The sequence below is a fragment of the Streptomyces sp. NPDC056835 genome (assembly GCF_042789485.1).
GTDB lineage: Bacteria > Actinomycetota > Actinomycetes > Streptomycetales > Streptomycetaceae > Streptomyces.
In genome coordinates this window covers 114609-168889 of the sequence record NZ_JBHUBB010000015.1, presented here as the reverse complement: position 1 = coordinate 168889, position 54281 = coordinate 114609, and the positions used below count along the sequence as shown (strand labels likewise).

At 69.2% G+C, this 54281-nt stretch carries 65 protein-coding genes, 1 tRNA gene and 4 pseudogenes (2 of these 70 cut by a window edge); 47 read left to right on the top strand and 23 right to left on the bottom strand.

Annotation, left to right across the window (positions count from 1 at the left end):
* The 4 genes from ACFRMN_RS19515 to ACFRMN_RS19500 form a co-directional block, all read left to right on the top strand.
* Nucleotides 1-202: the 3' portion of a hypothetical protein gene (locus ACFRMN_RS19515; protein ID WP_383020986.1), read on the top strand. It extends 113 nt beyond the left edge of the window; 202 of the gene's 315 nt are visible here — the last part of the coding sequence; its start codon lies beyond the left edge, outside the window; its stop codon occupies nt 200-202.
* A 68-nt stretch (nt 203-270) separates the two neighbouring features.
* Complete coding sequence (locus tag ACFRMN_RS19510) at nt 271-714, top strand: Asp23/Gls24 family envelope stress response protein (protein ID WP_383020984.1); 444 nt, start codon at nt 271-273, stop codon at nt 712-714.
* A 568-nt stretch (nt 715-1282) separates the two neighbouring features.
* Nucleotides 1283-1888 carry a hypothetical protein gene (locus ACFRMN_RS19505; protein WP_383020982.1) on the top strand — a complete coding sequence of 202 codons (606 nt, stop codon included), beginning with the start codon at nt 1283-1285 and terminating at the stop codon, nt 1886-1888.
* Between the two features lie 6 nt (nt 1889-1894).
* On the top strand, nt 1895-2833 hold the full coding sequence (locus ACFRMN_RS19500; RefSeq protein ID WP_383020979.1) for an SRPBCC family protein: 939 nt from the start codon (nt 1895-1897) through the stop codon (nt 2831-2833).
* A 90-nt stretch (nt 2834-2923) separates the two neighbouring features.
* Here ACFRMN_RS19500 and ACFRMN_RS19495 read toward each other — a convergent pair whose 3' ends face one another.
* From ACFRMN_RS19495 to ACFRMN_RS19470, 6 genes are all read right to left on the bottom strand, one after another.
* Nucleotides 2924-3982 (bottom strand): iron-containing redox enzyme family protein, encoded by a 1059-nt coding sequence (locus tag ACFRMN_RS19495; RefSeq protein ID WP_383020976.1) that lies wholly within the window; start codon nt 3980-3982, stop codon nt 2924-2926.
* Nucleotides 3979-4215, bottom strand: coding sequence for a CDGSH iron-sulfur domain-containing protein (locus tag ACFRMN_RS19490; RefSeq protein ID WP_383021055.1), 237 nt, complete (start codon nt 4213-4215; stop codon nt 3979-3981). The genes ACFRMN_RS19495 and ACFRMN_RS19490 overlap by 4 nt, the downstream gene beginning before the upstream one ends.
* Nucleotides 4216-4252: 37 nt before the next feature.
* Entirely contained in the window at nt 4253-4936 is a 684-nt protein-coding gene (locus ACFRMN_RS19485; RefSeq protein WP_383020973.1) for a HemK2/MTQ2 family protein methyltransferase, read from the bottom strand.
* 156 nt (nt 4937-5092) lie between these two features.
* Nucleotides 5093-5491, bottom strand: a complete 399-nt coding sequence (locus ACFRMN_RS19480) for a hypothetical protein (protein ID WP_383020970.1) — start codon at nt 5489-5491, stop codon at nt 5093-5095.
* On the bottom strand, nt 5488-6165 hold the full coding sequence (locus ACFRMN_RS19475) for a hypothetical protein (RefSeq protein ID WP_383020968.1): 678 nt from the start codon (nt 6163-6165) through the stop codon (nt 5488-5490). Before ACFRMN_RS19475 ends, ACFRMN_RS19480 begins: the two co-directional genes overlap by 4 nt.
* A complete protein-coding gene (locus tag ACFRMN_RS19470) occupies nt 6156-6692 on the bottom strand; it encodes an RNA polymerase sigma factor (RefSeq protein WP_383020966.1) in 537 nt (178 codons plus the stop codon). Before ACFRMN_RS19470 ends, ACFRMN_RS19475 begins: the two co-directional genes overlap by 10 nt.
* Before the next feature lie 316 nt (nt 6693-7008).
* Between ACFRMN_RS19470 and ACFRMN_RS19465 the strand changes: the two genes are divergently transcribed.
* From ACFRMN_RS19465 to ACFRMN_RS19355, 23 genes and pseudogenes are all read left to right on the top strand, one after another.
* Nucleotides 7009-7485 carry an Asp23/Gls24 family envelope stress response protein gene (locus tag ACFRMN_RS19465; protein ID WP_383020963.1) on the top strand — a complete coding sequence of 159 codons (477 nt, stop codon included), beginning with the start codon at nt 7009-7011 and terminating at the stop codon, nt 7483-7485.
* An 83-nt stretch (nt 7486-7568) separates the two neighbouring features.
* Nucleotides 7569-7754, top strand: a pseudogene (locus tag ACFRMN_RS19460) (hypothetical protein); the annotation flags it as partial.
* A 98-nt stretch (nt 7755-7852) separates the two neighbouring features.
* Nucleotides 7853-8308 (top strand): Asp23/Gls24 family envelope stress response protein, encoded by a 456-nt coding sequence (locus ACFRMN_RS19455; protein ID WP_383020961.1) that lies wholly within the window; start codon nt 7853-7855, stop codon nt 8306-8308.
* Complete coding sequence (locus ACFRMN_RS19450; RefSeq protein ID WP_383020958.1) at nt 8305-9039, top strand: DUF6286 domain-containing protein; 735 nt, start codon at nt 8305-8307, stop codon at nt 9037-9039. The genes ACFRMN_RS19455 and ACFRMN_RS19450 overlap by 4 nt, the downstream gene beginning before the upstream one ends.
* A gap of 43 nt (nt 9040-9082) precedes the next feature.
* The gene (locus ACFRMN_RS19445) at nt 9083-9682 is read left to right on the top strand and encodes an alkaline shock response membrane anchor protein AmaP (RefSeq protein ID WP_383020955.1); all 600 of its coding nucleotides are present in this window, start codon (nt 9083-9085) and stop codon (nt 9680-9682) included.
* 296 nt (nt 9683-9978) lie between these two features.
* Nucleotides 9979-10299 carry a gas vesicle protein gene (locus ACFRMN_RS19440; protein WP_383020953.1) on the top strand — a complete coding sequence of 107 codons (321 nt, stop codon included), beginning with the start codon at nt 9979-9981 and terminating at the stop codon, nt 10297-10299.
* Nucleotides 10300-10335: 36 nt separating this feature from the next.
* The gene (gvpJ, locus tag ACFRMN_RS19435; protein ID WP_383020950.1) at nt 10336-10785 is read left to right on the top strand and encodes a gas vesicle protein GvpJ; all 450 of its coding nucleotides are present in this window, start codon (nt 10336-10338) and stop codon (nt 10783-10785) included.
* A 3-nt stretch (nt 10786-10788) separates the two neighbouring features.
* Nucleotides 10789-11535 carry a GvpL/GvpF family gas vesicle protein gene (locus ACFRMN_RS19430; RefSeq protein ID WP_383020948.1) on the top strand — a complete coding sequence of 249 codons (747 nt, stop codon included), beginning with the start codon at nt 10789-10791 and terminating at the stop codon, nt 11533-11535.
* Between the two features lies 1 nt (nt 11536).
* Nucleotides 11537-11818 (top strand): gas vesicle protein GvpG, encoded by a 282-nt coding sequence (locus ACFRMN_RS19425; RefSeq protein WP_383020945.1) that lies wholly within the window; start codon nt 11537-11539, stop codon nt 11816-11818.
* The gene (locus tag ACFRMN_RS19420; RefSeq protein WP_383020943.1) at nt 11797-12420 is read left to right on the top strand and encodes a histone protein; all 624 of its coding nucleotides are present in this window, start codon (nt 11797-11799) and stop codon (nt 12418-12420) included. The genes ACFRMN_RS19425 and ACFRMN_RS19420 overlap by 22 nt, the downstream gene beginning before the upstream one ends.
* Before the next feature lie 6 nt (nt 12421-12426).
* The gene (locus ACFRMN_RS19415) at nt 12427-13374 is read left to right on the top strand and encodes an SRPBCC family protein (protein WP_383020940.1); all 948 of its coding nucleotides are present in this window, start codon (nt 12427-12429) and stop codon (nt 13372-13374) included.
* Nucleotides 13371-13730: a gas vesicle protein gene (locus ACFRMN_RS19410; protein WP_383020937.1), complete on the top strand. Its 360-nt coding sequence runs from the start codon at nt 13371-13373 to the stop codon at nt 13728-13730. The genes ACFRMN_RS19415 and ACFRMN_RS19410 overlap by 4 nt, the downstream gene beginning before the upstream one ends.
* Nucleotides 13727-14530 carry a GvpL/GvpF family gas vesicle protein gene (locus ACFRMN_RS19405; protein WP_383020935.1) on the top strand — a complete coding sequence of 268 codons (804 nt, stop codon included), beginning with the start codon at nt 13727-13729 and terminating at the stop codon, nt 14528-14530. Before ACFRMN_RS19410 ends, ACFRMN_RS19405 begins: the two co-directional genes overlap by 4 nt.
* A 2-nt stretch (nt 14531-14532) precedes the next feature.
* Nucleotides 14533-14763, top strand: coding sequence for a gas vesicle protein (locus ACFRMN_RS19400; protein WP_383020932.1), 231 nt, complete (start codon nt 14533-14535; stop codon nt 14761-14763).
* On the top strand, nt 14760-15038 hold the full coding sequence (locus ACFRMN_RS19395; RefSeq protein WP_383020929.1) for a gas vesicle protein K: 279 nt from the start codon (nt 14760-14762) through the stop codon (nt 15036-15038). Before ACFRMN_RS19400 ends, ACFRMN_RS19395 begins: the two co-directional genes overlap by 4 nt.
* Before the next feature lie 377 nt (nt 15039-15415).
* Nucleotides 15416-16705 (top strand): 4-carboxymuconolactone decarboxylase, encoded by a 1290-nt coding sequence (pcaC, locus tag ACFRMN_RS19390; RefSeq protein WP_383020928.1) that lies wholly within the window; start codon nt 15416-15418, stop codon nt 16703-16705.
* A 57-nt stretch (nt 16706-16762) separates the two neighbouring features.
* Nucleotides 16763-17395: an MBL fold metallo-hydrolase gene (locus ACFRMN_RS19385; RefSeq protein WP_383020924.1), complete on the top strand. Its 633-nt coding sequence runs from the start codon at nt 16763-16765 to the stop codon at nt 17393-17395.
* A 30-nt stretch (nt 17396-17425) separates the two neighbouring features.
* Nucleotides 17426-18205, top strand: coding sequence for an exodeoxyribonuclease III (locus ACFRMN_RS19380; protein WP_383020921.1), 780 nt, complete (start codon nt 17426-17428; stop codon nt 18203-18205).
* A 107-nt stretch (nt 18206-18312) separates the two neighbouring features.
* Nucleotides 18313-18753, top strand: coding sequence for a DUF6278 family protein (locus ACFRMN_RS19375; RefSeq protein WP_383020918.1), 441 nt, complete (start codon nt 18313-18315; stop codon nt 18751-18753).
* 149 nt (nt 18754-18902) lie between these two features.
* The gene (locus tag ACFRMN_RS19370; RefSeq protein WP_383020915.1) at nt 18903-19646 is read left to right on the top strand and encodes an amino acid ABC transporter ATP-binding protein; all 744 of its coding nucleotides are present in this window, start codon (nt 18903-18905) and stop codon (nt 19644-19646) included.
* A 13-nt stretch (nt 19647-19659) separates the two neighbouring features.
* Entirely contained in the window at nt 19660-20598 is a 939-nt protein-coding gene (locus tag ACFRMN_RS19365; RefSeq protein WP_383020913.1) for a glutamate ABC transporter substrate-binding protein, read from the top strand.
* A gap of 10 nt (nt 20599-20608) precedes the next feature.
* Entirely contained in the window at nt 20609-21253 is a 645-nt protein-coding gene (locus ACFRMN_RS19360; RefSeq protein ID WP_383020910.1) for an amino acid ABC transporter permease, read from the top strand.
* A complete protein-coding gene (locus tag ACFRMN_RS19355) occupies nt 21250-22188 on the top strand; it encodes an amino acid ABC transporter permease (protein ID WP_383020907.1) in 939 nt (312 codons plus the stop codon). The genes ACFRMN_RS19360 and ACFRMN_RS19355 overlap by 4 nt, the downstream gene beginning before the upstream one ends.
* A 162-nt stretch (nt 22189-22350) precedes the next feature.
* Here the strand turns inward: ACFRMN_RS19355 and ACFRMN_RS19350 are convergent.
* The 7 genes and pseudogenes from ACFRMN_RS19350 to ACFRMN_RS19320 form a co-directional block, all read right to left on the bottom strand.
* Nucleotides 22351-22755: pseudogene (locus tag ACFRMN_RS19350) on the bottom strand (hypothetical protein); the annotation flags it as partial.
* On the bottom strand, nt 22698-24605 hold the full coding sequence (locus ACFRMN_RS19345; protein ID WP_383020905.1) for a recombinase family protein: 1908 nt from the start codon (nt 24603-24605) through the stop codon (nt 22698-22700). The pseudogene ACFRMN_RS19350 and the gene ACFRMN_RS19345, both read right to left, overlap by 58 nt.
* Before the next feature lie 152 nt (nt 24606-24757).
* Nucleotides 24758-24934: a hypothetical protein gene (locus tag ACFRMN_RS19340; RefSeq protein ID WP_383020902.1), complete on the bottom strand. Its 177-nt coding sequence runs from the start codon at nt 24932-24934 to the stop codon at nt 24758-24760.
* Nucleotides 24935-24944: 10 nt separating this feature from the next.
* The gene (locus ACFRMN_RS19335) at nt 24945-25358 is read right to left on the bottom strand and encodes a hypothetical protein (RefSeq protein ID WP_383020899.1); all 414 of its coding nucleotides are present in this window, start codon (nt 25356-25358) and stop codon (nt 24945-24947) included.
* A 61-nt stretch (nt 25359-25419) separates the two neighbouring features.
* Nucleotides 25420-25701 (bottom strand): hypothetical protein, encoded by a 282-nt coding sequence (locus tag ACFRMN_RS19330; protein WP_383020896.1) that lies wholly within the window; start codon nt 25699-25701, stop codon nt 25420-25422.
* A gap of 521 nt (nt 25702-26222) precedes the next feature.
* Nucleotides 26223-26313, bottom strand: a tRNA-Lys gene (locus ACFRMN_RS19325).
* Between the two features lie 215 nt (nt 26314-26528).
* Nucleotides 26529-26723 (bottom strand): hypothetical protein, encoded by a 195-nt coding sequence (locus ACFRMN_RS19320; protein ID WP_383020894.1) that lies wholly within the window; start codon nt 26721-26723, stop codon nt 26529-26531.
* 123 nt (nt 26724-26846) lie between these two features.
* Between ACFRMN_RS19320 and ACFRMN_RS19315 the strand changes: the two genes are divergently transcribed.
* From ACFRMN_RS19315 to ACFRMN_RS19305, 3 genes are all read left to right on the top strand, one after another.
* Nucleotides 26847-27578: a GntR family transcriptional regulator gene (locus ACFRMN_RS19315; protein WP_383020891.1), complete on the top strand. Its 732-nt coding sequence runs from the start codon at nt 26847-26849 to the stop codon at nt 27576-27578.
* 162 nt (nt 27579-27740) lie between these two features.
* Entirely contained in the window at nt 27741-28214 is a 474-nt protein-coding gene (locus ACFRMN_RS19310; protein WP_383020890.1) for a hypothetical protein, read from the top strand.
* 572 nt (nt 28215-28786) lie between these two features.
* Nucleotides 28787-28996, top strand: coding sequence for a hypothetical protein (locus ACFRMN_RS19305; protein ID WP_383020887.1), 210 nt, complete (start codon nt 28787-28789; stop codon nt 28994-28996).
* Between the two features lie 125 nt (nt 28997-29121).
* On the opposite strand, the gene ACFRMN_RS19300 is transcribed toward ACFRMN_RS19305, so the two are convergent.
* From ACFRMN_RS19300 to ACFRMN_RS19285, 4 genes and pseudogenes are all read right to left on the bottom strand, one after another.
* Nucleotides 29122-29433: a hypothetical protein gene (locus ACFRMN_RS19300; protein ID WP_383020885.1), complete on the bottom strand. Its 312-nt coding sequence runs from the start codon at nt 29431-29433 to the stop codon at nt 29122-29124.
* 49 nt (nt 29434-29482) lie between these two features.
* Complete coding sequence (locus ACFRMN_RS19295; RefSeq protein WP_383020882.1) at nt 29483-29677, bottom strand: hypothetical protein; 195 nt, start codon at nt 29675-29677, stop codon at nt 29483-29485.
* Nucleotides 29674-29991 (bottom strand): hypothetical protein, encoded by a 318-nt coding sequence (locus tag ACFRMN_RS19290; protein WP_383020880.1) that lies wholly within the window; start codon nt 29989-29991, stop codon nt 29674-29676. Before ACFRMN_RS19290 ends, ACFRMN_RS19295 begins: the two co-directional genes overlap by 4 nt.
* Nucleotides 29992-30093: 102 nt before the next feature.
* Nucleotides 30094-30432: pseudogene (locus ACFRMN_RS19285) on the bottom strand (hypothetical protein); the annotation flags it as partial.
* A gap of 105 nt (nt 30433-30537) precedes the next feature.
* Here ACFRMN_RS19285 and ggt point away from each other — a divergent pair.
* Complete coding sequence (gene ggt, locus ACFRMN_RS19280; RefSeq protein ID WP_383020878.1) at nt 30538-32355, top strand: gamma-glutamyltransferase; 1818 nt, start codon at nt 30538-30540, stop codon at nt 32353-32355.
* A 196-nt stretch (nt 32356-32551) separates the two neighbouring features.
* Here the strand turns inward: ggt and map are convergent, their stop codons facing one another.
* Nucleotides 32552-33319: a type I methionyl aminopeptidase gene (map, locus tag ACFRMN_RS19275; protein WP_383020875.1), complete on the bottom strand. Its 768-nt coding sequence runs from the start codon at nt 33317-33319 to the stop codon at nt 32552-32554.
* A gap of 64 nt (nt 33320-33383) precedes the next feature.
* Here map and ACFRMN_RS19270 point away from each other — a divergent pair, with 64 nt between their 5' ends.
* The 8 genes from ACFRMN_RS19270 (at nt 33384) to ACFRMN_RS19235 (ending at nt 42393) form a co-directional block, all read left to right on the top strand.
* The gene (locus tag ACFRMN_RS19270) at nt 33384-33635 is read left to right on the top strand and encodes a helix-turn-helix domain-containing protein (RefSeq protein WP_383020873.1); all 252 of its coding nucleotides are present in this window, start codon (nt 33384-33386) and stop codon (nt 33633-33635) included.
* A 106-nt stretch (nt 33636-33741) separates the two neighbouring features.
* On the top strand, nt 33742-34128 hold the full coding sequence (locus ACFRMN_RS19265) for a PPOX class F420-dependent oxidoreductase (protein ID WP_383020870.1): 387 nt from the start codon (nt 33742-33744) through the stop codon (nt 34126-34128).
* A 193-nt stretch (nt 34129-34321) separates the two neighbouring features.
* On the top strand, nt 34322-35818 hold the full coding sequence (locus tag ACFRMN_RS19260) for a hypothetical protein (RefSeq protein ID WP_383020867.1): 1497 nt from the start codon (nt 34322-34324) through the stop codon (nt 35816-35818).
* Between the two features lie 187 nt (nt 35819-36005).
* Nucleotides 36006-36848 carry a nitrilase-related carbon-nitrogen hydrolase gene (locus tag ACFRMN_RS19255; RefSeq protein WP_383020864.1) on the top strand — a complete coding sequence of 281 codons (843 nt, stop codon included), beginning with the start codon at nt 36006-36008 and terminating at the stop codon, nt 36846-36848.
* Nucleotides 36845-38140: an aspartate aminotransferase family protein gene (locus ACFRMN_RS19250; RefSeq protein ID WP_383020862.1), complete on the top strand. Its 1296-nt coding sequence runs from the start codon at nt 36845-36847 to the stop codon at nt 38138-38140. Before ACFRMN_RS19255 ends, ACFRMN_RS19250 begins: the two co-directional genes overlap by 4 nt.
* Before the next feature lie 124 nt (nt 38141-38264).
* Nucleotides 38265-39671 (top strand): dihydropyrimidinase, encoded by a 1407-nt coding sequence (gene hydA, locus ACFRMN_RS19245; RefSeq protein ID WP_383020859.1) that lies wholly within the window; start codon nt 38265-38267, stop codon nt 39669-39671.
* 20 nt (nt 39672-39691) lie between these two features.
* The gene (locus ACFRMN_RS19240) at nt 39692-40693 is read left to right on the top strand and encodes a TIGR03842 family LLM class F420-dependent oxidoreductase (protein ID WP_383020857.1); all 1002 of its coding nucleotides are present in this window, start codon (nt 39692-39694) and stop codon (nt 40691-40693) included.
* Between the two features lie 134 nt (nt 40694-40827).
* A complete protein-coding gene (locus ACFRMN_RS19235; protein WP_383020855.1) occupies nt 40828-42393 on the top strand; it encodes an NCS1 family nucleobase:cation symporter-1 in 1566 nt (521 codons plus the stop codon).
* A gap of 94 nt (nt 42394-42487) precedes the next feature.
* On the opposite strand, the gene ACFRMN_RS19230 is transcribed toward ACFRMN_RS19235, so the two are convergent.
* Nucleotides 42488-43543: a lipoate--protein ligase family protein gene (locus ACFRMN_RS19230; RefSeq protein ID WP_383021052.1), complete on the bottom strand. Its 1056-nt coding sequence runs from the start codon at nt 43541-43543 to the stop codon at nt 42488-42490.
* A gap of 96 nt (nt 43544-43639) precedes the next feature.
* Entirely contained in the window at nt 43640-44278 is a 639-nt protein-coding gene (locus ACFRMN_RS19225; RefSeq protein ID WP_383020852.1) for a TetR/AcrR family transcriptional regulator, read from the bottom strand.
* A 127-nt stretch (nt 44279-44405) separates the two neighbouring features.
* Here ACFRMN_RS19225 and ACFRMN_RS19220 point away from each other — a divergent pair, with 127 nt between their 5' ends.
* The 3 genes from ACFRMN_RS19220 to ACFRMN_RS19210 are packed head-to-tail and all read left to right on the top strand — an operon-like array spanning nt 44406 to nt 45712.
* A complete protein-coding gene (locus ACFRMN_RS19220) occupies nt 44406-45002 on the top strand; it encodes a GNAT family N-acetyltransferase (protein ID WP_383020849.1) in 597 nt (198 codons plus the stop codon).
* 33 nt (nt 45003-45035) lie between these two features.
* The gene (locus ACFRMN_RS19215; protein ID WP_383020847.1) at nt 45036-45329 is read left to right on the top strand and encodes an ArsR/SmtB family transcription factor; all 294 of its coding nucleotides are present in this window, start codon (nt 45036-45038) and stop codon (nt 45327-45329) included.
* Nucleotides 45326-45712 carry a VOC family protein gene (locus ACFRMN_RS19210; protein ID WP_383020844.1) on the top strand — a complete coding sequence of 129 codons (387 nt, stop codon included), beginning with the start codon at nt 45326-45328 and terminating at the stop codon, nt 45710-45712. The genes ACFRMN_RS19215 and ACFRMN_RS19210 overlap by 4 nt, the downstream gene beginning before the upstream one ends.
* Before the next feature lie 327 nt (nt 45713-46039).
* Here the strand turns inward: ACFRMN_RS19210 and ACFRMN_RS19205 are convergent, their stop codons facing one another.
* Together ACFRMN_RS19205 and ACFRMN_RS19200 are read right to left on the bottom strand one after the other, a co-directional pair.
* Nucleotides 46040-46594 (bottom strand): hypothetical protein, encoded by a 555-nt coding sequence (locus ACFRMN_RS19205; RefSeq protein ID WP_383020842.1) that lies wholly within the window; start codon nt 46592-46594, stop codon nt 46040-46042.
* 732 nt (nt 46595-47326) lie between these two features.
* Nucleotides 47327-47500, bottom strand: a pseudogene (locus ACFRMN_RS19200) (IS5/IS1182 family transposase); the annotation flags it as partial.
* A gap of 210 nt (nt 47501-47710) precedes the next feature.
* Here ACFRMN_RS19200 and ACFRMN_RS19195 point away from each other — a divergent pair.
* Nucleotides 47711-49522, top strand: a complete 1812-nt coding sequence (locus ACFRMN_RS19195) for a gamma-glutamyltransferase family protein (RefSeq protein ID WP_383020839.1) — start codon at nt 47711-47713, stop codon at nt 49520-49522.
* A 145-nt stretch (nt 49523-49667) separates the two neighbouring features.
* Nucleotides 49668-50528 (top strand): inositol monophosphatase family protein, encoded by an 861-nt coding sequence (locus ACFRMN_RS19190; protein WP_383020837.1) that lies wholly within the window; start codon nt 49668-49670, stop codon nt 50526-50528.
* An 86-nt stretch (nt 50529-50614) separates the two neighbouring features.
* Here the strand turns inward: ACFRMN_RS19190 and ACFRMN_RS19185 are convergent, their stop codons facing one another.
* Entirely contained in the window at nt 50615-51478 is an 864-nt protein-coding gene (locus ACFRMN_RS19185; RefSeq protein WP_383020834.1) for a nucleotidyltransferase domain-containing protein, read from the bottom strand.
* An 86-nt stretch (nt 51479-51564) separates the two neighbouring features.
* Between ACFRMN_RS19185 and ACFRMN_RS19180 the strand changes: the two genes are divergently transcribed.
* From ACFRMN_RS19180 to ACFRMN_RS19170, 3 genes are all read left to right on the top strand, one after another.
* Nucleotides 51565-52980, top strand: coding sequence for a phytoene desaturase family protein (locus tag ACFRMN_RS19180; protein ID WP_383020832.1), 1416 nt, complete (start codon nt 51565-51567; stop codon nt 52978-52980).
* Between the two features lie 291 nt (nt 52981-53271).
* Nucleotides 53272-53856: an O-acetyl-ADP-ribose deacetylase gene (locus ACFRMN_RS19175; RefSeq protein WP_383020830.1), complete on the top strand. Its 585-nt coding sequence runs from the start codon at nt 53272-53274 to the stop codon at nt 53854-53856.
* A gap of 65 nt (nt 53857-53921) precedes the next feature.
* Nucleotides 53922-54281 carry the 5' portion of an AlkA N-terminal domain-containing protein gene (locus ACFRMN_RS19170; RefSeq protein WP_383020827.1) on the top strand. It continues 1149 nt past the right edge of the window, so 360 of the gene's 1509 nt are visible here — the first part of the coding sequence; it begins with the start codon at nt 53922-53924; the stop codon falls past the right edge of the window.

Genomic DNA, 54281 nt, shown 5'->3' with positions numbered 1-54281 from the left:
GTCGACCGAGGGCACACCGGTCGAGAGCCGTACCCGGCGCGGCGAGAACCAGGCCAGGAAATCCAAGAGCGAAGGCATGCACGACACCGGTCCCAAGGGGCGCACGCGGCGCCCCAGTGGCAGCAGGGACGCCTCCGCCCACACCGGGGTGGACCCTCAGGAGCCGCAGGACCGCAAGGACCGCAAGGACTCTCGGAACTGACCATTGGAAGCGGCCATCAGGCCGCGTTCTCACTCTCACTCTCACTCGAACAGCGAAGGAGTCCCGTCATGGAGACAAGCCCGACCGTGACCTCGCCACCCACCGGCAAAAACGGCACGGTCAAGGGGAAGACGGATATAGCTGACTCGGTCGTATCAGCCATCGCCGGTATAGCGGCCAGGGAGACGCCCGGGGTATACGCGATGGGCGGAGGTGTGCCCAGGACTCTCGGTGCCATGCGCGACAAGGTCGGCCGCTCGGACGACCCCGCCAGGGGCGTGAAGGTCGAAGTCGGCGAGAAGCAGGCGGCGATCGACCTCGACATCGTCGTCGAGTACGGGACACCGATCGCTGAAGCCGCCGAGAACATTCGCGTGAATGTCACCGACGCCGTGCAAAGAATGACAGGGCGGGAAGTCGTGGAGGCCAATGTGAGCGTTCTCGACGTACACGTACCCGGCGTCGGCGACGGGGACGACGGCGGTTCGCGGGAGTCCGCACGCGCACAGTGAGCCGTGCCGACACACCAGCGACTGGTCGAGCGGACTCTTGAAATCGCACACGCTGTGTAGCCGATGGGCGTTGTGGAAGTCCGCTTCACATGATCCGGGGCAGTGGGCCGCTTCCCCGGGCTGGTCAGCCCCCTGCGGTGGTCCACCACGCGGGCGACCAGGCCGAGTTCGGCCATCAGCTGGCGACGGTCCTCTGGTCGCTGATCACACCGGACGATCTGTCGCGCCTCTGAGATTTGATGGCCCCCGCCTTCGTGGGCGGGGGCTCCGTGCTGCGTGGATCCACAGATCTGGACAACGCTCGATAGCGTCGCCTGGTCTACCTCACTGAGATCACCGGAACCAGCGAATCCGACAGCGAGGACCACGGCCGGTACTTGCGTCTGAAGATGCACTGCCTTGCTGGGAGGAGGAAGGTGGAAACGCGGGGGGTCTGCATCATTCGATGAGGCTCGTCGCGCTTGTGGTGCGAGGCGCGCTCTCCTAGATGTGGGCCGCCATGCTGGCCCGGGGGCTTTGAAAAGGGGCCCTGGGCCGGAGAGGCTGCATTCTTCAGAGGGAAAATGCTATGGACACCAGCACCAAGGCGACTCTAGCCGCCGGCGTCGCGGCGGGTTACGTCGTCGGACGCACAAAGAATGGGAAGCTCGCCCTCGTTCTTCTGTCCGCCGTAGCGGGCCGGAGTCTGGATCCCTTGTCTCTGATCGGCCAGGGAGTCAGGAAACTCGCCGAAAGCCCCCAGTTCGGTCAGCTCGGCGAGCAGGTTCGGGGCGAGTTGCTGAATTCTGGACGTTCAGCTCTGTCCGGAATGGCGAACCGACGTGTCACCTCGCTCACCGAAGCCCTCCAGCAGCGCACGCGCTCCTTGCTGGAAAGCGAAGCGGAAGAGGAACCGGAGGGCGCGGAGGAGGAACCGGAGGAGGACGAGGAAGCCGAAGACCGCTCCGCCGAGGCGGAGGAGGACGACACGGAAGAGCCCCCTCGGCGCTCGCGGCGCCGGCCGTCGAGATCGGCGTCGGCCGAGAAACCCACCGACAGGAAGCCCGGGCCGAAGAATCCTCCCGCCAAGAAGGCCATGGAGAAGAAGGCAGCGGACAGAAAGGCGGCGAAGGACAAGGCTTCGGGCCGGACGGCCGCGAGGAAGCCTGTCGCCAGCCGCGGTAGGCGGAGGTGAGCCGGGATGACGAAGACGGACGAACGCCCGAAGGCCGACGCCACTTCCCCACTTGAGGAACTGCGCACGGAGCTCGGCAACTACGTCGGGGCGCGGGCCCAGCGGATGGTGGGATCGGCCGTCGGCAAGCTGACAGATCTCGCCAGTTCCCCGAACGGCTCGGGGCCCGGCGCTGGTGGGGGCATGCTGGCCATCGGTAAACGTGTACTCGGCGGCGAGTCGCCTGTGAAGGCTTTTCTCGCCGAGAACTTCAAGGGCGCCAAAGACAAGGTCGTTTCCGGCGTCAAGGAGGCCCTGGGCGGAGGTGGGGGGAAAGCGGGAGACACGAAGGTGACCAATATCGTCGAGGTCATCGACATCGGGCTGCCACTGCGCAGCGTGTACGACCAGTGGACGCAGTTCGAGGATTTCAGTTCGTTCACCAAGGGAGTTCGCGGCGTCGACATGTCCGACGAGATCGAATCGGACTGGAAGCTCAAGGTCGGCCCCTCCAGCCGGAGTTGGAAGGCCACGGTGCAGGAGCAGGTGCCGGACGAGCGGATCGTCTGGACTTCCGAGGGCGCCAAGGGCACCACCCGCGGGGCCGTGAGTTTCCACGAGCTGACCCCGGACCTGACCCGCGTCGTCGTGGTGGTCGAGTACTACCCCTCCGGCTTCTTCGAGAAGACGGGCAATATCTGGCGAGCCCAAGGACGCCGGCTCCGTCTGGACCTGAAGCACTTCCAGCGATACGTGACGCTCACCGACGAAGACGCCGAAGGCTGGCGCGGTGAAATCCGCGACGGCGAAGTCGTCCGCAGTCACGAAGAAGCCCTCGAAGAGGAAGAGGAGGAGCGAGCGGCGGAAGAGGAAGAAGAGCCGGAGGGCGAACTCGAAGAGGACTACGACGACGAGGAAAAGGAGGAGGAGAGCGAAGAAGAAGAGGCCGGTTCCAGGAGCGGATAGCCGGGGCGGGCGGGACGCGGCCGGCGGCCACCGCTCGCACGCACCGCCGCTCGCGCGCACCGCCCGAGACTCCACCCGGGGCCGGGGCGGTCATCTCGTAGCTCCCTCGCACGCCGTACCGTCCTCGCCCGCTCGGAGCGGCTTGCGCAGTGCCGACCGTCCCTGCCGCCACTCGCGCAGTAGGTGCGTGCCGAGCCGCTCCTCCAGCAGTCCGGTGGCCTCGATGCCGAACACCACGTCCGGTTCCAGATGAGGTTCGTCCCTCAGCAGCGGGGTGATGATCTCGTGCCGGACGACCTGTTCGTGGACGGCGTCGGCCTCCACGTGTTCGTCGTAGAAGCGCTGCGTGGCCGGTCCGGCTCCCGCGCGGCGCATGGCCTCGGCCAGCCGGTGCGAGCCCGGTGAGGAGGTCACCTCGACAGCCGCGAAGTGACCGACCAGAGCGCCTCGCAGGGCTCGGTGGAGCCCGAGCAGGGACATCATCGTCACCGGGGCCAGGGCCTCGTCCGGAGACTCGTCGACGTAGCGGCCGTAAGCGTGCTCCAGGCCGAGGTCGTCCATCAAGTCGGCGAACAGGCGCGCGTGGATGTCCTCGGCGCGACCGGCGCCGAACTCGTCGAACTCCACCGCTACCATGGCCGCCTTGGCCCGCCCGTGGAGTCGCGGAATCACCCAGGCATGCGGGTCCGCCTCCTTGAGGTGGTACAGGGAACGCAGCGCCGCGTACTCGCGTAGCTGTTCCAGTCGGCCATCATGCTGCAGATAGTGGCTGACGCCTGTGCCGTCGTCGGCCGGCTCTGCCAGGATCTGCGCCAAGGCCGCCTCGGCGCCGACGGTGCCCGGCGCGTCCGCTCGCAGGGCGTCCAGGTAGCGTCGCTCCAGTTCGCCGCGCAGCCGCAGCAGTTCCGGGTCCCACTCTCGGTCGTCATCGACGCCGTCGAACCCCTGATAGTGCAGCTCATACAGTACGTACAGTGCGAGTTGGACATCCCCGCCATAGGGATCGGCTGCGGACACCACCGCCTCCGGCCCTGGCGGGGGGCGCTCGCGGTCACGCAGGGACGCCAGTATTGCCGCAGACAAGTCGCCGCGCGGAGTCGGCAGTCCTGCGCGGGTGAGTCGGGACTCGATGTACTCCGTCGCGATCATTCCGGGCCTCCGCCCTTGTCGTCGGCGCAGGTGGGGTCGGAGCCGTTGGCCCAAGGGGCCCTGTCAGTACTGGTGGGGGGTCTGCGCGGCTCGGACGCTCTGCGGCGGTGGCTGGTGTCGCACCATGGGTAGGTGCGGCTACGGCGGCATGTGCACACCGCCACCACGAAACGTTCCGAGGTGACGGTCACACCGTCATCGCCCGTGACGGTGACCGGCCCTTCCACCAGCATCGGACCGTTGCGTTCGAGGCATATCCGGCGGGGGCGTTCAGGGTTGTTCGGCACGTATGACCACCAGCTCTTCTTTGTCTTGTCCTTCGTCCAGCAGGCCGCGTCCACGCAGCCATGCCAGTCGGGAACGCATGACCGGCCCGAAGGGGATCAGCATGCGGTCACTGACGTGCGCGCGCAGGCCGACAACCGCCAGCCGGTCAATCGTGATCTCGGTCCCGCACAGCCCGGAGTGGACCATGAGCAGCACGCCCCGGGGCCGAAGCGTGTTCGCGGCGCAGGCGCAGACCTGGTCCACCAGCGCACGCCCGTCGTGTCCGCCGTTCCAGGCACGGGCCGCTCTGCTCCGCAGCAGTCCGACCGGGGGCGTGGGGACGTAGGGCGGGTTGCTGACTACCACGTCGTAGCGCCCGCCATACGACAACGCGATCGCGGACACGTCACAGCGGCGTACCGTTACTCGCTGACGGGACAGAGTGGCGTTCACGCGGGCACACAGCACCGCCCGTCGCGAGACATCGACGGCTGTCACCCTGGCGCCGAGCCGGGCCGCGCACAGGGCCAGCACTCCGGTCCCCGTGCCGAGGTCGAGAACGTCCATGCCTGGCCCGACGCCCTCTTTGTGAATGGCCTGCATCAACAGGTGAGAGTCCTGCTGCGGAGCGTAGACACCAGGTATCGCCAGCGTGCGCTGTGGTTTGTCGGTTCGTAGTACGGCCATGAAACCGCCACCTCGTCTTCGGATGGAATCGCGCCCGACCTGCTCTTCCAGAGTCGGCGTGACGAGGACGCGGGACCACTCGGGGCGGTCATGGAACGCGTGTACCGCCCATGGGACGGGGCCCTTACATGGGGCCGGTGGCGGTCGCCGTCGGTGTTACCGGCCGGTGGCCCCGGAATGGAGCGACGGGCGATGTCCGGTGATATGTGTGACGGTAACGACGATGGTGACGGGGTCCGGTATGCCGTGGCGGGTTACGTGTGAACCGATCGCCGATCGGACATAGTCGCGGACATCGCGTGCGGTGTCCAGAGCGCGGCGGTCGTCGGTGAGTACACAACGGACTTCGATGTGCCAGGCACCGGTTCCGGGGGTGTGTTCGACGTGGATGCCGGCCTCGGGGGGCAGCGCCGGGGAGCCGATGGCCTCCCGGACCCGGTTGGCGGCGTGGGCCAGGGCCTGGCGGAGGCTCGGCTGCAGTTCGGCCACCCCGGGGACCGCCAGCGCCGCCCGGGCGGCGGTGCGCTCGATGCGTGTGGTGTTTCCGGCGGTCACCGTCCACTCCTCTTCTGTTCCGCGTGTTCGGCAGAGGCTGTGGGCGTCAGAGGCTCCAGTACGGACACGATTCTCAGGTCGATGCCGCTGATGGCGAGACCCAGCTTTTGTGCGGCGGCGTACGCCACGGCCCGGCGCACCGCGGTGGCCCGACCGGGGAGGGGCAGGTCAAGGGTCATGGAGAGGGTCATGGAGAGGGTCATGGTGATGGTCACCTTGTTGCTGCCATCGTCGGGGCTGAGGCGGCAGCTCGCGGCGCGCACTCCGGGGACGCGGTCGGCGGCACCGCGCAGGACCTTCGCCACCGTGGTCTCCGCGATCCGCAGTTCCTGCGCGGGATCGTCCAAGGGCAGCAGTCGGCCGAGCCGCACCTCGGCGCGTACCGCGCGCATGACTCGTCGTGCGACCGTGTGAGCGCTGAGGTGTTCCGCACGGAGTGTGCGGGTGGTGTCGTCCAGAGCTGTCAGCCCCTCGACCGTCTGTCGGCAGAATACGCAGTCGGTCGTGTGGGGGTCGTTCTGGTCGATGGGGGCGCGGGCCTGCTGCCAGACGTGGCTGACCCGTCGCCCGCAGGGCAGCCGCTCGTCCCCGACGAGCTTTGCGGCGTCTACATCCTGGTGCGAGGCGGCCGGCTCGTCGCACGGGCGTGTGGCACGGGGGTCGTCTAGCGCCATGAGGACATCTCCTTCATCAGCGTGCGCCGTGCCCGGAAGAGCCTGCCGCGTACGGTCTGTTCGCTCTCACCCAAGACCTGTGCGACCTCCTCGTACGACAGTCCGTGCAGCTCCCGCAGGATCCAGCAGGCACGCTGGCCGGGCTGGAGGTCATGGAGCGCTCGATCCAACGCTGCCGTGGCAGCCGCGCTTTCAGCGGCACGAGCGGGCTCGCCACCGGCGTCGTGGGCCGTCGGTTCGGGAACGGCGTCCAGGGAAACCGGAGGAGCTTGCCCCCGCAGGACATTGAGGCATCGGTTGGTGACAATGCGGTACATCCACGTGCGGAACGTGGCGTCCCCGCGGAACTCCGGGAGCCGCCGCCATGCGCTGATGAAGGCGTCCTGCACGGCCTCCTCAGCGTCCGAGAGGTTACCCAGCATGTGGTACGCCAGTGCCAGCAGCGGTGCACTGTGGCGATGGACCAGTACGGCGAACGCGTCGTCATCGCCTTCAGCGGCCCGGGTGACCAAGATCCCGTTGTCCAAGCCGCCGAGGTCGTCGCCAGGATCACCGATCGGCTCGGCCGCGGGCGCGTCCGGCCCAGTGGCCGGGCTCGGGGCCGCACGCCGGGGTGGTGAGAGTCTTCCCTGCTTCGCATCCACTGTTCGCTTCCCGAGCGAGGCTCTCGTCGGGCCGCGTGACCGCTCCCGCGCTCGTTGCCTGATAACGCGGCCCGGCCAGGCGCCCATGTTTTGAGCTTACGTGATGCACAGAACGGATAAGTGTGACGATTTCGGATTTTATGTGTCCAACCTTGTGACGGGCACTGATCCGGTGTCCGCATCCCCCCGGGAGAACGTCATGACGGACACGACACAACGCCCGGCCGCCAAAGAAAACTGGGCTGCCGACAAGACATCGGCACAGCAAGGCCCGAAGGGCGGCCTCCGCCCGCCGGAGAGTCGCGGGCGGACCACGATCGCGGACAGCGTCGCGGAGAAGATCGTCGGGATGGCGACCCGCGAGGTCCCGGGCATCCACAACCTCGGTTCCGGAATGGCACGGACCATCGGGGGCGTCCGTGAGCGGGTGCCAGGCGCACAGCCCAGCGTTACCCGCGGTGTGCACGTCGAGGTGGGCGAGCGCCAGGCGGCTGTGGATGTTGACGTGGTCGTCGACTACGGCTTCCCCATCGTCGACGTCGCCGCGGATGTCCGCACCAATGTCATCTCGGCCATGGAACGCATGACCGGTCTGGAGGTCGTCGAGGTGAACGTCGCTGTCGACGACATCGATCTGCCGGGGGGCGAGGACGAACGAGACGATCGGTTGGAGTGATCCACGGATCTCCCCTCTCCCTCCGCGCACGGCTCCCGGCCGCACGCCAGGGAAGAGGCCACGACGTGAGAAGGGTGCATACGATGAACACAACTGTGGTGGGACTCGCGACCGGCCTGGCACTGGGTTTCGCAGGCTACTTTGGCGGCTTCGGCGCTTTCGTCGTCGTGGCAGTCCTGGGCCTGGTGGGCCTGATCGTTGGCTACCTGGCGCGCGGCGATGTGCATGTCTCCGACTACGTGCCCACCCGGAGGAGTGATGGACGCCGGGAGACGTTCCGAAGCGGTGATGGACACCAGGAGACCTTCGAACATCGGCGGAGCACTTACGGAACCGCCCCCCGGGCCGAGTACAGGACGCGGGTGCGGTGAGCGACCGGCCCTCGCCGCTGAGTGACCAACCCTCGCCGCGTCCCTTCCCCGGCGGTCGAGGAGACTCAGGCACCGGCACTCCGTCCCTCCCGGCTCCCGCCCTGCGCGGTGCGACGCTGATCCCCGGCACCGTGGTGGCGCGTATCGCCGCCCGAGCGGCGCGTGAAGCCCTCAGACTCCAACGTGAAGCTCTCAGCCACCCAGGAGGCGGCGAGCCTCCCGCGCGCCTGGGCGGCCCCCGCTCCACAGCCACCGTCCACGACGGGTCGGCCTGTCTCGGAATCTCCCTGGATCTGCCCTATCCCATCGATATCGCCCGCACCTGCGGCGAGATCCGCCACTACATCGCCGAACGGGTGGATCAGCTGACCGGCATGCGTATCGACGACGTCACTGTGTCCGTCCGGCGCCTTGTCCCCGGCGAGAGCCTGCGGCGAGGAAGAGTCCAATGACCTGGCGGCACCACGTCGACGACAGGATGATCATGACTTCCCGTAACCCGAACGCCCCGCCGGAACACGGCGGCGAGCTCTCGCGCCCGCAACCGGACACCACCGCGACAGCGGCGGTGAATTCGCCGCAACACGGTTCGCCACCCATTGAACAGCCGAGTCAACACGCGCCTGCGCACGCACCGACCCGCCGTCCTTGGGGAGCACGCGGGTTCCCCGCCGCTGCGGCGGTCTCGCTGATCCTGCTCGCAGCCGGCGCCCTGCTCTTCGAAGCCGTCTGGGTGCGCACCGGACATCCCGCCACCGCCTGGTGGACCCGCCTGGCCGACGAACTCGCCACCCGTCCCGTAGACGACGTCTGGATCCTTACCGGCGCCGTTGTCGCCGCCGCCCTGGGCCTATGGCTGATTGTCCTTGCCCTCACCCCCGGCCTGCGACGCCAATTGCCGTTGCGGGTCCCCTCCGACAGGCATGGACGAATGCGTGCGGTACTTGACCGCAAGAGCGCGGGCCTGCTCCTGCGCGACGCCGCCATGCGGGTCCCAGGGGTCAGCGCAGCCCGAGTCCGGGTGCGTCGACGCAAGATCACAGTCCGTGCCGACATCCGGTTCCGCGACACAGCCGACGTCAAGGACGAGCTCACCGACACCATCCGGCGCGAAGAACGCGAACAACTCGCCCTGGCCCGCCCACCGCGGTCCACGGTCCGCGTACGCCGGAGCTCGACCTGATGCTCTCAGGCCCCAGGTACGCGGACAAGCACGGGAGAAGACGATGAGGGAACACACCAAGACCAACCGCATTCTTCTGGTCCTGCTCGGACTCGTACTCCTGGGCGGCGGACTCCTGACGCTTGCCGCCGGCGCCGACCTCTATCGGCGCTGGGGCCTCACACCACCCGCCGGCTGGCCGCTGACCACACCGCAAGACGTCCTGATCCCTCGGGCCGACCAGGCCCGGTGGGCCGATCAGGCCTGGTGGTGGCCGACCGTCATCGCGGCCCTGGCCCTGCTCATACTGCTCGCCCTGACGTGGCTGCTGTGCCGGCACCGCCGGTGGCGCCCTCGCCAACTGCCCGTCGCGGGCACCCCCCGGAAAGCCGTGTCAGTCAATGACCACGCTCTGAACGACGCCCTCACCACAGACCTCACCACGCTGCCCGGCACCCGGCGCAGCAGGGCACGCGTGTCCGGGCCTCCCACTCACCCACAGGCCCTCATCGCTCTCACCCTCGCCCCCGGCATCACACCGGAGCACGTACTCGAAGACGTAAGCACCGCCGTGGAACGGGCCCGCCAGTCCGCCGGCTGGGACCAGCTGCCTTCGCTTGTCCGCCTGGACGTCTCCCGCCACGGCCCGCGCCGAGCCGAATGACATCGGCATCACGATCGCGGAGCTCGCGTCCAAGGTCCGGAGAGTGTGGTGGGTGCCGTGTGAGGCGCCGCGGCCCGGAGATCGTCGGGCGGCTCTTACAACAGCGGCGGCCCACTCCCCCTGTCGGCTCAATCCCACTGGTTGGGCCTATGCGTCGCGCCCCGTACGAGGGCGAGCGCATCGCGGCTGTAGGGAGACGTCCGCCGCTCACGGAACGACGTCGTCGGTCAACGCCCCAGCAGTCGCGGAGTGCTTGCTGCGGATGCGGTGCGCGAGAGAACGATGAGACTTGGCGTATGGCAGAACAACCTCGGACGCGGCCAAGATCCACATCAACCGCGACTCGTCGGCATGCCTCACCCGGACATGGAACGGAAGGCGCCGCACGAACCGCGCGCGAGCGACTGGAGAGCCTGATCAGCCACCGTACGGAAGGTGTGTCGGGTGTACGGCCCACCGACGACGGCTGGTGTGTCGTCGTGGATGTCCTGGAGCTCGCCCGGATCCCGGACACCACGAGTCTGCTGGCTTCCTACGAGGTGTACATCGATCAGGACGGTGAACTCCTGGAATACCGCAGGGTCCGCCGTTACCGAAGAGGCGCCGCCGACGAGTGAGCGTAGCGAGCCGATCTGCTGACGAGAGGACGCGCCATGAGAACGACCACCTACTCCGACGAGGTCGCGTACGTACCACGCGCCGGCACGTTGTACGACACGCTGGAACTCATCCTGGACAGGGGCATGGTAATCGACATCTTCATCAGAGTCTCCCTGGTCGGCATCGAGATCCTCAAGATCGACGCCCGGATCGTCGTGGCGAGCGTCGACACGTACCTCCGGTTCGCCGAGGCGTGCAACCGGCTGGACCTGGAGCTCGACTCGCGCAGTGCGACGGTCCCCGAACTCTTCGGCGGCGGGGTCACCAAGGCTGTCGGCAAGCGCAAAGTGAAGAAGGCGGCCGAGTCGGTGGGAGACAAAGTACGCCACGCGATTGGCGGCGGCGACGAGGACTCCGAAGATTCCGAGGAGTACGAGGAGACCAGGCCGCGGCGCCGCGTTCCCGCCCGTACCGGCACACGCCGTCGCTCCGTGGAGGACTGACCGGTGACAGGCGACGGTGTGTACGTCTACGCGATCGTCCGGGGGGAGCAGCGCGCCCCGCGAGGAATCGCCGGTGTGGGAAGCCCGCCGCTTCCTCTTCGTGTCCTCGTGGAGGGGCGGCTCGGCGCAGTAGTCAGTGACGCTCCGCCGAAACTGCGTGCCCGGCGCCGCGACCTGCTCGCCCACCAGGACCTTTTGCTGCGGCTCACCGCCGGCGGGCCGGCTCTGCCGATGCGGTTCGGCATGGTCGCACCGGACGAGGCGGCGCTCCGCGCGCAGTTGGCCGCGGCCGAGGATCGTCACCTCACAGCTCTGGAACGGATCGCCGGTCGGGTTGAGGTGAACCTCAAAGCGTTCGCCCCGTCCGACGCGCTGGCGCCTCTCGTCCGAGAGGACAAGAACGTCCAAATGCTTCGTGAAGCCGCACGGCGACGTCCCGGTTACGAGGCGAATCTGCGCCTGGGCGAAGCGGTGGCCACGGCGCTCTCACGCAGAGCGGCGGAAGCGGGACGGGATGCCGTACGGAAGCTGACACCTCTGGCCCACGCTGTCGTTGCGGGGCCTCAGGTCCCGGGGTGTGTGCTCAATGTGTCCTTCCTTGTCGACAGCGCGACCGACGGACGGTTCCGGGCCGCGGCACAGAACTTCGCCGCGAACCGCCGGGACCGCGTGGAACTGCGTGTCGCGGGACCGCTGCCCTGCTACAGCTTCGTTGATGCCGACGGCTCACTCGCGGGCGCGGGAGCATGACATGGGTCTGATCAGCGGACTCCTTCTCTTCCCGTTAGCCCCGGTTCGCGGAGTGTCGTGGATCGCTGAGCAGCTCATGGACGCCGCCGACCGTCAGATCCATGACCCAGCCCTGATTCGCGCTCAACTCACGTTGCTGAACCAGGAGTTCGAAGATGGACATCTCAGCCTCGAAGAATTCGAAGAGGAAGAGGAACGGCTACTCGACCGACTGGACGAAACGGGAGCCGGACCGGGCGAGCGATCGAAGGTGGCGCACTCATGGATGAAAGTACCAAGGTAACGCTGGCCGCCGCGGTCGCGGCCGGCTACGTGCTGGGCCGCACCAAGAAGGGACGGCTCGCCCTCACCGCTGTGACCTTCTTGGCGGGCAGGCGCTTCGGCCTCGAACCGCGGCAACTGGTCGCTGAGGGAGTACGGCGCCTCGGCCGGGTCCCACAGGTGGCGGAGCTCCAGGAGCAGCTGCGCACCGAGGGTCTCGAAGCGGCTCGTAACGCACTGACGGCTGTCGCCAGCCGGAAGCTGGGGTCTCTCGCGGACGCGATCAGTGATCGCACGCTCGCCCTCAGCACCAAGGACGAGGAGCAGGAAGACGAGTACGAGGAAGAGCCCGAGGAGGGCGAGGAGGAAGACGAGTACGAGGAGGAGGAAGAGCCGGAGGAGGAGGAACCGCCCAGGCATCATCGCCGGGGCGCCCGCGAATCCGGCAGGCCGGCCCACTCCGGTCAGCGCAGGTCCGGTGGGGTGGCGGCCCAGAAGCCGGCGTCCGCCGGCTTGCACGGGGCCAGGAAGGCAGCCACGTCCAGGCGTGCCGCTTCCACCAAGACGGCGGCTGCGAAGAAGGCGGTCAAGAAGATCCCCACGCGCGCCGATCGCCGGAGGTAGTCCGACATGACCAGGGCAGCACAGGACACCTCCGATTCCGGCGTTTCAAGTCTCGGGCGAGTGCGCGAAGAGATCTCGAACCATCTCGGCGCCCAAGTGGCGCGCCTGGCCGAGAAGGCCGCCGACAAACTGACGGATGTCACCGGTCAGCTCACCGACGTCGCGGAGAACGGCGGAAAGCTGCCCGCGCTCGGTTCCCGTCTCCAGGGTGAATCACCGCTCAAGGCGATCCTCTCGGACAAGGCGAAGGGCGTGAAGGACAGCGTCGTGGGCAAAGCCAAAGAGGCTCTCGGCGGCGGCAGCGGGGGACGCAAGCCAGGAGACACCAAGGTGACGAGCATCATCGAAGTGCTCGACGTGGGAGTGCCCCTCCGTACGGCCTACGACCACTGGACGCGGTACGACAAGTTCAGCGGCTTCACCAAAGGCGTACGCGATGTGTCGCAGAGCGATGAGGTGACGAGCGACTGGAAGACCAAGGTCGGTCCCTCAACTCGTGCTTTCAAAGCGACCGTTCAGGAGCAGGTGCCCGACGAGCGCATCGTATGGACCTCGGAAGGCGCCAAGGCCACGGTCCGGGGGGCGGTCAGCTTCCACGAGCTGGCGCCGGCCTTGACCCGGATCGTCCTTGTCGTCGAGTACTACCCGTCCGGCTTCTTCGAGAAGACCGGAAACCTGTGGCGCGCACAAGGGCGGCGTCTGCGTCTGGACCTCAAACACTTCCAGCGTTACGTCACGCTCACCGACGAAGAGCCCGAGGACGCCTGGCGGGGCGAGATCCGTGACGGCGAGGTCGTTCGCACCCACGAAGAGGCGATGGAAGAGGAAGAGGCCGCACAGGCCGAGGAGGACGACGACACCGAAGCCGCTGACGAGGACGAGGAAGACGGCGAGTGGACGGACGAGGACGACGACGAGCCGGATGAGGACGAGGAAGGGGAAGAGGCCCGGTGACCGCCGTCGACTTCAGACACGATGGCGCGCCCGGCTACAGCGCGAGCACCACCAACCTCGCCGACATTCTCGAACGCGTCCTCGACAAAGGCATCGTCATCGCAGGCGATATCAAGATCGACCTGCTCGACATCGAACTGCTGACCATCCGGCTACGGCTGTTCGTCGCGTCGGTGGAGACCGCCAAAAAGGCCGGCATCGACTGGTGGGAGACCGATCCGGCTCTCAGCTCGCGCGCCGCCCGCACGGCCCTCCAAGACGAGAACGATGAACTCCGCGCCCGCCTGGAAGCCCTCGAATCCAGTCTCGAACAGGCTCCGCCCCCGACGCCCACCAAGGAGAGACGAGGGACATGACCGCCCCTGGCCCCGCTCCGCGGAAACACACCGCCACCTACGTGTTCGCGGTCTGCGGACACGTCGACCACAGCACTCTCGCAACGCTCCCCGGGCTCGGGGAGAACTCCCCGGTGCGGCCAATGCCCTTCGGCTCGCTCACAGCCGTCGTGCAACATGTCGAGGCAGCGCACTTCAGCGAGGACGCCTGGCGCGAACGCCTCTCGGACCACCAGGAACTGGAGCGCTGCGCCCGTGCTCACCACGACGTGATTTCCGCGGCCGCCATGCGGGGACCCACGGTTCCCCTTCCCCTGGCCACGCTCTACCGGAGCGACGAGCGAGCGCGACAGGCCCTTCGCCAGGACACCGAACGCTTCCACAACGCCCTGCGGCGTATCGAGGGACGCGTCGAGTGGGGGGTGAAGGTGTACACACCGACCACACCCCCGCCCACCGCCACACCCCCGCCCACGGGGCCGGGCCGTGGCCGCCCGTCCTCCGGCGACGGCCGTGCCTATCTGGACCGTAAGCGCGGCATCCAGAAACGGCGCGAACAGCACCACGACGAAGCACTGCGCACCGCCGAGACCGTCGACATGGCGATGCGCACCGTTGCCGCAGCGTCCCGGCGCCTGCGTACACACGCTCAGGAACCGCTGGAGCCGGGCAGAACGCAAGTACTCAACGCCGCTTACCTGGTGGACGAGAAGCGGATCGACGACGTCGCCCATACGGTCATGGGACTTCGCCGTTCGACCGGCGCGGACATCGAGATGTCCGGACCATGGGTGCCCTACTCCTTCGTCGGCGAGGTGTGAGGATGACGACGCGTGAGCCCGCACCCTGGGCCACTCCGGAGCCGCTGACCGGTCCCATCGGAGTCCCCCTTGTCGATCTCCTCGACCGTGTACTGGCGACCGGCGTGGTCGTGAGCGGCGACCTTGTCATCGCGATCGCCGATGTCCCGTTGGTCAGACTGTCACTGCACGCCCTGCTCTCCTCCGTGAGCGAACGAGTTCCCGCCCCTTGGGCGGACGGAGGACCCCTATGACCAGTACGCGGATCGACGTGGACCGCGATCAGATGGGACGCGACCTGGTCGCCCTGGTCCTGACCATCGTGGAACTCCTGCGTCAGCTCATGGAACGCCAAGCGATCCGCCGGGTGGAGCAGGGCGACCTCACCGACGAGCAGGTCGACCGGATCGGTACCACACTCATGCTTCTCGACGAACGCATGAATGAACTCTGCGAACAACACGGACTCAGCATGGAAGACCTCAATCTGGATCTCGGCCCCTTGGGAACGCTCCTGCCCCGCGACTGACACACAGGTGATGCGGCAAGCTGGTCGCCGAACTCGACGCCCGCACCGCGGAACTGGTGAGGCGCCATGCCGACGCCACGGTGGAACGCGCCGGCCGGACACTCGACGCCCGGGCACGGCCGACGCCGCCGCGTGGCTCACCGAGGACGACCTGTACGAGGTGCGCGAGCCGGTCGCCCGTCGTCTGCCCCAGCTGGACCGCCTCCTGATCACCGCGCTGACCGGCTCACAGTCCGATGGCTGGCTTGGGCCCCATGCAGGACCCGGCCGAGAATGCTCGCCTTTCGTCGACAGGTCCGGCAGTGCCGGAGCGGGGCAAGGCGGTTAGGTTCACCCCGGCGATGTGACATCTCGTGACAGATGAGAGGGTCAGGCGGGTGAGTGAGACACCGACGCACACCCTGCAATACCGCTTTGACGGGCCAGAAGACGCACCCGTCCTGATCTTGGGGCCCTCACTGGGTACCACATGGCACATGTGGGATCGCCAGGTGCCCGAGCTGGCCCGCCAGTGGCGGGTGCTCCGCTTCGATCTGCCCGGCCACGGCGGCGCCCCCGCGCACCCCGCGGCCGGCGTCCCCGAGCTGGCGGAACGGCTGCTGGCCACGCTCGACGGGATCGGGGTGCAGCGGTTCGGCTATGTGGGCTGCTCCATCGCCGGTGCCATCGGTGCCGAGTTGGCGCTGCGCCGCCCCGACCGGGTCGCCTCGCTCGCGCTGGTCGCGGCCTCGCCCCGGTTCGGTACGGCCGACGAGTTCCGGCAGCGAGGGGTGATCGTCCGCGCGAACGGGCTGGACCCGATGGCCCGCAGCGCGCCCGAGCGCTGGTTCACTCCGGGCTTCGCCGCCGCCCAGCCCGCCATCGTCGAATGGGCCGTCCAGATGGTCCGTACCACCGACCCCGGGTGCTATATCGCCTCCTGCGAGGCACTGGCCGCCTTCGACATCCGGGCGGAGCTGGGCCGTATCACCGTACCGACCCTGGTGCTGGTCGGCGCGGAGGACCAGGTGACCGGGCCCGCCGAGGCGCGCACGCTGGTCGCGGGGATACCGGACGCCCGGCTCGCGCTGGTGCCCGGAGCCTCCCATCTGGCGCCCGTCGAGCAGCCCGCCGCCGTCACGGATCTGCTCGTCCACCACTTCTCCACCGCCTGGTACAACCCGTCCGACACCTCCACCGGTCTCACCGTCCTGCCCGACCGCGGACCCGCGCCCGCGCTCTCGGCGACGATCGGCCCGATCGCGGAGATCGCCCCCGCCGAGCAGCCCGAGGCCGTGACCACCGGGCGGCCCGACCCGTACGAGGCGGGCATGCGGGTGCGCAGGCAGGTCCTGGGCGACGCCCATGTGGACCGCGCCATGGCCGCCGACGACTTCACGGGCGACTTCCAGGAGCTGATCACTCGCTACGCCTGGGGCGAGGTATGGACCAGGGAGGGCCTGGACCGCCGCACCCGCAGCGCCGTGACGCTGACGGCGCTGGTCGCGGGCGGCCATCTGGAGGAGCTGGCCTTCCACACGAGGGCCGCGCTGCGCAATGGCCTCACCCCCGCCGAGATCAAGGAAGTCCTGATCCAGACGGCCGTGTACTGCGGAATTCCGGCCGCCAACACGGCGTTCCGGGTGGCGCGGACCGTGATCCAGGAGGAGACCACGCCCGAGGCGTAGGAGGATGGCAGAGTGCGCGCGGATACGCGGCACCGACAGCGAGGGAGGCGGTCAGCGGTGAAGCTCACCAAGAAGACACATGCCTGCGTCCGGCTGGAGAAGGACGGCCGTACGCTCGTCATCGACCCCGGTGTCTACACCGAGGACGATGCCACCACCGGCGCGGACGCCATCCTCGTCACCCACGAGCACCCCGACCACTTCCACGAGGCGCATCTGCGGGCCGGTCTTGAGGCCAACCCGGCGGCCGAGCTGTGGACGCTGCGCAGCGTCGCCGACCGGATCTCCGCCGCCTTCCCCGGGCGTGTCCACTCGGTCGGCCACGGCGACACGTTCTCCGCCGCCGGTTTCGATGTCCGGGTCTACGGCGAGCTGCACGCGGTGATACACCCGGACATCCCGCGGATCACCAATGTCGGCTATCTCGTGGACGGCTCGGTCTTCCATCCCGGCGACGCGCTGACCGTCCCCGACCACCCGGTCGAGACGCTGCTGCTGCCCGTACAGGCGCCCTGGAGCAAGATCTCCGAGGTGATCGAGTACGTACGCGAGGTCAAGCCGCGCCGCTCCTTCGACGTCCACGACGCGCTGCTCACGGAGCTGGCCCGGCCCTTCTACGACACCCAGATCGGTGGTCTGGGCGGCGCGGAACACGGCAGGCTCGCCCCGGGCCGCTCCGTCGATCTGTGACTGTCGGACCCCGCCGATAGGCTGTCCCGCATGCGCATCGCGACCTGGAACGTCAATTCGATCACCGCCCGGCTGCCCCGGCTGCTGGTCTGGCTGGAGAGCACCGGTACGGACGTGCTGTGCGTCCAGGAGACCAAGTGCACGGAGGAGCAGTTCCCCGCCGAACAGCTCCGTGAGCTGGGCTACGAGTCCGCGGTCAACGCCACCGGACGGTGGAACGGGGTGGCGCTGATCTCCCGGGCCGGCCTGACGGACATCGTCCGGGGGCTTCCCGGCGGACCGCAGTACGAGGGCGTGACGGAGCCGCGCGCCATCGCCGCGACCTGCGGCCCCGTCCGCCTCTGGTCGGTGTACGTGCCCAATGGCCGCGAGGTCGGCCATGACCACTACGCGTACAAACTGCGCTGGCTGGAGGCGCTGCGCGTGGCGGTGGCCGACGACGCGGCGGGCGCGCGGCCGTTCGCGGTTCTCGGTGACTTCAATGTGGCCCCGGCCGACGAGGACGTGTGGGACATTTCCCGCTTCGAGGGGGCCACGCATGTCACCCCCGCCGAGCGTGCGGCGCTCGCCGCGCTGCGCGAGGAGGGGCTGTCCGATGTGGTGCCCCGCCCGCTCAAGTACGACCGCCCGTACACCTACTGGGACTACCGCGAGCTGGGCTTCCCGAAGAACAAGGGCATGCGTATCGACCTGGTCTACGGCAACGCGCCGTTCGAGGGCGCGGTCAAGGACAGTTACGTCGACCGCGAGGAGCGCAAGGGCAAGGGCGCCTCGGACCACGCCCCTGTGGTCGTGGACATCGACGTCTGAGGAGTCCGGGGAGTCCGGGGAGTCCGGGGAGTCCGGGGAGTCCGGGGAGTCCGAGGGGTCCGCGCGCCCTATGGTGCCCCGGCAAGGGGAATGGCACGCTGAGTGGTATGAACATCCCTTTCTTGGACAACTGGCGCAAGCGGCACGGCGGCGAGGACGGGACAGCGCTCGCCTCCGTGGTCGACAGCGACCCGGAGGGCGTGGCCGAATTGCTCGCCGAGTGCGAGCTGCTGCGTGCCCGTGCGGGGCAGAACGGTCTTGAACTGGACGACTCCCCGGCCTCGTTGGAGGCCCTTGACCAGCTGCCGCCGCACTGGCGCGACGACCCCGAGGAGCTGCCCTGGCTGGGCAATGACGCGGGGCTGTATCTGGGCACGGTGATCGTCCGTACGGTGCCCGGCGCGGTCTGGCACATCTGGCCCGGCGGGCACCCCGTGGTGCGTCTCGTCTCCGGGCGCGAGATCCAGGTCGTCGAGTCCGGTCTCGACTGGGCGGCGACCGGAGCGCCCGAGCTGTCCCAGGTCTACGCGGAGGCCGCCGAGGCCTGACCCCGGCCTCAGCCGCCGAGGCCGGGGTCAGGCCTCCTGCGCAGTAAATACGGCTTATGCCCCACGTGTGCGTGTCGAGTGCGAAGTCCCTTGTCCGGCTGGATAGTTTGCGCTGACTTCGACTCAGCCGGGAGTGGGTGGGGCAGCGCATGGCCGTCGATTCATTGATCGAACTGCGGGGCGTCAACAAGTACTACGGACCGTTGCATGTCCTCCAGAACATCGATCTGACGGTCGCCCGCGGGGAAGTGGTCGTGGTCATCGGCCCGTCCGGCTCCGGGAAGTCCACGCTCTGCCGGACCATGAACCGGCTGGAGACGATCGAGTCGGGCCTGATCACCATCGAGGGAATGCCCCTGCCGGCCGAGGGCCGCGGACTCGCCCGGCTCCGCGCGGAAGTGGGCATGGTCTTCCAGTCGTTCAACCTCTTCGCGCACCGGACCGTGCTGGACAATGTCTCGCTCGCGCAGATCAAGGTCCGCAAACGCAAGAAGGAGGACGCCGACCGGCGTTCCCGGGAACTGCTCGACCGCGTGGGACTCCTCTCGCAGGCCGACAAGCTGCCCGCGCAGCTCTCCGGCGGCCAGCAGCAGCGTGTCGCCATCGCCCGCGCGCTCGCCATGGACCCCAAGGCCCTCCTCTTCGACGAACCGACCTCGGCGCTCGACCCGGAGATGATCAACGAGGTGCTTGAAGTCATGCGGCAGCTCGCCCGCGAGGGCATGACGATGGTCGTCGTCACCCATGAGATGGGCTTCGCCCGCTCCGCCGCCAACCGCGTGATCTTCATGTCCGACGGCCGTATCGTCGAGGACCGCACCCCGGAGGACTTCTTCACCGCCCCGGAGAGCGACCGGGCGAAGGACTTCCTCTCCAAGATCCTCAAGCACTGAGGGGGTGCGGTCCATGATCTCCGGTCGCGCACCGCGTACGAGGAGAACCCTTACGGCGCTCCTGTCCCTCCTGCTCGCCCTGCCGGCGGCGCTCGCCGCCGGCTGCGGAAAGCCGGGCAGCCCGCCCGTGAAGGGCCCGCGGGCCGACGCGCTGCCCCACTACCGGGTGGACACGGCCTTCCGGCTGCCCGACTCACCGACCTGGACCACGGCGAAGCGGCGTGGGTATCTGATCGTCGGTGCCAAGGAGGACCAGCCGTACATGGGGGAGAAGGACCCGGCCACCGGCGTCTACTCCGGCTTCGACATCGAGATCGCCAGAATGATGTCGGCGTCCCTGGGCTTCGATCCGAAGACCATCCGCTTCCGTACGATCGCCTCCGCGAACCGGGAGACCGCCCTGCAGAACGGGCAGATCGACTACTACGTCGGCACGTACACCATCAACGAGAACCGCAAGAAGCTCGTCGGATTCGCTGGCCCCTACTATCTGGCCGGGCAGTCGCTGCTGGTGAGGGCCGACGAGCACGGCATCCACGGGCCCCGGGACCTCGAAGGGAAGCGCGTCTGCTCGGCCGCCGGATCGACCCCGTACCAGCGGATCCAGCGGGACTACCCGCGCATCCAACTCGTCGGCTACGACACGTACTCCGTCTGTGTGGACAATCTGCTGACCTACCAGGTCGACGCCGTCACCTCCGACGACACGATCCTCCAGGGCTACGCGGCCAAGGTGCCCGGCGAACTCAAGGTGGTCGGCAAACCCTTCTCGAAGGAGCCCTACGGCATCGGCGTTCCGCGCGGCGACAACGCGCTGCGCCTCGCGCTCGACGACGCCCTCGCGGTCAACGAGAGGAACGGCAACTGGCAGAAGGCGTACGACGCGACCCTCGGCCTCTCCGGGCGCCGGGCCACCCCGCCCCCGCCGATCGACCGTTACCCGGCGAGCTGAGGCAGGAACCATGGACGTACTCACCAACAACCTCTCCCTCTACGGCGAGGGCTTCCTCGGCACGGTCGAGCTGACGGTCTACGCCTCACTGCTCGCGCTGGTCCTCGGGTTCGTGATGGCCTCGTTCCGGGTCGCGCCGGTCCGCGCCCTGCGGGCGCTGGGCACCGTATGGGTCACCGTCCTGCGCAACACCCCGCTGACACTGCTCTTCTTCGCGGTGGTCCTCGGGCTGCCGCGCTTCGGTCTCGTCCTCCCCTTCCAGCTCTTCGCGGTCCTCGCGCTCGGCTGCTACACCTCCGCGTTCATCTGCGAGGTGCTGCGCTCCGGCATCAACACCGTGCCCAAGGGGCAGGGCGAGGCGGCCCGGAGCCTCGGGATGACCTTCGGGCAGACCCTGAACGGTGTCGTGCTGCCGCAGGCGTTCCGTTCGGTCATCCCGCCCATCGGCTCCACCCTGATCGCTCTCGCCAAGAACTCGGCGATCGCGGGGGCGTTCAGCGTCACCGAGCTGCTCGGCACATACAAGAGTCTGAGCGAGATGGGCTACAGCATCATCTGGACCTTCGTCTGGATCGCCGTCGGCTATCTGATCATCACCCTGTCCATCAGTGCGGTGTTCCACTTCATGGAGAAGCACTGGGGAGTCGCCCGATGAGCTCGACGGCCTCGAAGTCACCGAAGTCACCGAAGCCCCCGCGGACGGTGCGGACGGCGCGGACGGCAAAGACGTCCCGCAGCGACTCGACCGCGCTGTACGACTTTCCGGGGCCCCGGACGGAGCGGCGGCACCGCTGGTACGGCGTGCTGGCGACGGCCGCCGTCGCCGCGCTGTTCGGCTGGCTGCTCTATCTCCTCTTCGCCACCGACCAGTTCACCGCCACCAAGTGGACACCCTTCGAGTACCAGGGCATCCAGGATCTGCTGCTGCGCGGCCTCGGCAACACGCTCAAGGCCTTCGCGTACGCGGCGGTGCTCTCGCTCGTACTCGGCGCGGTCCTCGCCTGTGGCCGGCTCTCCGAGCACCGGCCGGTGCGCTGGGCGGCCACCGCGCTGGTCGAGTTCTTCCGCGCCATGCCCGTACTGGTGATGATCTTCTTCATCTTCGTGGCGCTGAAGGTCCAGGCACTGCCCGCGCTGGTGGCGGGACTGACGCTCTACAACGGCTCCGTGCTCGCCGAGGTGTTCCGTACCGGAGTCAACTCGGTGGAGCGCGGTCAGCGGGAGGCGGCGTACGCGCTCGGCATGCGCAAGACGCAGGTCATGACGTACGTGCTGGTGCCGCAGGCGGTCCGCGCCATGCTGCCCACGATCATCAGTCAACTGGTGGTCGCTCTCAAGGACACATCACTCGGCTATCTGATCACCTATGAGGAGTTCCTCCATGCCGGAAAGCTCATCGCCTCGAATCTCGACTACGATTTGCCGTTCATCCCTGTGGTGATGGTGATCTCACCGATCTACATCGGGATGTGCATGCTGCTCTCCTGGTTCGCCCACTGGCTGGCCGGGCGGCAGCGGCGCAACCCGAGAACAGAGGCCGTGGGCGTCGCCCCGGCCTCCCCAGGGACGCTGCTGCCGGGCGGGCAGTAGCTCAGGGGCAGTGGCCCGTCCGGCGGCAGCCGGAGATCACTTCTCGTACGGATCTCGTACGGACGGGAAGAAGGTCAGCTGTGCGCCGGTCGGGTTGTGCTCCACCCGGGAGCGCGCCCGGCGGGCGGGCCACGTGAGACGCGCCACCGTTGACGCGCCGTGCTAGGCGGCGGCCGGGACGGGCTCGTGGGCCGCCCGCGTCACATCCGCGACCAGCTCCACCACATCGGGGCCGTACGCCAGCGAGTTGACCACCTTCAGCAGCAGACAGAACGAGTTCCCGCCGTGCTTGCGCGCCAGCTTCTCGTGGTGGCGGAACAGATAGCGCGTGGCCGCCTGGTTGGTGATCGCCCGCTGGCCGCAGAAGAGGAAGACCGGCCGGGCCTCCTCCCCGACGGTGAGCCGCGCCAGCAGGACGTACTCGGTGACGCCCCCCTCCGCGCGGTAGCGCTCGGAGCCGATCCGGAACGAGCCCCGGTCCGGCCCGGGTTCGGTACTTGTGTCGACTTTCACACCGGGCAGCAACGAGCTGAGATGCGCGGCCATCCGGCGATTCCCTTGTGTTCCTCGTCGCCGACTCTGGATTCAATGGCCAGTGGCCGCAAGCTGACCTTGATCTGCGTGTGCTCCGGCTCCCAGGCAGGAGTGGACTCGGCATCCGCCAGCAGCTCCATCGCCTCGGTCCAGACACCCGAAGCAAGCCAACGTTGCGCCTGCGTCCGCAGCGAACGATAATTGCCGTACTCGGCGGGCAGATCCGGCCAGCGCAGGTTGGTACGCGCCTTGTGAAGCAGTGCCTCCACGACCATCCGTCGATCCAGCGTGGACCGTGAGCCGCCCATCAGGGACTTGATGCGCCCCCATCCCTCGTCGGTCAGGATCGGTACGCCGCGCCGACGCTCGGTAAACCAGCCCCGGACGGTGCACTCCGCGCCGCGCTGACGCGGTACGGCGCGGACCACCACGGCCTGCATCTCAAGCAGTTGGAGAAGTTCGGCCTTCTCCACCGACTCCAGATTGCGCAGGTTCTTGCGCGCCATGTCCGCCAGGCGCTCGAAATCGTGCAGTCGCTGAGCGGACTCTTCCGCCTCGCGCTGGTATGCCACAGCTTCACGCTGCTGCTTCTCCAGCCCTGCGCGATTCTCTTCCAGGGGCTCGATAGCCCGCTCCACGGCCTCTTCCGCCTCGGCGCCACGCAGGCCACGCCTGGCAGCCTGCCGTGCCGCCACGGCCATAGTCACGTCGATCACGTCGGACTGCTCCGCGATCTGCTGGTCAAGCTGGGCGATTCGCGCGGTGTAGTCCATCTGATGCTGCGCCATGGCATCGATCCGGTTCATAGCCATGGCCTTCATGCGCTCCGCATCACCGAGGAGCTTCACGACATCGTCCCAGACCTGCTTCTCTGTGTGCTCAGCCTCCAGCGGAGGGCATGAGCACGTTCCGCCGGCGCCGGGATAGTCCTCCTGCTTGCCCAGGCATTCATAGACGACGGAGTCTGCATGGTTCCGGTGCCCCCGGTACAGCTCGCCGCACACGCTGGTGAACATGCCGCGCAGGATGTAAACGCGGTTGTCCGCCCGCGGTGGCCTCGGTGGCGTCTTGGCGGCGGACTTCAGCTCTTCGATCTCCTCCGGAGTGAAGATCTGGGGCAGCTTGATAGTGACCGTCTCTCCGTAGACAGTGCTGCCGTCTTGGTACCTCGCTGCGGCCTTGCCGCGCCAGACGACGTGCCCCTTCAGCACGGCATCACCAAGCAGTCGGCCGCGGATGTTCTTCCGCGTCCAGGGCTTGCCGTTGCGCTGGAGGTAGCCCTCACTGTTCAGAGTCAGGGCGACGATGTACCAGCTCCGCTTGGCGATGAAGATCTCTCGCCCGCGACGCAGAGTCCTGGACTCCGTCTCGCTGACTGCGTAATAGGAGATGCCCTTCTTGCCCTGCTCGGCCACATTCCAGCCGAACGGCACGACGCCTCCCGGATAGAGGCCGTCTTCGGCCTTCTCCTGAATACCGCCCTGGGTGCGCGTGCGGATGTTCTCGCGCTCCTCTTCCGCGTAGTCAGCGTCTTTGCGCATCCGGCTGCGGCCCGCCGCCGTGGAGTTGTCGTAGTCGTCTTTGACGACGGCAACGAAGACTCCGAGATCTTCGAGTTCCCAGACCCAGGGCCAGAAGGCTCGTCCGGCGCGGCCGATAGCGCGGCCCTCGCAGACCGTGACCATGTCGAACGGCCGCGGAGTCATGCGGGCGTCCCGCATCAGACGGGAAAGGTCATCCCGCTCATGAGCGGGAAGGCTGCCGCTCACCCCTTCATCGGCGTACGTACCGACGTGATCCCAGCCCTTTTTTTCGATGTACCGGACAGTCTTCTTGCCCGTGTACTGAATGCCGTAGCCCTTCTTCTGTTCCTCCGTACTCACTCGCAGATAATCCACAGAGCGGATGCGAAGGTACGGCCCCCCATCCGTAACAGTGATTGCGGACATGAGAGTCTTGGGCATGTCAGTCCCTCCAGACTGGCCAGACCCCGGGGCGCCTAGGAACGCCGCCGGGGTCACCTACGGCGATGATCCTATGCGGAGGGACTGTCAGCCCGTGGGGCAAAGAGGATTTCCAGGATTCGCCGGTAGGCGACGGGGTCTGGCTCTTCGTCTCGCCAGGTGATGCTGATCTCCGGCGCCGGATCGCCCTTGAAGTGCTCGCGCAGCCAGGCCCCGGCGTCCTCGCCGGCGGATGCTCCGTCCTGCATGTCCCGCTCCTTACCTCTTGCAGCGGTGCGGCTGCCCCGGGTCGTGCTTCGGGCAGCGACGTTCCATCTCCCCGAGGCAAAAGCGGCAGGGTGGCGCGGGCGGAAGCCCGCAGATGCAGGTGGGCCCCACCTCGCGGGGCATCTGCTCCACCATCTGGGCCACGGCAGCAGCCGGGCCTTCGCCGCGGTAGAAGTCCCAGGCATCGCGCGGCTTCAGGAAGGCCGGCGCCAGCATGAAGCGCCCGCGGCCCTTGCCGCTCTTCGTGTCCCAGGCGAGCTGTTGCCCGACACCGCGGGCGCTGCTCGTGCCCTCGACGGCTCTATCGAACTTCTCCGGGGTGTCCAGGATGCCCCGGGCACTGAAAGGGCCCAGGACGACCGTATGGGTCGTGTCCTGGGCCCGGTACCGAATCTGGCCGACCACGGCCAGGCGGTGCGTTCTGGATCTGACGTCGTCCAGTGCCTCTATGACCAGTTCGGCAACCTCAGCTCCCGTTCTGGACGAGTTCGCCGGATCTGTCAGGATCTTCTCTACGGCGTCGCTCTCGCGCTTGGTCACCTTTCCTCTTCCAGTCTCCGACGGTGGAGGTCCGCGCTTCGAGGGTCGCGGCAATCTCCTCGATCGTCATCCCTGCCGCGTTCATCAGAGCGATTTCGATGTAGAAGTCCTCTTCGGCCCGGTCGGCCACTTGCTGAGAGTGCTTGAGGCGCTCCTCGAACGCGCGCCTGACGTCCTCTGGCAACGTGATCTTCTTTCTTGGTGGCATGGCGCGGGGGGTCCCCTCAAGTGGGCAAAATATGGCAGCACGGACAGTGTCGGACCGGTGAAGGCTTCAGCGCCTCCCCCGGAGCCGTCTTGGCGAAAACTTAACCGTGCGTGGCCACGATGCAGCCAGTCGGGGGCCAATGTCGGTCATTACCGATCACCAGATGCGCCACCAGCGGCGGCGCGCTCTGGGCCGGCGGTGGAGGCCGCGCCGACGCTGCGGCGGCCTCGCTCGCAGCATCACGGCTTCATCCGCCCCGTCCGGATCTTCTCGTCCCTGACGATCTCCATGCTTCTCCTCTCCTGGATGGGAGCAGCCCCCGCTGCTCACTTTCAGCGGGGGCTGCATTGGCCATTCGGTTTCGGTTCAGGCTGGCCAGACCTGGCTACAAGCCCCTCCTGGGGTGGAGTCGGGGCGTGCCCCACCAGGACCTATCACCGCCGGAGGCGCTGGCCGGGCCCGTCTGGGCGTCCCACCCCGAGGGGCGGCCGGCGTTCCTCGCGGGCGTGTCCCACGGTCCTGTGCGCAGGCGGGATTCGAACCCGCAACATCCGATCGCGCCGCCGCAAGACGGCCCCGGGTGTCGGCGCTCTGCCGTTGAGCTACTGCGCGTGCTCACCTGTCCGTACGCGTCGTGGGCGGTGAGCCCAGGGAGGCAGCCTTCCGGCAGAGGGGCACTCCCAACCCTCGTAGACCGAGCGGGGCTCGCACCCGCCACCTCCCACCGGGAGGGCTGCACTCGCAGTCGATCCGACACCGGGATATCGCCCGGTGCACCAGCCGCGGCACGTCTGCCGCGAGCGTCCCTTCGCTGCCGAAGGGAAGATCTACCCCCCCTTACGGGGGATCACCGTCTCTTCGACGGACAGGACATTGCGCCCCGTGAAGTAGGCGATCTCTTTCCGCCCCGAGCCGTACGCCACGTAGACGTCGAAGCCGTCTCGTGACTCCGGCCGCAAGGTGACTGCCTTGATCACCCGGTCGGGCTCGTCGGTCGTGAAGCGGATCAGGTAGTGCGGCATGCATAAAGCCTTTCGTGTGACGACAGAAGCGGTTCTACCGCAGGGGCCTTGGTCTTGACCTGCTGACGCAGGATGGGCAACATGCCTACTGGACCAGTCCACTAGGCAGGGGAAGAGCGAGCAATGGCACTGCCCAAGTACGACCAGATCGCAGCCGACTTGCGCGGAAAGATTGTGCGCGGCGACCTCGAACCCGGGCAGACGCTGCCCTCCGAACGAGAGTTGACGGATAGCTGGAACGTCTCACGCGCGACTGTCGTCAAGGCGCTGGATGTCCTTCGTCATGAAGGACTGGTGGAGACGCGCCAAGGCACGGGCTCCACCGTGAAGGAGCGGATGCCGCTGGCCCGGACCGCCGGCGAGCGGTACGCAACGGCGGTCGTCACGGGCAATATCTACACGGCGGGTGAGTACGCTGAGATCCTGGCCGCCGAGTTGGTGTCGGCACCGGAGCATGTGTCCACGGGCCTGGGGATCGAGGCGGGCGCCACTGTGGCGCGCAGGCACCGTGTGACGTTCGAGGGCGAGACCCCGACGGCCACGTCGTACAGCTGGTTCACGTCCGAGGTCGCTGAGGCCGCGCCGCGGTTGCTCCTGCGCGAGCGGGTGCGCGAGGGCACCACGCGCTACGTGGAGATGCAGACCGGTCGGCGTCCGCACACAGGGCGGGACTGGTGGACTTCGCGGCTGGCGACTGATGACGAACTGGAGTTGCTTCGTCTTGATGGCCCGGCGGCCGTTGCCGAGGTGCGGCATGTCGCCTATGACGCGGACGGCCGCGCACTGGCCTACGAGGTGGGCATCACGCCGTCCGGCCGCTGGTCGCGGACGGAGGAGTACTCGATGGGCGGGTGACAAGCCGTCAATCTTGCGCCGAGCCCCCGCCGTTGGCGGGGGCTCTGTCGTATCCGCATCTTGACCTGACTAGTCCACCGGTGGACTATGCATGTGTGCGGCGTCACTCCTGGAGTGGCGTGAAGGCGCCGCGCCCTGCTGTCCATACACACCGGAGGCACGATGAAAGCGGCCGACGTGGCGACCAACGCCATCGCGAGATGGCTGGCGTCCAGTATCAAGGAGCCCGTATGGGCGTACGAAGACTGGGGCCGCGGGCGGCCCGCTGTCTTGCGCTGCGGCATCCGCTTCGACGCCATCCGCATGCCGGCGCCGCTCATGCACGCGGCGCTCGGCACGACCGTGGCGGAGGACGTGCCTGCGGCGCTGGCGGACGCGCTCACCGGTCCCGTGATTGCTGATCACGCGCAATGGTTCTACGCGCTCGTCCCGGTCGGGACGTGCGAGCGCTGGCGCGAGGCGCACAGCGTCGGGCGCGGCATCGGTGCGTGGCTCGGGGTCCCCCGCCTGGACCAGCTCGGCCCGGATGGCGTGCACTGGGCCCAGCCCATCCGGCGGCCGGGACGGCTCTGCGAGCCGGACGATGTGGCGGCGTTCGTGCGCAAGGGCTCCGCGTGCCTGGCAGGCGATATCTGATGGCGTTCACGAAAGCGGGCATACGCCGCGCTCTGGCCATAGGCGCAGGGCACAAGCTCACTGCGTACCACGCGTTCATGACTCACGCGGCGAACTGCCCGCCCTGCGCGGCGCTTCAGCGCTGCGAGGAAGGTCAGAAGCTCTGGGACGCGTTCCGTCGGGCTCGCTGAGCCCCCATTGACCCCCGCCCCGGCCGGGACATCCCCTCGTGGTGGCAGCACTCCGGCCGGGGCGGGTCTTGACCCGCTGGGAGACTGAGGGCATGAGCGAGATTTGGCAGCACCAGAAGCCACCGGCGCAATGCATCAAATGTGCTGGTACGGCCCTGATTCTGTCCCATGCGATGCACCCCGAGACCGGGGAGATGCAATGGCGTCTCACCTGTCTCGACTGTCGCGTGGCATGGCCGCAGGACGATCACGGCGGGAAACCCGATGAGTACATGTGATTGGAGTGACCGTGAAAGAGCCTGAGTGCGCACGACCGCTGAGCGACTGCCCGAGCGGACATAAGAGCACCATCTCATTGCCGAACGGCAAGCAGCGGTGCCTGGACTGCGGAGCCGAGTGGTAATGAGTGAAGCACCCCGTCCGGAGATCACCGAGTCCATGACCGATCAGATGGCGTGGAACGTCATCTTCTCGCTCGCCATGGACGTGGCGGAAAAGCACGGCGCGACCATCACGGAGTCCGCGCGGGCCGTAGGCCCGTACGCCTTCGTGGAGGCTGTTCAGGCCATGGGTCATGGACTGAACGTCTCTTGGGAGGGCCGTACAGCTTGACGGGTCAAGAACACCGGAAGCCCCTGGGATCAATCCCAGGGGCTTCCGCTTGCCTATTCGCCTTCGCGGATGACTACGTCCGCCAGGACGTGCGTCTCATCCCCGTGGCGGAGGGACGACACAGCTCATCGTCCCTCCGCAGCAGCGGCGATGACCTTGATGTCTCCGGACCAGCCGTCCTGAATGCGAAGGGTGATGAGCGCGCCGCGAGACACCGGCGCCGTAATGGTGTCCCCTTCCTGCATGAGGGCCTGCTCGGCGATACGGAGCACTTCCACGTAGTCCTGGTGCATTCCAGCGGGCCAGCCGCCGGGAAGGCGCTCCATCTCCTTCTGTTCGGCCTGAAGCCGACCGGTCCACCTGTTCGCGCCGTCGCGGATCTCGTCCCACTGCGACCGCGTCAGAGTCAATGGCGTGGAAGTGCTGTTGTTGCTCATGATTCCCTCTCCTTGGATCATGCCGTACCCATACAGCATCACGTTCCCCTCACCGGTACGCCAGGTAGAGGGCCGCGAAGAGCAGGCCCACAGCGCTGCCGATGGCGCCCTCCATGAGGGACCAGGCGAGACGCCTGCCGTTCTTGCGGTTGAAGGCCGCCAGATGGAAGCGGTCCTGGGTCTGGCCCCAGAAATGCGAAAGGCCGCCTCGAAGGCGGCCAGGGGGCTTCTGATGTGTGCTCACGTCGACACCTCCGGGTCGATCAGGTCGGCGAACCAGTCGACACCGTCAGAGAAGTCAGGGGAGCGGTCTGGATTCGACCGCCGCCCCTCCTCCGCCAGCTCGCGGGCGTGAGCGGACAGCTCGCGCCGCAGGCGCTCGTTCTCCACGACAAGGCGGGAGCCCTGCCGGAGCTTCGCGGCGTCATGGCCGCGCTTGAAGGCGGCCTCGATGTGGGGCATCAGGGCGGCGAAGGCGCCCTCTCGCACGATGGAGCCGCCTGCGGTCCAGGCGTCCACAGTCGTGCGCAGTTCGGCCTTCCAGGCCGGTTGGGACATGCGTCCTCCCATGACAAAGCCCCTGGCGGATGCCAGGGGCTGGATGTTTGTGCTGGTCAGGCGGCTACGGTCAAAGTGAGTTGAATGGCGGTGCTAGGGCTCACGTGCCTTCGAGTTCGGGCCGCCGAGGCAGAACTCCGTACGCTCCCCGAAGCCCTGGCGTGCCGAGTCGTGCTGGACGATCTCGGCGTGCGCGCCGCAGTCCTTGATCAGCGCCGCCAGCTCAAGCAGGGCGGAGACGTCGTAGCGGTGGACGGCTCCGTCGCCGCCCGCCTCACGACTGACGACCAGCAGACACTCGGAGTTTCCCGGCAGGCCGAAGAACGCCTGCTTACGGCGGAGCTTGCGGCGCCAGAGATGGGTACGGGCGAGCCAGCCCAGGCAGGCGCAGATACCGGCGGCGACTACGCCGAGCACGATGGTGCGTATGTCGTCAGTCATGGGCGCGCATCGTAGCGGGGCGAGGCGAACATAGTTCGAGACGGTCCTGACGGGGCGGTGGCGCCGGCGCTACGCTGCGCGAACGGTTCTCGACTGGAGGTACGGATGCGTCGCTCCGCTGTGCGGAATGTGTCCTTGGCGGCTGTTGCCGCGGCCCTGCTCTCGGTGGGCGCGTGCGCGCCCCCCTCGGTCTCCGAGACCGGCGCACAGGCACGTCCGCCGGTCAAGACGCCGGTGGCGACGGGGTACGGGGGAGCGGTCGCGAGCGTCGACGCCGATGCCTCGGCCGCCGGTATCGAAGTGCTCAGGAACGGCGGCAACGCCGTGGACGCGGCCGTGGCCACGGCCGCCGCGCTCGGCGTCACCGAGCCGTACTCCTCCGGTATCGGCGGTGGCGGCTATTTCGTCTACTACGACGCCAAGTCCCGTACGGTGCACACCATCGACGGCCGCGAGACCGCCCCCGGGTCGGCCAACCGCTCGCTCTTCCTGGAGAACGGCAAACCGCTCCCGTTCGCGGACGCCGTGACCAGCGGTCTGAGCGTCGGCACGCCAGGGACCGCCGCCACCTGGAACACCGCGCTCGGCGCCTGGGGCAGCCGCTCGCTGTCCCAACTGCTGAAGCCGGCCGAGCGGCTGGCGACGGACGGCTTCGTCGTCGACGAGACCTTCCGCGCGCAGACCCAGTCGAACCAGGCGCGGTTCGCGGACTTCCCCGACAGCGCCGAACTCTTCCTGCCCGGGGGACAGCTCCCGGTCGTCGGCTCCACCTTCAAGAACGCCGATCTGGCCCGCACGTACAAGGAGTTGGGGCGCACCGGTACCCGCTGGCTGTACGAGGGCGAGCTGGCCCGCGAGATCGTCCGTACCGTACGCAAGCCTCCCGTGAACCCGGACTCGGGCCGCAACGCGCGCCCCGGCGATCTGACCGCGCGCGATCTCTCCGGCTACCGCACGAAGAAGCAGGCGCCGACCAAGGTCTCGTACCGGGGACTCGATGTGTACGGCATGGCGCCGTCGTCCTCGGGCGGTACGAGCGTCGGTGAGGCGCTCAACATCCTTGAGCGCACGGACCTTTCGAAGGCGACCCAGGCGCGGTATCTGCACCGGTTCATCGAGGCGAGCCGGATCGCCTTCGCGGACCGGGGCCGCTGGGTCGGTGACCCGGCCTTCGAGGACGTACCGACCGAGGGGCTGCTGTCCCAGCGCTTCGCGGACGCGCGCGGCTGCCTGATCAAGGACGACGCGGTCCTCAAGAGCCCGCTGGCGCCCGGTGATCCGAGCGATCCCAAGCCGTGCGCACCCGGCGGGACGGCGGCGCCGACCACCTTCGAGGGCGAGAACACCACGCATCTCACCGCGGCCGACAAGTGGGGCAATGTCGTCGCCTACACGCTGACCATCGAGTCGACGGGCGGCAGCGCGATCACCGTGCCCGGACGGGGCTTCCTGCTCAACAACGAGCTGACGGACTTCTCCTTCGCCCCGGCGAACCCGGCCGTCCACGATCCGAACCTGCCGGGACCTGGCAAGCGGCCGCGCTCGTCCATCTCCCCGACGATCGTGCTGGACTCCCAGGGCCGGCCGGTCCTGGCGGTCGGCTCGCCGGGCGGCGCGACGATAATCACCACCGTTCTCCAGACGCTGACCGGCCGTCTTGACCGCGGTCTGCCGCTCGACGAAGCGATCGCGGCGCCCCGGGCCAGCCAGCGCAACGGGGCGGCCACGGAGCTGGAGCCGGGCCTCTGGAACAGCCCCGTGCGTCAGCAGCTGGAGGCGCTGGGGCATGTGTTCACCCAGAACCCCGAGATCGGCGCCGCGACCGGTGTGCAGCGGCTGCCGGACGGCCGCTGGCTGGCCGCGGCCGAGAAGGTCCGCAGGGGCGGCGGCTCGGCGATGGTGGTGCGCCCGGACGGCAAGTAGGGGGCGTACGGAACGGCCTTGGGCACCCGGGTCCCGTCCCGCCGGTCTTCTTCCGGCCGGGGCGGGACCCGGGGCAGTCGGTAACGGCTGCTCCCCGGCGCGCGACCGGCGACAGGCAGAGGACCGGGCCCGGATCCGGATCCGGATCCCGAGCTGTCCGACTTCGTACGCCGTTTCCGTGCCGGTTCCTGTCCACTCAGAGTGCCGTCAGGATCCGCGGCCCGTCGTCGGTGATCGCGACCGTGTGTTCCGCGTGGGACGCGCGGCTGGAGTCCAGGGTGCGGATCGTCCAGCCGTCATGGGCCGTGAAGTGCCGGTCGGTGCCGCTCCCGATCAGCATCGGCTCGATCGCCAGCACCATGCCGTGCCGTAGCGGCATCCCCCGCCCCGGGCGGCCCTCGTTGGGCACACCCGGGTCCTCGTGCATCGTCCGGCCCACGCCGTGGCCGCCGAAGCCGTCGGGGATGCCGTAGCCCGCACGGCGGCAGACGCGGCCGATCGCATGGGCGATGTCGCCGATCCGGTTGCCGACGACGGCCGCCGCTATACCGGCCTCCAGCGCCTCGTTGGCCGTGTCGATCAGCCGTACGTCGTCCGGGCGGGCCCGGCCGACCGTGAAACTGACCGCCGCGTCGCCGACCCAGCCGTCGAGCAGCGCTCCACAGTCGATGCTCACCAGATCGCCGTCATGCAGCCGGTAGCCGTCGGGGATGCCGTGCACGATCGCGTCGTTGACGGAGGTGCAGATGACGGCGGGGAAGGGCGTGGGCGCCCAGTCGGGGTGATAGTCGAGGAAAGGCGAACCGGCCCCAGCCTCGCGCAGGACGGCGCGGGCGGTCTCGTCGAGGGCGCGCAGGGTACTGCCCACGGCCGCCACTTCCCGTACCGCTGTCAGTGCCTGTGCGACGACCCGGCCGGCGGTGCGCATGGCGTCCAGGGACGCATCGGTTTTGATCTCCACCATTCCAATAACTATACCGGTCGCCGGAGATCCGGGCACCCTTGTGCGGCGGTATTAGAATGACGGGATGGTACGTACTCCACTCACCCCCCAAGAGCACGAGCGCGGCGAGCGGCTGGGCCGGCTGCTCCGTGAGGCGCGTGGTTCGCGCAGCATGGTGGAAGTCGCCGCGGTCGCCGGGCTCTCCGCCGAGACCTTGCGCAAGATCGAGACCGGCCGGGCGCCGACGCCCGCCTTCTTCACCGTGGCGGCGCTGGCCGGGGCGCTGGGGCTGTCGATGGACGAGATCGCCGCGACGTGCGTGCTGGTACCGGTCTGAGCCCGGTCCTGTCCGTCCGGGACCGATCCGATTCCGGTCCTGTCCGGGATCGGGGAATGACGGCCCGGGCTGTCGGGCGGGGCGGGGACCGCGTAGTCTCCCGCCCGTGACGACCCTCGACGCACTCGGCCGCAGCCGCTATGTCAGCCTCACCACCTATCGCAAGGACGGTACGGCTGTCGCCACCCCCGTCTGGCACGCGGTGGAGGACGGCGAACTGTTCATCTGGACCAGGTCCGACGCCTGGAAGATCAAGCGGATCCGCAACAACAGCCGGGTCATGGTGACGGCGTGTGATGCGCGCGGGCGGATCGCGCAGGGTGCGCCGACCGCCGAGGGCACGGCGCGGCTGATCGAGGAGCCGGCGGGGCTGGACCGCATCCGTAAGCTGCTCACCCGCAAGTACACCTGGCAGTTCTGGCTGATCGACCGGCCGGCCAGGCTCGTACGGCGCGGTAAGCGTGCGAACACCGGTATCGCCGTCACCCTCTGACTCCGTGGCCCGGTGAGGTACCCGAACCGCGCCGGAAGCCTGTCCGTAGCCGCCCCGTAACACGACTGAGGTCGAATGCCAGCGGACCGGAGGGCTCCCTTCGGCGGAGCACGGCGGGGCAGGAACGGGGCCGGCGATGGCGGTGCGTCAACTTCCAGCGGAGATCGGGGCGTTCGCGCGATACTTAAGGGACTTGACGTCCCTCCTCGAACCGGAGGGCGGCTGGTACGGAGTCTTCCGCCACCGTGACCCCGATGGTCTGCGCGCGTGTTTCGACGGCATCGAGCTGCCGCCCTGGGACGTGGTGGAATCGCTGCTCCAGGACTTCGCCGCCGGACGTGAGGACCGGGTGGTGGCGGCCGAGACCGAACGGGCCGGCCGGCTCTACACGGCGTCCGCCGCCGCGCACGACCGGCGCCCCGGCGGTTCGGAGGCACTGTCCGACCGGCTGCGGCTGATGGTGCGCGAGCAGGCGCGTGCGGCGGGCCGTGCCGAGGAGTTGGTCCGGCTGCTCGCCACCGCACCGGAGCGCTCGCCCCGGGCCGAACAGCTCGCCCACGATCTCGCCTGGGTCCGCGACGACCACGCGCGCGCCTCCGCGCGCTGCGCCGAACTCCGCGCCCGGCTGGCATCGTTGGCCCCCCAGGCCCGTGCCGCCAGGCCCGGGCGCCCGCCGGCCCCGGAAGGCTGGTTCCGCGCGGAGGAGCCCTCGGTCTTCGACCGTCCGGGCGCGGAGAGGTCCGGCGGGGCGCCCGGTGAGCTGCCCGGTGCGAGGCCCGCCGAGACGTCCGCCGAAATGTCCGCCGAGACGTCCGGCAGGATGTCCGCCGAGTCGTCTGACGCTACGTCAACCAGCGTGCGGGGGACGGAATTTCCGCATGGACCGGACCGGGGCCGACCCGGCCGGGAACCAGCGCCCGAGGACCCCGTCTCCGCCGCTCCCGAAGAGGCGCCGGAGCCCGACGAGAAGAAGAAACGCATGCCCGCGCCCCGGCGCAAGCCCCGGGGCGCCCGCTTCGCCGGGCTCGAAGTCGACGACCTCGACGAGGCGGCACCCGCGCCCGCACTCCCCGTACCACCGCTGTCCGCCCCCACCTCCCCGCGCGGCGCCCGCTTCGGCGCCGCGCCCGTCGAGCCGGCCGCGCCCCGGTACTCCGCCGAGGATCTGCGGGCCGCCGCCGAGATGGTCGCCACGCTGATCCGGCTGCGCGCGGACGGCCGGACCGGCGAGGCGCATGTCGTGCTCTGCGAAGCCGCGGGCCGGCCCCCCGAACAGCTTCCGCTGCTCGCCGCCGAACTGCACCGCGCCGGGCTCGGAGCCGACTGGGCCGAACTGCTCTGGGAAGCGGCCTTCCTGCCGCCCGCACGGCTCGCCGCCGCCGCCGGGGCGCTCGCCGCCGCGGGCCGGGACGGCGACTGCGGGCAACTGCTGCGCCAGGGCGTCTCCCGTCCCGTCGAGGAGATCAGCGATGCCGTACTCGCACTCGGCGAGGCGGGCCGCGGGCACGAGGCGCGCGCGCTGCTCAGCGCCTTCGTCCAGGCCCGTACGCCCGAGGACGCGGTACTGATCGCCGCACCCGATCCGCGCCGGCTGGTCCCGCAGCTGATCGACGCCGCCCGCGCGGTCTCGGTGGCCCGTGAGCGGGATCTCGTACACGCCCTGCGGGTGGCGGGGATCGTCGCCACCTGACCGGCCCCGGACTCGGTCGGTTTGAGGCATCTTGCCCAATGTCGACCGCTCGGGTGTGAAACTTGATCGACTCTGCGGGTTAACGGCGATGGTCTTGCCCCAGTGTGAGACGGGGCTTACGTTCTCCTCCTACGCATCGAATCTACGTGCGTAGAGCTCATCGACGCACTCGCCGAAGGAGCAGCTCGTGGCCAGAGTCGTACGCGCCGCACTCGTCCAGGCGACCTGGACGGGCGACACCGAATCCATGATCGCCAAGCATGAGGAGCACGCCCGCGAGGCGGCCCTGCGGGGCGCGAAGGTCATCGGGTTCCAGGAAGTCTTCAACGCGCCCTATTTCTGCCAGGTGCAGGAGCCTGAGCACTACCGGTGGGCCGAGCCCGTCCCCGACGGCCCGACCGTCACCAGGATGCGGGAGCTCGCCCGCGAGACCGGCATGGTGATCGTCGTCCCGGTCTTCGAAGTCGAGCAGTCCGGGTTCTACTACAACACCGCGGCGGTCATCGACGCCGATGGCTCGTACCTCGGCAAGTACCGCAAGCACCACATCCCGCAGGTCAAGGGGTTCTGGGAGAAGTACTACTTCAAGCCCGGCAACGCCGGATGGCCCGTCTTCGACACGGCCGTCGGCAAGGTCGGGGTCTATATCTGCTACGACCGCCACTTCCCGGAGGGCTGGCGCCAGCTGGGACTGAACGGCGCGCAGCTGGTCTACAACCCCTCCGCCACCTCCCGCGGTCTCTCCAGCTACCTCTGGCAGCTGGAGCAGCCCGCCGCCGCCGTCGCCAACGAGTACTTCGTCGCCGCGATCAACCGCGTCGGACAGGAGGAGTACGGCGACAACGACTTCTACGGGACGAGCTACTTCGTCGACCCGCGCGGCCAGTTCGTCGGCGAGCCCGCCAGCGACAAGGCGGAGGAACTGGTCGTACGGGACCTGGACTTCGGCCTGATCGACGAGGTGCGACAGCAGTGGGCGTTCTACCGGGACCGCCGCCCCGACGCGTACGAGGGGCTGGTGCGGCCGTGACGCGTCCCCTCACGAACGATCTGTACGGCCGCCACCGCGCCGTACTCCCCGACTGGCTCGCGCTCTACTACGACGAGCCCATCGAGATCACCCACGGCGAGGGCCGCCATGTCTGGGACGCGGCGGGCAACCGCTATCTCGACTTCTTCGGCGGCATCCTCACCACCATGACCGCCCACGCGCTCCCCGAGGTCACCAAGGCGGTGAGCGAGCAGGCCGGGCGGATCATCCACTCCTCCACGCTCTACCTCAACCGTCCGATGGTCGAACTCGCCGAACGGATCGCCGCCCTGTCCGGCATCCCGGACGCCCGGGTCTTCTTCACCACCTCGGGCACCGAGGCCAATGACACGGCGCTGATGCTGGCGACCGCGTACCGCGGGTCCAGCCAGATCCTGGCGATGCGCAACAGCTACCACGGCCGGTCCTTCTCCACCGTCTCCATCACCGGCAACCGCGGCTGGTCGCCCACCGGCCTCTCGCCGCTCCAGACGCTGTACGTGCACGGCGGCGTCCGTAACCGGGGTCCGTACGCCGGGCTCACCGACGAACGGTTCATCGAGGCGTGCGTCGCCGATCTGGAGGATCTGCTCGGTCACACCCGCACGCCCGCCGCGCTGATCGCCGAACCGGTACAGGGCGTCGGCGGGTTCACCGCCCCGCCGAACGGGCTGTACGCCGCGTTCCGTGAAGTCCTCGACAGACACGGCATCCTGTGGATCAGCGATGAGGTGCAGACCGGCTGGGGCCGCACCGGCGAGCACTTCTGGGGCTGGCAGGCGCACGGCGAGAACGGTCCGCCGGACATCCTCACCTTCGCCAAGGGCATCGGCAACGGCATGTCCATCGGCGGTGTCGTCGCCCGCGCCGACATCATGAACTGCCTCGACGCCAACTCGATCTCGACCTTCGGCGGCAGTCCGGTGACGATGGCGGCCGGTCTCGCCAATCTCTCGTATCTGCTGGAGCACGACCTCCAGGGCAACGCCCGCCGCGTCGGCGGACTGCTCATCGAGCGGCTGCGGGCCATCGGCGCCGGGGTCGACTCCGTACGCGAGGTACGCGGGCGCGGACTGATGATCGGCATCGAGCTGATCAAGCCGAGCACCGGCCAGGCGGCCCCCGAGACGGCGTCGGCCGTGCTCGAAGCGGCCCGCGAGGGCGGTCTGCTGATCGGCAAGGGCGGCGGCCACAACACCACCGTGCTACGGATCGCCCCACCGCTCTCGCTGACCGTCGCCGAGGCGGAAGAGGGCGCCGCGATCCTCGAACAGGCCCTGCGCGGGGTGTAGTCGGGCCAGTCGGGAACCCGTAGCCGCGGCCTTCGGCGGACCCGTAACCGTGGTCTTCGACGGACCCGTGGCCGGGCCTTCCCCGAAGCCACAAGCCGACCGTACGAAAGGGAGCGCCACCAGCATGAGCACTACCCGCACCCTGATCCACGGCGGACTCGTCATCACCGCCGCCGACGAGATCCACGCCGATGTACTGATCGAGGAAGGCCGGATCGTCGCGCTCGCCGCGCACGGGTCCGATGTGGCCGAGGGCTGGACCGCCGGCCGGACCATCGACGCCACCGGCAAGTACGTCATCCCGGGCGGGGTCGACGCCCATACGCACATGGAGATGCCGTTCGGCGGCACCTTCGCCGCCGACACGTTCGAGACCGGTACCCGCGCGGCCGCCTGGGGCGGCACCACCACCATCGTGGACTTCGCCATCCAGTCCCCGGGCCAGGCGCTGCGCACCGGACTCGACGCCTGGTACGCGAAGGCCGACGGCAACTGCGCCATCGACTACGCGTTCCACATGATCATGGCCGATGTCAACGAGAGCTCCCTGAAGGAGATGGACCTCCTCGTCCAGGAGGGCGTCACCTCCTTCAAGCTCTTCATGGCCTATCCCGGCGTCTTCTACAGCGACGACGGCCGGATCCTGCGAGCCATGCAGCGCGCCGCGTACAACGGCGGGCTGATCATGATGCACGCCGAGAACGGCATCGCGATCGATGTCCTCGTGGAACAGGCCCTGGCCGCCGGGCACACCGACCCGCGCTACCACGGCGAGGTACGCAAGGTCCTGCTGGAGGCCGAGGCCACCCACCGGGCGATCCAGCTCGCGCGGGTCGCCGAGGCCCCGCTGTATGTCGTGCATGTCTCGGCCGAGGAGGCCGTCGCCGAACTGGCCGCCGCCCGCGACAAGGGGCTGCCCGTCTTCGGCGAGACCTGTCCGCAGTACCTCTTCCTCTCCACCGACAATCTCGCCGAGCCGGACTTCGAGGGCGCCAAGTACGTCTGCTCCACCCCGCTGCGGCCCAAGGAGCACCAGGAAGCGCTCTGGCGCGGACTGCGTACCAACGATCTCCAGGTGGTCTCCACCGACCACTGCCCGTTCTGCTTCACGGGCCAGAAGGAGATGGGCCGCGGCGACTTCTCGAAGATCCCCAACGGGCTGCCGGGCGTGGAGAACCGGATGGATCTGCTCCATCAGGCCGTTGTCGAGGGGAAGCTGACCCGCCGCCGCTGGATCGAGATCGCCTGCGCCTCCCCGGCCAGGATGTTCGGCCTCTATCCACGCAAGGGCACCATCGCGCCGGGCGCCGATGCCGATGTCGTCATCTACGACCCGCACACCGAGCAGACCGTCTCCGCCGAGACCCATCACATGGACGTGGACTACTCCGCGTACGAGGGCAAGCGGATCACCGGACAGGTGGAGACCGTCCTCTCACGCGGTGAACTCGTCATCGACCAACGGAAGTTCACCGGGCGGGCGGGACACGGGCAGTACACCCCCCGCTCCCTCTGTCAGTACCTCACCTGAGACCTAGGAGTGACCAGGCCATGGACTTCGGACTCGTCCTCCAGACCGACCCGCCCGCGTCGGCGGTCGTCGGCCTCATGCGGCGCGCGGAACGCAACGGCTTCACGTACGGCTGGACCTTCGACTCGGCCGTGCTCTGGCAGGAGCCCTTCGTCATCTACAGCCGCGTTCTGGAGCACACCACCACACTGACCGTGGGCCCGATGGTGACCAACCCGGGCACCAGAACCTGGGAGGTGACCGCCTCCACATTCGCCACACTCAACGAGATGTACGGCAACCGCACCGTGTGCGGCATCGGGCGCGGCGACTCCGCGATGCGGGTCGCGGGCCGTAAACCCAACACACTGGCCCGGCTGGGCGAGGCCATCGACGTCATCCGCGATCTGGGGGAGGGGCGCGAGGCCGTGGTCGACGGCCGGCCGCTGCGGCTGCCCTGGGTACGCGACGGGAAACTGCCGGTGTGGATGGCGGCGTACGGGCCCAAGGCGCTGGCCATGGCGGGGGAGAAGGCCGACGGTTTCATCCTCCAGCTCGCCGATCCGTTCCTCACCGAGTGGATGGTCAAGGCGGTCCGTACGGCGGCGTCCGACGCCGGACGCGACCCGGACTCCGTCACCATCTGTGTCGCCGCGCCCGCCTACGTCGGCGACGACATCGCGCACGCGCGTGAGCAGTGCCGGTGGTTCGGCGGGATGGTCGGCAATCATGTGGCCGATCTGGTGACCCGGTACGGAGAGCACTCCGGGCTGGTGCCCGACGCGCTGACCGACTACATCAAGCGGCGTCAGGGGTACGACTACAGCCACCACGGCCGGGCCGGGAACCCGTCCACGGACTTCGTGCCCGACGAGATCGTGGACCGGTTCTGTCTGCTGGGGCCGGCCGAGGCGCATATCGAGAAGCTGAGGGCGCTGCGCGACCTGGGAGTCGACCAGTTCGCCGTGTACAACATGCATGACGCGAAGGAAGCGACGATCGACGTGTATGGAGCCGAGATCATCCCCGCGCTCCAGAACTGACCCGCACGACCGCGCTCTCCTGTTCCGCGCTCTCCTCTTTCGTTCTTCTGTTCCGCGCCTTTCTGTTCCACCACCGCCCGCACGGCCTCGTTCGACGTCCCCGACACCCACCCTCGAACGAAGGGTCCCCCGCCATGACCGCGACCGTACCGCCCGCCTCCCCCGGAGATCCGATAGCCGCCGCCGCGCGGACCGACCCCGAGGGCCGCGTCGAACTCCCGCCCGGCGCGGTTCCCGACGACAGCCGCTTCGCCAACGCGGATCTGCTGCCCGTACCGTTGGCCCGCCGCCGCTGGACGACATACAACTTCGCCGCCCTCTGGGTCGGGATGGCGCACAACATCCCGTCCTGGCTGCTCGCCTCCGGGCTGGTCACCCTCGGCATGGACTGGAAGCAGGCGGTCTTCACGATCGCGCTGGCCAATGTGATCGTGCTGTTCCCGATGCTGCTGACCGGGCACGCGGGGCCGAAGTACGGCATCCCCTTCCCGGTGCTCGCCCGCGCCTCGTTCGGGCTGCGCGGCGCGAATCTGCCCGCGCTGATCAGGGCGGGGGTCGCCTGTGCCTGGTTCGGGATCCAGACCTGGATCGGCGGCCAGGGCATCTTCGTCCTGCTCGGCAAGATCTTCGGCGGCTGGGCGGAGGCGTCGAGGATCGGCGGCCAGCCCTGGACTCTCTGGCTCTGCTTCGTCCTCTTCTGGGCGCTCGAACTCGCCATCATCTACCGGGGGATGGACACCCTGCGGCGCTTCGAGAACTGGGCGGCACCCTTCGTGATCGTCGGCGCGCTGGTGCTGCTGGTCTGGATCACCATCAAGGCGGGCGGCCTCGGACCACTGCTCGACCAGCCGTCCGAGCTGGGCTGGGGCGCGGAATTCTGGCCGGTCTTCTTCCCGTCCCTGATGGGAATGATCGCCTTCTGGTCCACGCTGTCCCTGAACATCCCCGACTTCACCCGCTTCGGCGCGGGCCAACGCGCCCAGATCTGGGGCCAGTCGCTGGGTCTGCCCACGACCATGACCCTCTTCGCGGTGCTCTCGGTCTTCGTCACCTCCGGCTCGCAGGCGGTGTACGGCGCGGCCGTCTGGGACCCGGTCGAACTGGCCGCGAACACCGACAACGTCTTCGGCCTGCTCTTCGCGCTGGTGACCGTACTGATCGCGACGATCTCCGTGAACATCGCCGCCAACGTCGTCTCGCCCGCCTACGACCTCGCCAATCTCGCCCCGAAGGTCATCAACTTCCGTACGGGCGCGCTGATCACGGGTGTGGTCGGGGTCGTCATCATGCCGTGGAAACTCACCGCCACCCCCGAGCTGTACATCTTCACCTGGCTCGGTCTGGTGGGCGGCCTGCTCGGTACGGTCGCGGGCATCCTGATCGCCGACTACTGGATCGTCCGCCGCACCGTCCTCGACCTGGCCGACCTGTACCGTCCCGGCGGCCGTTACTGGTACCGCAACGGCTGGAACCCACGAGCGGTGCTCGCCTTCGCCATCGGCGGCGTACTGGCCGTGGGGGGCTCACACTCGGCCCCGGGGAAGGGCCCGTTCCCCGAGGACGGACTGATCCCCTTCCTCAAGCCCCTCGCGGACTACGGGTGGGCGGTGGGTCTGGCGGCCTCACTGGTGTTGTACGTCGCCCTTACGCTGCCGCGGTCGGCCGGCCGGTCGGGCCGGGACGGGATGACGCGGGACTGACGGGGCCCACGGGGCGGCCTGATCGGGTCTACGGGGCGGCCCGATCGGGTCTACGGGGCGGCCTGATCGGGTCTACGGCACGGGCTGACCGGGTCTACGGCACGCGGGCCGTCCACTCCGGGGTGGAGAACTTCGTCGCGGCCAGCTCCCGGGCCCGGGCCATCTCCTCGTCGGTGACCTTGCCCGTGGTCAGTCCGTAACGGCCGCGGAAGGAGTCGATCATCCGCTCGATGACGGTCTCGCGCGGCAGCCCGGTCTGGCGGCGCAGGGGGTCGACGCGCTTCTTCGCGCTCCGGGTGCCCTTGTCGGAAAGCTTCTCGCGGCCGATGCGGAGCACGTCGAGCATCTTGTCGGCGTCGATGTCGTACGCCATGGTCACGTGGTGCAGCACCGCGCCCGTACCGCTCACGATCCGCTTCTGGGCCGCGCCCGCGATCTTGCCGGCGTCGGTGGCGATGTCGTTGAGGGGCTGGTACCAGGCGGTGATGCCCATGTCGCCGAGCGCGCCGAGCACCCAGTCGTCCAGATAGGCGTAGCTGTCGGCGAAGGTGAGGCCCTTGACGAGGGAGTCGGGGACGGAGAGGGAGTACGTGATGGTGTTGCCCGGTTCGATGAACATCGCGCCGCCGCCGGAGATCCGGCGGACCACGGTGACGCCGTGGCGTTCCGCGCCCTCGGGGTCCACCTCGTTGCGCAGTGACTGGAAGCTGCCGATCACCACGGCGGGCGCCGCCCACTCCCAGACCCGCAGGGTGGGCGGGCGCAGTCCGGCGGCGACCTCGGTGGTGATGACCTCGTCGAGCGCCATATGGAGGGCGGGTGACTCCGGGGCCGCGTGGATCAGCTGCCAGTCGTAGTCCGTCCAGTCGGTGGCGTGTGCCAGCGCACGGCGCACGGCGATGGCGACGCCCTCGGCGCTGAGCCCGTACATCACGGTGCCGGGCGGCAGCGCCGCCTCGATACGGGCGGCGAGACCGGTGGCGTCGGTGTCGGCGGGGGCGCCCTCCAGCGCGCGGTCGATCGACTCGATCGCGTCGTCGGGCTCCAGGAAGAAGTCACCGGCGACCCGGACATGGCGCAGCAGTCCGTCCTCCGTGTCGAGATCGACCACGACGAGCTTGCCGCCGGGGACCTTGTACTCACCGTGCACCGTCATGCCTCCAGATCCGGCCGGGCCGTCCAAGAACCGGTGCCTGTCTCGAACCGGTGCCCGCTTCCCTCAGCGCAACGCTCACGCCGAGGCGGTTCATTCCGCCGCGTCCGGTGTACGCGCGCGGTCGGCCGCGAGGGAGTGGTCCGCCGCGAGGGACCGGAGGAAGCCGTCGACCATGGACGTCTGTACGGCGACGGGGAACCGTTCGGGGTCGAAGAGGGCCTGGACGACCAGGCCGTGCGCGAACGCGACCGCGGTGGCGGCGAGTTGGTCCGTATTCGCGCTCCCGGGCAGTTCGCCCAGGCGCCGGGCCGCCTCCAGATGCGGGCGGATCGCGGAGCGCATACGTGTGTAGCGATCGGCCTGGTCCGCGCCCAGTTCCCCGTCGGCGAGCGCGAGGTCCCAGGAGCTGACCCAGACGCGGTTGCGGGCGGTGTCGCCGGGGGTCAGCGGAAGGATGTCCAGCAGTGTCGCCCGCAGGGCCGCCAGGCCCTCGGCGGGGCGGTCGCGCCGGGGACGGTCCGCGGTGCGCTTCTCCAGGACGTCCAGAGCGTGGCCGACCAGCGCGCGCTTGGTCGGGAAGTAGTGCATGAGCATCCCGGTCGAGACGCCCATCGTGGCGGCGACGGCGCGCAGGGTCAGTCCGCCGAACCCCTTGTCGGCGAGTGTGCGCCACACGGCCTCCGATACGTCCTCGCGGCGGGCGTCACGGTCTCCTCGTGCTGGCGGCATGCCTGCTACCTTACATACCGAACGCTCGTTACGTACCCCCGTACCCCGTACCCCCGTACTCCCGTGCCCGAGTACCCGCCTTACCTCCTCACCCCACACCCCTCACCTACGTCGGAAAGAGATCACCGTGTTCGCGCTCGCCCTGGGTGACGACGCCCAGCTCCGCCCCCTCGAACCCTGGCAGGCCCCGGAGTTCCTGGCCCATACCGACCGCGCCAGACCCACCGTGGACCCGTGGATCCCCTGGGCGACGCTCAGTACCGACCTGCCCTCGGCCACGGCCGTCCTCCAGCGCTACGCCGACAACCAGGCCAAGGACGCGGCGCGGATCTACGGCATCTGGCTGGACGGCACACTGGTCGGCGGTGTCATGTTCACCACGTTCGACGCCGCCTCCGGAGTGTGTGAGATCGGCTGCTGGCTGGAGGGCGCCGCCGAGGGGCGCGGCCTGGTCACCAGGGCGTCCCGCGTGTGTATCGACTGGGCGTTCCGGGAGCGCGGGATGAGCCGCGTCGAATGGTGGGCGGCGGCGGGCAACACCCGCAGCGTCGAGACCGCGCGCCGGCTCGGGATGACCCGTGACGGTGTGCTGCGGCAGCGCTATCCGTACCGCGGTGTCCGGCACGACAAGGAGATCTGGTCGATCCTCTCGGACGAGTGGCCCTTGCGCACGGACCAGGCAACGTCGGGGCCGCGCGAGGCGGCCGCGGGGCGCCTCACTTGATAGGCAAGCCGCCACTTGCCTATCGTGTCGGTCATGGCGGATGATGTCTTCAAGGCGCTGGCCGACCCCACACGTCGGCGCATCCTTGACGAACTGGTGGAACGGGACGGCCAGACGCTGTTCGAGATTTGCGCACGGCTGGTGACCAAACACGGTCTCGGGCTGTCCCGTCAGGCGATCAGCCAGCACCTGGCCGTACTGGAATCCGTGGGTCTGGTCCTTTCGCGGCGCGAGGGCCGCTACAAGTTCCACGATCTGAACACCGAACCCCTTGAGCGCGTCATGACCCGATGGGTCAGACCCGATATACCGGAGAGCACCCCATGAGGATCCACCTGTCCAGCGTCTTCGTCGATGACCAGGACAAGGCCCTGCGCTTCTACACGGACGTGCTGGGCTTCGTGAAGAAGACCGAGGTCCCGCTGGGCGAGGACCGGTGGCTGACCGTGGTCTCGCCGGAGGCTCCCGACGGGACCGAACTGCTGCTGGAACCCGACGGCCATCCCGCGGTGAAGCCGTACAAGACGGCGCTGGTCAACGACGGCATCCCGGCCGCCTCCTTCGCCGTGGACGACGTACCCGCGGAGTTCGACCGGCTGCGCGGGCTCGGGGTGCGCTTCACCCAGGAGCCGCTGGAGATGGGCCCGGTCACCACCGCGGTCCTGGACGACACCTGCGGCAACCTGATCCAGATCGTGCACAGCAAGTAAGGCCCCGGCACGGGCGTCGGTCGCGAGCCGCTGTCACCGAGCGCCCAACACACAGGGCGAACCAGACGTCGCGGCCTGATCCGCGAAGAGCGACCGGACAGGACCTAGCGAGCGGGCTCGGCCATCAGGATGAAGTCCGCCCACCCGGTCCAGCGCACCCCCCGACGATCCGGGCTGCCGCCGCCAAGTCCACGTCCCCGCTTGGTCCACATGGCGTCAGCACCCAACTTCCCCATGAACAGGCGGCCTTCGCCCGCGTCGATGACATCCCTCACACGGATGCCCTGATCGGGACGCCGCTGAATCCCGCAGGAGCCGGCCGCGCCCTCACTCCGCGGAACCGCCCGCGCCCCGCACCTGGACCGTGCGCGCGAGTGGGTCGCCCGGCTCCACCCGGAACTGCGCCGCCAGCTCCCGGCCGGAGCCGGCCAGCACCCACTGCCGGTTCACCACCCGGCCGTCGACGGCGAACTCGTTCCTCAGGACGGGCAGTTCGGTCATCCGCGCGAACCACTCCGCCGCCCGCTCGGCGAGGAATTCCGGCGACCCGTCATCCGCGATCAGCGTTTCCAGGGTCCGCTCAAGGGTGTACAGCTGATCGTGGAATTCCCCGCCGACGAGACGCGAACCGGTGAAGAACGCGCCCACGGTCAGCACATGCTGCTCGGGCTCGGTCGTGGGATCGGACAGACCCAGGGTGACCAGAAGTTCCGTACGGTTCTCGAAGACCGCGAACGTCGCATAGGTGTCGTCGGGCTCGCAGCCCCATCCGCCGGACTCCGCCCGCTCCCGCAGCGCGGCGAGAAACCGCAGACCGTCCTCGGTGGGCTCCAGCTCCGGATCGGCGTCGAACCAGCCGCCGGACGTGTCGTACTCGCTCATCACGTCTTTCTGCCTCGCGGGGCCCGGGAAAAGGCCCGAATCGTTGTGACCGGACAAAGGGCCTGGCCCCCGTGGTCACAGAGCACCGCGGGGGCCAAGCTATCAGGGGTGAGTTACCGGAGACTCAGGGGTGAGTCACCAGAGACTGTTGAGGAAATCACCCGTCTTGCTGCCGACATAGCTCCCGGCGATACCGCCGACCACGCCTCCGACGACTCCACCGGCGGCTGTTCCTGCGCCGGGGATGATGGATCCGATCGCCGCGCCGGCCGCTGCGCCGATCTTGGCACCCGCCCAGGCGCCGGCCAGGCCGCCGCCCAGGGTGGAGCCGGCCGCCTCGCCCTTCTGGCCGTCCGGCGCGGATCAGTACGTTCTAGAGCGACTTAGGCGTCCCACTCATCTCCTTGAATGTCCTCGCTGGACATCGCTCCGCACCCCGGAAGTGCACCAAGTCACAATGAAACCCAGTACATGGTGCGGCGCCGGTCATTTGTCTTTCCGGCGGATGGGAACTTGCATCTTCTGGAGATTGGGCTTCAAACAATCCAGTCTTCGCCATATCGCGCGGGCCGCCCAGCACACCGTCTCTGACAACTGAGCCCGGTCACTGGTTGTCTGACATGCTGTTGTCCCCTTCACCTTTCGGATCCAGGTAAGTCATTCGGTCCAGGAACCTCCTTCCGAGTTCCTCCCGGTTGAACCGGGGATACAAACAGAGCGCCTCGTGGCGCACATCGTGCGTTCTATGGTCCAGAGGTGGCGGCCCAGTCGGGTCGAGGACTCGATGCCCCTGCGGGCGATGCGGTGCCTGATGCCGTGCCCGCGTAACCATCGCCGCAGGTGGTCGTAGCCGTATCCCCTGTCGGCGTGGAGCTTGTAGGGCTTGCGCCGTCGGCGTCCGCGCCGGGAGCGCATTCGTCACCGACCATCACTCTCGATCACTACGCCCACTTCATGCCAGAGGCCGGGAAGAAGGGGAGTAGGGCGATCGATAGCCTGCTGGAGGTGCGGATGGGGGGAGGGGGCTGGTCTAAACTCCCCAGATTCTCCCCAGCACCGGTCCTGAGCGTCGATCGGCCTGGGCCGATGGGCGGAAACAACTAGGTGAGAGGCCATATGTTCACTACCCGTCCCACCCTCCAGGGCACCTTCGGCATGGTCTCCTCCACCCACTGGCTGGCCTCGCAGTCCGCGATGGCCGTCCTGGAGGACGGTGGCAACGCCTACGACGCGGCCGTCGCCGCCGGCTTCGTCCTGCATGTCGTCGAACCCCATCTCAACGGGCCCGCCGGTGAAGTGCCGATCATCCTCGCGCCCGGCGGCGGCGAGGTACGGGTCCTCTGCGGCCAGGGCCCCGCGCCCGCGGGCGCGACCATCGGCCACTACCGCTCGCTCGGCCTCGAACTCGTCCCCGGCACCGGGCCGCTGGCCGCCGCCGTACCGGGCGCCTTCGACGCCTGGATGCTGCTGCTGCGCGACCACGGCACCAAGTCCCTCGCCCAGGTGCTGCGTTACGCCATCGGCTACGCGGAGGACGGCCACGCCCCCGTCGAACGGGTCGGCGAGACCGTCGAGACCGTCCGTGAACTCTTCGAGACGGAGTGGACCTCGTCCCTGGACGTCTACCTCCCCGGCGGCAAGGCACCCGCGCCCGGTGAACTGTTCCGCAACCCCGCGCTCGCCGCGACCTGGCGCCGGCTGATCGCGGAGGCCGAGGAGGCCGGCGCGGACCGGGTGGCCCAGATCGAGGCCGCCAGAGCGGTCTGGCGTACGGGCTTCATCGCCGAGGCGCTGGTGGCGCAATCCGCCCGCCCCACCATGGACACCAGCGGCGCCCGTCACACCGGCACCCTCACCGCCGCCGATCTGGCGGGCTGGTCCGCGACGTACGAGGCGCCCGTCACCTACGACTGGAACGGCTGGACGCTGTGCAAGGCGGGCGGCTGGAGCCAGGGCCCCGCACTCCTCCAGCAGCTCGCCCTGCTGCCCTCCCGCGCGGCCGAACTGCCCCGGTACGGATCGGCGGAGTACGTCCATCTCCTCATCGAGGGCTGCAAGCTCGCCATGGCGGACCGGGAGGCCTGGTACGGCGACGCCGGTGCCGAGGACATCCCGCTCGCCGCGCTGCTGTCGGAGCCGTACAACACCGCGCGCCGCGCCCTGATCGGTGAGCGCGCCTCGTACGAGCTGCGCCCCGGCAGCCCCGAGGGACGCGCACCCGCGCTCAGCGGCCATGCCACTGCCGTCGCCGCGGGCGAGCCCGGCTTCGACCCGCTCGGGATCCCCGGCGCGGGGGAGCCGACCGTGGCCAGGGACGGCGCCACCCGGGGCGACACCTGCCACCTCGACATCGTCGACCGCTGGGGCAACATGATCGCCGCCACCCCCAGCGGTGGCTGGCTCCAGTCCAACCCGGTCGTGCCCGAGCTGGGTTTCCCGCTCGGTACGCGGCTCCAGATGGCCTGGCTGGACTCCGGTCTGCCGAACTCCCTGACCCCGGGCCGCAGGCCCCGTACCACCCTCACCCCGTCCCTCGCACTGCGCGACGGCGTACCGGTGCTGGCCTTCGGCACGCCGGGCGGCGACCAGCAGGACCAGTGGCAGCTGCACTTCTTCCTGGCACTCGCCCTGCGGCCGCCCGTACGCGGCGGACTCGACCTCCAGGGCGCCATCGACGCGCCCAACTGGCACAACGACAGCTTCCCCGGCTCCTTCTACCCACGCGGCATGCGCCCCGGCAGCGTGACCGTGGAGTCCCGGATGGACCCGGAGGTCGTCGGGGAACTGCGCCGCCGGGGCCATGAGGTGACCGTCGGCGATCCATGGTCGGAGGGGCGGCTCTGCGCGGTCGCCAGGGACCCGGATACCGGCATCCTCTCGGCCGCGGCCAACCCCCGCGGTATGCAGGGGTACGCCGTGGGCCGCTGACCGTCCGGACCTCCTGCCCCTGACCGTCCTCCGCCTCCCGGACCCTCCCGTCCGCGCTCCCGGACCCTCCCGTCCGCCGGCCGTCCGCCGTCCCGTCATATGACCTGGCACGCGGCCGGTCCCCCGGGCATGGTTGGCTGGGGCAATGATCGATGACTCTGTGTACGGAACGGTTCCCCTTCCGGGGGCGGCCCGCGGACCCCGGGTGTCCGCCGTCGAGGAGGCGCTGCGCGCGGCCGCCGCCGCGGAGATCATGCCGCGTTTCCGGCAGCTCGCCGCGCACGAGATCGTCGAGAAGCACGGTCCGCACGATCTGGTGACCGTCGCGGACCGGGGCGCGGAGGAATATCTCACCGCCGCCCTCACCGCGCTGCTCCCGGGCTCCGTCGTGGTCGGTGAGGAGGCGGTGCACGCGGATCCGTCGGTGTACGACGCGCTGCGCGGTGACGCGCCCGTATGGATCGTCGACCCGGTCGACGGCACCCGCCCGTTCGTCCGCGGCGAGCGGGGCTTCTGCACGCTCGTCGCCCTCGCGCAGGGCGGCGAGGTGCTGGCGTCCTGGACGTACGCGGCGGCGCTGGACGAGATGGCGATCGCCGTACGCGGCCGGGGTGCCACCCTCGACGGCGTCCCCCTGCACTCCGGAGCGCCCGCGCCCGGCGCGGTGCTCCATGTCGCGATGTCCCACCCCGACTACACCACGGATGAGCAGAAGCACGCCCTCCTGGGGCTGCGCACCGAGGGCGTCGAAGCCCGTCCGTGCGGCTCCGCCGGGCTCGAATATCTGGGCGTGGCGCGGGGCGCGCTCGACGCGGTGGCCTTCAACTGGGAGCTGGCGTGGGACCACGCGGCGGGCCTGCTGCTGGTCGAGGAGGCGGGCGGCGCCCAGATGACGCTCACGGGCGAGCGGTTCCGCATCACCGGTGACAACGCGCTGCCGTTCACGGCCGCCAGGGACACGGCGACGGCCGAGCGGGTACGGGAGCGGCTGCTCGCCGGAGGCTGAGCACACGCACGCGGCGGGCACGGAGTGGTACCCCGTACGGGTGCGGGGGCGACGTCACGCTCGTACGCCGTCGGACCCGTACGCCGTCAGGCGCCCGTGTCCAGGACCGCGCGTACGTCACGCACCAGGGCGCCCGCCGCCTCCACCGCCGCCGCGTCCAGCCCCTGGAGTGCCGTCGCGACCCGGGGCGCGAAGTCCGGCGGGGTACCCGGCAGCGCGGCGGCCGTCGCGAGCGCGCCCTTCTCGTTGAGACACCAGACCCGGTGGTGGGCCAGGAGGGCCTGCACGAGGATTCCGAAGGCCCGGGACAGACAGAGCGACACATACAGCGCGTCGCCCCCGGCCTCGCGGGTGTCCCCGCCCCCCGGGGCGCCCCCCCCCCCAGCCCCGTTCCCCGCCGCGCCCGCCGCCTTGCGGGCCGCCGCCACCGAGAAGTCCGCCTCCCAGACCGCCTCGGCGAGCGCGGTCCGCAGCGGCTCCGGATAATCCCGCGCCGCCGCCCGCAGCGCCGTCAACTCGCCGTCCGTATCCGCCAGCACGCGGCAGAGCGCGACCTCCCCGGCGTACGCGGGTGACCAGAAGCCGAGCGGATGGCCCGGTTGCGTGCCGATCTCGAACCGGCCCTCCCGGCACTCCGCCCAGACCCGTTCCACCCGGTCCAGATCCCGCAGGATCCAGTCCACCGCGACCCCGTCGACGGAGAGCCAGGCGCCGCCGTTCACCCAGGGACCCCAGCCGCCGGGGCCCGCGACCTCCACCGGGGAGCCGGTCACCTCCGCGGCCAGCGCCGCCAGCGCGGTGACGTCCGGCTCGCCGCGGTAGTAGACGCCCAGGTCCCAGTCCGAGTCGGGGCGGTGCGTGCCCCGGGCACGGCTGCCGCCGAGGGCCACGGCGCGTACGCCGCGTACGGACATCAGGCCCGTTGCCATCGCTTCGATCGTCGTGTTCATCGTCGCGGACAGTACCGGGGTTCGGGCTGTCAGTGCCCAGGAATATCCTGGGGCTCCTTGCCATCGGCTGACAAAGGAGTCCGAAGGTGACCTCGATGCTCGATGCCGTCGTCGTGGGGGCGGGACCCAATGGGCTGACCGCCGCGGTCGAGCTGGCCAGGCGTGGATTCTCCGTGGCCGTGTTCGAGGCCAAGGACACCGTGGGGGGCGGTGCCAGGACGGAAGAGCTGACACTCCCCGGATTCCGCCACGACCCCTGTTCCGCCGTCCATCCGCTGGGTGCGGGATCGCCCGTCTTCAAGACGATGCCGCTCGCCCGGTACGGCCTCGACTGGCTCCACCCCGAGCTGCCGATGGCGCACCCCTTCGACGACGGGACGGCGGCTGTGCTGTCCCGCTCCGTCGCCGAGACGGCCATGTCGTTCGGGCCGCGTGACGCCGGTGCGTATCGCCGGCTCGTCGCCCCGTTCCTCGGCAAATGGGACAGCCTCGCCCAGGACTTCATGTCCCTGCCGCTGACCGCGCTGCCCCAGGACCCCGTCACCCTGGCGCGGTTCGGTCTCACCGGACTGCCTCCTTCCACATGGCTGACCCGCCGGTTCCGCGACGAGAAGGCGAAGGCGCTGTTCGCCGGACTCGTCGCCCATGTCATCGCCCCGCTGAACGGGATCGCGACCGGCGCCGTCGGTCTGGTCTTCGCGCTCGCCGCGCACGCGGGCGGCTGGCCGATGCCGCGCGGTGGCTCGCAGTCGATCGCGGACGCGCTCACCGCTTACCTCCGTGACCTGGGAGGCACGGTCCACACCGGATACGAGGTCAAGCGGCTGGACGATCTGCCGCCCGCCCGCGCGTATGTCTTCGACACCTCACCCACCGCCCTGGCCAGGATCGCCGGTCTCGGCAGGGCCTATGACGGGTACCGGTACGGGGCGAGCGTCTTCAAGATCGACTACGCGCTGGACGGACCCGTGCCCTGGACGGCCGAGGAGCCCAGACGGGCCGGCACGGTCCAGGTCGGACCCACCAGCGGGGAGATCGGCGCCGCGCTGCGCCAGGCCGCGGGCGGACAGGCGCCGCCGACGCCGTTCCTGATCACCGCGCAGCCCAGCCTCGTCGACCCGTCCCGCGCGCCCGAGGGCAAGCATGTCTTCTGGGCGTACGGCCATGTCCCGAACGGCTGGCGGGGCGACCTCACGGACGCGGTCGAGCGGCAGATGGAACGCTTCGCGCCCGGCTTCCGTGACCGCGTCCTGGCCCGCGCGACCGCGGGCCCGCCCGAGCTGGCGGCCCGTAACGTCAACTACGTGGGCGGGGACATCGCGTGCGGCGCCGCCTCCGGGCTCCAGTTGCTGCTGCGCCCGAAGATCTCCCTCTTCCCGTACGCCACCCCTCATCCCGCGGTCTTCCTCTGCTCCTCCGCGACCCCGCCGGGGCCCGGGGTGCACGGGATGTCCGGGCACAACGCGGCGAAGGCGGTGTGGCGAAAGCTGCGCGCAGTCTGAGCGGACTCCGGGGCCGCCGGACCCCGGGCCGCCGGACCCACCGCGCCCCCGAGCCACCGCGCCCCGAGCCGCCGATGAGCAGGGCCCGTGCCGCGCCCCTAGGTCCTGTCTTCAAAGTAGCGCCGTCCGCCCGGAGGGCGGGCTCGGCGGCGGTCGGTGCGTGCGATCGCAAGGCGGAGGGTCGCCCCAGTACTGGATGTACTGGGGTGATCCCGACAACGCGGCGAGCGTGCGTGCCGGGCGTCGCCGAGCAGGCGGGACTTTGAAGACAGGGCCTAGGAGGCCGCGAACATGACGAAGCTGACCCTTGTCCTCGGAGACATCACCCACCAGCGCGTCGACGCTCTCGTCAACGCCGCGAACTTCACGCTGCTGGGCGGCTCCTCCGGTGTCGACCGCGCGATCCACGCCGGCGCCGGACCGGCTCTCACGCTGGCGTGCCGTGAGTTGCGCGCGTCCCGGTACAGCCGCGGGCTGGCCACCGGGCAGTCCGTCGCCACCACGGCGGGCCGTCTCCAGGCCCGCTGGGTGATCCACACCGTAGGACCGCGCTGGGACAGATACGACGACCGGTCGAGCCTGCTCGCCTCCTGCTACCGCACGTCGCTGGAGGTCGCGGCCGAGCTGGGGGCGCGTACGGTCGCGCTGCCCGCGGTCTCCACCGGCAATCTCCGGTGGCCGCTGGACGACGGGGCCCGGATCGCCGTGCGTACCGTCAAGGAGACCCTCGCGGCCCGGGAAACCACGAAGGCTCCGGCGAATCGGGCCGGGGAGGGGAGGGCCGGAGGGCAGACCTTCGAGGAAGTGCGGTTCGTGCTCTTCGAACTGCGGGCCCACGCGGCGTTCGAGACGGCGCTGGCAGCCCTGGACGCGTGAGCCGTCCGAAGGCTGATGTCGGATTCCTGCCAGCCGGGAGCCCCCGCGTCACGGATGCTGGAGCCATGTACACCGATACCGAGCGCTGTGTGCGGGCCGTCCGGTCCAAGGACGCGCGGTTCGACGGCTGGTTCTTCACCGCGGTCCTGACCACGGGGATCTACTGCCGGCCCAGCTGTCCCGTCGTACCGCCCAAGGCCGAGAACATGACGTTCTACCCCAGCGCCGCCGCCTGCCAGCAGGCCGGGTTCCGCGCCTGCAAGCGGTGCAGGCCCGACACCAGCCCCGGTTCCCCGGAGTGGAACGCCCGCGCCGACACCGTCGCCCGCGCCGTACGGCTCATCCAGGACGGTGTGGTCGACCGCGAGGGCGTTCCCGGACTGGCCGGCCGGCTCGGCTACTCGGCACGCCAGATCGAGCGGCAG

Coding starts and splice junctions, on each gene's coding strand:
- ACFRMN_RS19510 (WP_383020984.1), top strand. CDS start 271: ATGGAGACAAGCCCGACCGTGACCTCGCCACCCACCGGCAAAAACGGC.
- ACFRMN_RS19505 (WP_383020982.1), top strand. CDS start 1,283: ATGGACACCAGCACCAAGGCGACTCTAGCCGCCGGCGTCGCGGCGGGT.
- ACFRMN_RS19500 (WP_383020979.1), top strand. CDS start 1,895: ATGACGAAGACGGACGAACGCCCGAAGGCCGACGCCACTTCCCCACTT.
- ACFRMN_RS19495 (WP_383020976.1), bottom strand. CDS start 3,982: ATGATCGCGACGGAGTACATCGAGTCCCGACTCACCCGCGCAGGACTG.
- ACFRMN_RS19490 (WP_383021055.1), bottom strand. CDS start 4,215: ATGCTGGTGGAAGGGCCGGTCACCGTCACGGGCGATGACGGTGTGACC.
- ACFRMN_RS19485 (WP_383020973.1), bottom strand. CDS start 4,936: ATGGCCGTACTACGAACCGACAAACCACAGCGCACGCTGGCGATACCT.
- ACFRMN_RS19475 (WP_383020968.1), bottom strand. CDS start 6,165: ATGGCGCTAGACGACCCCCGTGCCACACGCCCGTGCGACGAGCCGGCC.
- ACFRMN_RS19465 (WP_383020963.1), top strand. CDS start 7,009: ATGACGGACACGACACAACGCCCGGCCGCCAAAGAAAACTGGGCTGCC.
- ACFRMN_RS19450 (WP_383020958.1), top strand. CDS start 8,305: ATGACCTGGCGGCACCACGTCGACGACAGGATGATCATGACTTCCCGT.
- ACFRMN_RS19445 (WP_383020955.1), top strand. CDS start 9,083: ATGAGGGAACACACCAAGACCAACCGCATTCTTCTGGTCCTGCTCGGA.
- ACFRMN_RS19440 (WP_383020953.1), top strand. CDS start 9,979: ATGGCAGAACAACCTCGGACGCGGCCAAGATCCACATCAACCGCGACT.
- gvpJ (WP_383020950.1), top strand. CDS start 10,336: ATGAGAACGACCACCTACTCCGACGAGGTCGCGTACGTACCACGCGCC.
- ACFRMN_RS19425 (WP_383020945.1), top strand. CDS start 11,537: ATGGGTCTGATCAGCGGACTCCTTCTCTTCCCGTTAGCCCCGGTTCGC.
- ACFRMN_RS19420 (WP_383020943.1), top strand. CDS start 11,797: ATGGATGAAAGTACCAAGGTAACGCTGGCCGCCGCGGTCGCGGCCGGC.
- ACFRMN_RS19415 (WP_383020940.1), top strand. CDS start 12,427: ATGACCAGGGCAGCACAGGACACCTCCGATTCCGGCGTTTCAAGTCTC.
- ACFRMN_RS19405 (WP_383020935.1), top strand. CDS start 13,727: ATGACCGCCCCTGGCCCCGCTCCGCGGAAACACACCGCCACCTACGTG.
- ACFRMN_RS19400 (WP_383020932.1), top strand. CDS start 14,533: ATGACGACGCGTGAGCCCGCACCCTGGGCCACTCCGGAGCCGCTGACC.
- ACFRMN_RS19395 (WP_383020929.1), top strand. CDS start 14,760: ATGACCAGTACGCGGATCGACGTGGACCGCGATCAGATGGGACGCGAC.
- ACFRMN_RS19380 (WP_383020921.1), top strand. CDS start 17,426: ATGCGCATCGCGACCTGGAACGTCAATTCGATCACCGCCCGGCTGCCC.
- ACFRMN_RS19375 (WP_383020918.1), top strand. CDS start 18,313: ATGAACATCCCTTTCTTGGACAACTGGCGCAAGCGGCACGGCGGCGAG.
- ACFRMN_RS19370 (WP_383020915.1), top strand. CDS start 18,903: ATGGCCGTCGATTCATTGATCGAACTGCGGGGCGTCAACAAGTACTAC.
- ACFRMN_RS19365 (WP_383020913.1), top strand. CDS start 19,660: ATGATCTCCGGTCGCGCACCGCGTACGAGGAGAACCCTTACGGCGCTC.
- ACFRMN_RS19360 (WP_383020910.1), top strand. CDS start 20,609: ATGGACGTACTCACCAACAACCTCTCCCTCTACGGCGAGGGCTTCCTC.
- ACFRMN_RS19355 (WP_383020907.1), top strand. CDS start 21,250: ATGAGCTCGACGGCCTCGAAGTCACCGAAGTCACCGAAGCCCCCGCGG.
- ACFRMN_RS19340 (WP_383020902.1), bottom strand. CDS start 24,934: ATGCAGGACGGAGCATCCGCCGGCGAGGACGCCGGGGCCTGGCTGCGC.
- ACFRMN_RS19330 (WP_383020896.1), bottom strand. CDS start 25,701: ATGCCACCAAGAAAGAAGATCACGTTGCCAGAGGACGTCAGGCGCGCG.
- ACFRMN_RS19320 (WP_383020894.1), bottom strand. CDS start 26,723: ATGCCGCACTACCTGATCCGCTTCACGACCGACGAGCCCGACCGGGTG.
- ACFRMN_RS19315 (WP_383020891.1), top strand. CDS start 26,847: ATGGCACTGCCCAAGTACGACCAGATCGCAGCCGACTTGCGCGGAAAG.
- ACFRMN_RS19310 (WP_383020890.1), top strand. CDS start 27,741: ATGAAAGCGGCCGACGTGGCGACCAACGCCATCGCGAGATGGCTGGCG.
- ACFRMN_RS19305 (WP_383020887.1), top strand. CDS start 28,787: ATGAGTGAAGCACCCCGTCCGGAGATCACCGAGTCCATGACCGATCAG.
- ACFRMN_RS19300 (WP_383020885.1), bottom strand. CDS start 29,433: ATGAGCAACAACAGCACTTCCACGCCATTGACTCTGACGCGGTCGCAG.
- ACFRMN_RS19290 (WP_383020880.1), bottom strand. CDS start 29,991: ATGTCCCAACCGGCCTGGAAGGCCGAACTGCGCACGACTGTGGACGCC.
- ggt (WP_383020878.1), top strand. CDS start 30,538: ATGCGTCGCTCCGCTGTGCGGAATGTGTCCTTGGCGGCTGTTGCCGCG.
- map (WP_383020875.1), bottom strand. CDS start 33,319: ATGGTGGAGATCAAAACCGATGCGTCCCTGGACGCCATGCGCACCGCC.
- ACFRMN_RS19270 (WP_383020873.1), top strand. CDS start 33,384: ATGGTACGTACTCCACTCACCCCCCAAGAGCACGAGCGCGGCGAGCGG.
- hydA (WP_383020859.1), top strand. CDS start 38,265: ATGAGCACTACCCGCACCCTGATCCACGGCGGACTCGTCATCACCGCC.
- ACFRMN_RS19240 (WP_383020857.1), top strand. CDS start 39,692: ATGGACTTCGGACTCGTCCTCCAGACCGACCCGCCCGCGTCGGCGGTC.
- ACFRMN_RS19235 (WP_383020855.1), top strand. CDS start 40,828: ATGACCGCGACCGTACCGCCCGCCTCCCCCGGAGATCCGATAGCCGCC.
- ACFRMN_RS19225 (WP_383020852.1), bottom strand. CDS start 44,278: ATGCCGCCAGCACGAGGAGACCGTGACGCCCGCCGCGAGGACGTATCG.
- ACFRMN_RS19215 (WP_383020847.1), top strand. CDS start 45,036: ATGGCGGATGATGTCTTCAAGGCGCTGGCCGACCCCACACGTCGGCGC.
- ACFRMN_RS19210 (WP_383020844.1), top strand. CDS start 45,326: ATGAGGATCCACCTGTCCAGCGTCTTCGTCGATGACCAGGACAAGGCC.
- ACFRMN_RS19205 (WP_383020842.1), bottom strand. CDS start 46,594: ATGAGCGAGTACGACACGTCCGGCGGCTGGTTCGACGCCGATCCGGAG.
- ACFRMN_RS19195 (WP_383020839.1), top strand. CDS start 47,711: ATGTTCACTACCCGTCCCACCCTCCAGGGCACCTTCGGCATGGTCTCC.
- ACFRMN_RS19190 (WP_383020837.1), top strand. CDS start 49,668: ATGATCGATGACTCTGTGTACGGAACGGTTCCCCTTCCGGGGGCGGCC.
- ACFRMN_RS19185 (WP_383020834.1), bottom strand. CDS start 51,478: ATGAACACGACGATCGAAGCGATGGCAACGGGCCTGATGTCCGTACGC.
- ACFRMN_RS19175 (WP_383020830.1), top strand. CDS start 53,272: ATGACGAAGCTGACCCTTGTCCTCGGAGACATCACCCACCAGCGCGTC.